Origin of the sequence: Spirillospora sp. NPDC048824 (genome assembly GCF_043198455.1) — a bacterium.
Lineage (GTDB): Bacteria > Actinomycetota > Actinomycetes > Streptosporangiales > Streptosporangiaceae > Spirillospora.
Genome location: NZ_JBICUS010000003.1, coordinates 451,158 through 507,911 on the forward strand (window position 1 = coordinate 451,158; position 56,754 = coordinate 507,911).

At 71.7% G+C, this 56,754-nt stretch carries 52 protein-coding genes and 2 riboswitches (2 of these 54 running past the window's edge); of the genes, 28 read left to right on the forward strand and 24 right to left on the reverse strand.

Features of this window, described 5'->3' with window-relative positions; all coding sequences use genetic code 11:
- The 5 genes from ACGFIS_RS08500 to ACGFIS_RS08520 form a co-directional block, all read left to right on the forward strand.
- Positions 1-37, forward strand: the 3' end of a protein-coding gene (locus ACGFIS_RS08500) for an NYN domain-containing protein (protein WP_392902887.1). 1,265 nt of this gene lie to the left of the window's left edge; 37 of the gene's 1,302 nt are visible here — the last part of the coding sequence; its start codon lies off the left edge, out of view; the stop codon is at positions 35-37.
- Positions 38-228: 191 nt separating this feature from the next.
- Positions 229-1,272 carry an NlpC/P60 family protein gene (locus ACGFIS_RS08505; protein WP_392902544.1) on the forward strand — a complete coding sequence of 348 codons (1,044 nt, stop codon included), beginning with the start codon at positions 229-231 and terminating at the stop codon, positions 1,270-1,272.
- 501 nt (positions 1,273-1,773) lie between these two features.
- Positions 1,774-1,973, forward strand: a riboswitch (cyclic di-AMP (ydaO/yuaA leader).
- A 123-nt stretch (positions 1,974-2,096) separates the two neighbouring features.
- Positions 2,097-2,263: riboswitch (cyclic di-AMP (ydaO/yuaA leader) on the forward strand.
- An 8-nt stretch (positions 2,264-2,271) separates the two neighbouring features.
- On the forward strand, positions 2,272-3,120 hold the full coding sequence (locus ACGFIS_RS08510) for a CHAP domain-containing protein (RefSeq protein WP_392902542.1): 849 nt from the start codon (positions 2,272-2,274) through the stop codon (positions 3,118-3,120).
- A gap of 39 nt (positions 3,121-3,159) precedes the next feature.
- Entirely contained in the window at positions 3,160-4,470 is a 1,311-nt protein-coding gene (locus ACGFIS_RS08515; RefSeq protein WP_392902540.1) for a hypothetical protein, read from the forward strand.
- The gene (locus tag ACGFIS_RS08520) at positions 4,467-5,933 is read left to right on the forward strand and encodes a M48 family metallopeptidase (RefSeq protein WP_392902538.1); all 1,467 of its coding nucleotides are present in this window, start codon (positions 4,467-4,469) and stop codon (positions 5,931-5,933) included. The genes ACGFIS_RS08515 and ACGFIS_RS08520 overlap by 4 nt, the downstream gene beginning before the upstream one ends.
- A gap of 30 nt (positions 5,934-5,963) precedes the next feature.
- On the opposite strand, the gene ACGFIS_RS08525 is transcribed toward ACGFIS_RS08520, so the two are convergent.
- The 4 genes from ACGFIS_RS08525 to coxB form a co-directional block, all read right to left on the reverse strand.
- A complete protein-coding gene (locus ACGFIS_RS08525) occupies positions 5,964-7,244 on the reverse strand; it encodes an Ig-like domain-containing protein (protein ID WP_392970034.1) in 1,281 nt (426 codons plus the stop codon).
- Between the two features lie 139 nt (positions 7,245-7,383).
- Positions 7,384-7,794, reverse strand: a complete 411-nt coding sequence (locus tag ACGFIS_RS08530; protein WP_392902534.1) for a cytochrome c oxidase subunit 4 — start codon at positions 7,792-7,794, stop codon at positions 7,384-7,386.
- Between the two features lie 3 nt (positions 7,795-7,797).
- On the reverse strand, positions 7,798-9,465 hold the full coding sequence (gene ctaD, locus ACGFIS_RS08535) for a cytochrome c oxidase subunit I (RefSeq protein ID WP_392902532.1): 1,668 nt from the start codon (positions 9,463-9,465) through the stop codon (positions 7,798-7,800).
- Positions 9,462-10,235, reverse strand: coding sequence for a cytochrome c oxidase subunit II (coxB, locus tag ACGFIS_RS08540; RefSeq protein WP_392902530.1), 774 nt, complete (start codon positions 10,233-10,235; stop codon positions 9,462-9,464). Before coxB ends, ctaD begins: the two co-directional genes overlap by 4 nt.
- Before the next feature lie 180 nt (positions 10,236-10,415).
- On the opposite strand from coxB, the gene ACGFIS_RS08545 reads away from it, so the two are divergent.
- Both ACGFIS_RS08545 and ACGFIS_RS08550 read left to right on the forward strand, forming a co-directional pair.
- Positions 10,416-11,594 carry a cysteine desulfurase family protein gene (locus tag ACGFIS_RS08545; RefSeq protein WP_392902528.1) on the forward strand — a complete coding sequence of 393 codons (1,179 nt, stop codon included), beginning with the start codon at positions 10,416-10,418 and terminating at the stop codon, positions 11,592-11,594.
- Entirely contained in the window at positions 11,591-11,890 is a 300-nt protein-coding gene (locus ACGFIS_RS08550; protein WP_392902526.1) for a sulfurtransferase TusA family protein, read from the forward strand. The genes ACGFIS_RS08545 and ACGFIS_RS08550 overlap by 4 nt, the downstream gene beginning before the upstream one ends.
- Before the next feature lie 82 nt (positions 11,891-11,972).
- Here the strand turns inward: ACGFIS_RS08550 and ACGFIS_RS08555 are convergent, their stop codons facing one another.
- Positions 11,973-12,959, reverse strand: a complete 987-nt coding sequence (locus tag ACGFIS_RS08555; protein ID WP_392902524.1) for a carbohydrate kinase family protein — start codon at positions 12,957-12,959, stop codon at positions 11,973-11,975.
- 159 nt (positions 12,960-13,118) lie between these two features.
- Positions 13,119-13,481: a HesB/IscA family protein gene (locus ACGFIS_RS08560; RefSeq protein ID WP_392902521.1), complete on the reverse strand. Its 363-nt coding sequence runs from the start codon at positions 13,479-13,481 to the stop codon at positions 13,119-13,121.
- A gap of 238 nt (positions 13,482-13,719) precedes the next feature.
- Here ACGFIS_RS08560 and nadA point away from each other — a divergent pair, with 238 nt between their 5' ends.
- Positions 13,720-14,898 carry a quinolinate synthase NadA gene (nadA, locus tag ACGFIS_RS08565; protein WP_392902518.1) on the forward strand — a complete coding sequence of 393 codons (1,179 nt, stop codon included), beginning with the start codon at positions 13,720-13,722 and terminating at the stop codon, positions 14,896-14,898.
- Positions 14,899-14,916: 18 nt separating this feature from the next.
- Here nadA and ACGFIS_RS08570 read toward each other — a convergent pair whose 3' ends face one another.
- From ACGFIS_RS08570 to ACGFIS_RS08595, 6 genes are all read right to left on the reverse strand, one after another.
- Positions 14,917-15,516: a hypothetical protein gene (locus tag ACGFIS_RS08570; RefSeq protein WP_392902516.1), complete on the reverse strand. Its 600-nt coding sequence runs from the start codon at positions 15,514-15,516 to the stop codon at positions 14,917-14,919.
- 1 nt (position 15,517) lies between these two features.
- Positions 15,518-16,435, reverse strand: coding sequence for a M48 family metalloprotease (locus ACGFIS_RS08575; protein ID WP_392902514.1), 918 nt, complete (start codon positions 16,433-16,435; stop codon positions 15,518-15,520).
- An 85-nt stretch (positions 16,436-16,520) separates the two neighbouring features.
- Entirely contained in the window at positions 16,521-17,090 is a 570-nt protein-coding gene (locus ACGFIS_RS08580) for a hypothetical protein (RefSeq protein ID WP_392902512.1), read from the reverse strand.
- Between the two features lie 3 nt (positions 17,091-17,093).
- A complete protein-coding gene (gene htpX, locus ACGFIS_RS08585) occupies positions 17,094-18,011 on the reverse strand; it encodes a zinc metalloprotease HtpX (RefSeq protein ID WP_392902509.1) in 918 nt (305 codons plus the stop codon).
- A gap of 114 nt (positions 18,012-18,125) precedes the next feature.
- The gene (locus ACGFIS_RS08590) at positions 18,126-18,404 is read right to left on the reverse strand and encodes a hypothetical protein (protein ID WP_392902507.1); all 279 of its coding nucleotides are present in this window, start codon (positions 18,402-18,404) and stop codon (positions 18,126-18,128) included.
- Positions 18,401-19,204: a PspA/IM30 family protein gene (locus tag ACGFIS_RS08595; RefSeq protein ID WP_392902504.1), complete on the reverse strand. Its 804-nt coding sequence runs from the start codon at positions 19,202-19,204 to the stop codon at positions 18,401-18,403. The genes ACGFIS_RS08590 and ACGFIS_RS08595 overlap by 4 nt, the downstream gene beginning before the upstream one ends.
- Positions 19,205-19,336: 132 nt before the next feature.
- Here ACGFIS_RS08595 and ACGFIS_RS08600 point away from each other — a divergent pair, with 132 nt between their 5' ends.
- Together ACGFIS_RS08600 and ACGFIS_RS08605 are read left to right on the forward strand one after the other, a co-directional pair.
- Positions 19,337-19,912 carry a DUF3043 domain-containing protein gene (locus ACGFIS_RS08600; RefSeq protein ID WP_392902502.1) on the forward strand — a complete coding sequence of 192 codons (576 nt, stop codon included), beginning with the start codon at positions 19,337-19,339 and terminating at the stop codon, positions 19,910-19,912.
- Positions 19,913-20,011: 99 nt separating this feature from the next.
- Positions 20,012-21,013 carry an aldo/keto reductase family protein gene (locus ACGFIS_RS08605; protein WP_392902501.1) on the forward strand — a complete coding sequence of 334 codons (1,002 nt, stop codon included), beginning with the start codon at positions 20,012-20,014 and terminating at the stop codon, positions 21,011-21,013.
- 71 nt (positions 21,014-21,084) lie between these two features.
- Here the strand turns inward: ACGFIS_RS08605 and ACGFIS_RS08610 are convergent, their stop codons facing one another.
- Positions 21,085-21,282 (reverse strand): hypothetical protein, encoded by a 198-nt coding sequence (locus ACGFIS_RS08610; RefSeq protein WP_392902500.1) that lies wholly within the window; start codon positions 21,280-21,282, stop codon positions 21,085-21,087.
- Between the two features lie 47 nt (positions 21,283-21,329).
- Positions 21,330-22,205 carry a DsbA family protein gene (locus ACGFIS_RS08615; RefSeq protein ID WP_392902499.1) on the reverse strand — a complete coding sequence of 292 codons (876 nt, stop codon included), beginning with the start codon at positions 22,203-22,205 and terminating at the stop codon, positions 21,330-21,332.
- A 66-nt stretch (positions 22,206-22,271) separates the two neighbouring features.
- Between ACGFIS_RS08615 and ACGFIS_RS08620 the strand changes: the two genes are divergently transcribed.
- The 8 genes from ACGFIS_RS08620 to lipB all read left to right on the forward strand — a co-directional run bounded on the left by ACGFIS_RS08620 (position 22,272) and on the right by lipB (position 31,203).
- A complete protein-coding gene (locus ACGFIS_RS08620) occupies positions 22,272-23,216 on the forward strand; it encodes a bifunctional adenosylcobinamide kinase/adenosylcobinamide-phosphate guanylyltransferase (protein ID WP_392902497.1) in 945 nt (314 codons plus the stop codon).
- Positions 23,213-23,980 (forward strand): adenosylcobinamide-GDP ribazoletransferase, encoded by a 768-nt coding sequence (locus ACGFIS_RS08625; protein ID WP_392902495.1) that lies wholly within the window; start codon positions 23,213-23,215, stop codon positions 23,978-23,980. Before ACGFIS_RS08620 ends, ACGFIS_RS08625 begins: the two co-directional genes overlap by 4 nt.
- Positions 23,981-23,996: 16 nt before the next feature.
- Positions 23,997-25,550, forward strand: coding sequence for a leucyl aminopeptidase (locus ACGFIS_RS08630; protein ID WP_392970038.1), 1,554 nt, complete (start codon positions 23,997-23,999; stop codon positions 25,548-25,550).
- 136 nt (positions 25,551-25,686) lie between these two features.
- Positions 25,687-27,081 carry a dihydrolipoyl dehydrogenase gene (lpdA, locus tag ACGFIS_RS08635; protein ID WP_392970041.1) on the forward strand — a complete coding sequence of 465 codons (1,395 nt, stop codon included), beginning with the start codon at positions 25,687-25,689 and terminating at the stop codon, positions 27,079-27,081.
- A 35-nt stretch (positions 27,082-27,116) separates the two neighbouring features.
- Entirely contained in the window at positions 27,117-28,601 is a 1,485-nt protein-coding gene (gene sucB / locus ACGFIS_RS08640) for a 2-oxoglutarate dehydrogenase, E2 component, dihydrolipoamide succinyltransferase (RefSeq protein ID WP_392902487.1), read from the forward strand.
- Between the two features lie 147 nt (positions 28,602-28,748).
- Complete coding sequence (locus ACGFIS_RS08645; protein WP_392902485.1) at positions 28,749-29,636, forward strand: TIGR01777 family oxidoreductase; 888 nt, start codon at positions 28,749-28,751, stop codon at positions 29,634-29,636.
- Positions 29,637-29,720: 84 nt separating this feature from the next.
- Positions 29,721-30,458 carry a Type 1 glutamine amidotransferase-like domain-containing protein gene (locus ACGFIS_RS08650; RefSeq protein WP_392902483.1) on the forward strand — a complete coding sequence of 246 codons (738 nt, stop codon included), beginning with the start codon at positions 29,721-29,723 and terminating at the stop codon, positions 30,456-30,458.
- A gap of 52 nt (positions 30,459-30,510) precedes the next feature.
- The gene (lipB, locus tag ACGFIS_RS08655; protein ID WP_392970044.1) at positions 30,511-31,203 is read left to right on the forward strand and encodes a lipoyl(octanoyl) transferase LipB; all 693 of its coding nucleotides are present in this window, start codon (positions 30,511-30,513) and stop codon (positions 31,201-31,203) included.
- A gap of 27 nt (positions 31,204-31,230) precedes the next feature.
- Here the strand turns inward: lipB and ACGFIS_RS08660 are convergent, their stop codons facing one another.
- On the reverse strand, positions 31,231-31,740 hold the full coding sequence (locus ACGFIS_RS08660; RefSeq protein ID WP_392902479.1) for a DUF1877 family protein: 510 nt from the start codon (positions 31,738-31,740) through the stop codon (positions 31,231-31,233).
- A gap of 216 nt (positions 31,741-31,956) precedes the next feature.
- Between ACGFIS_RS08660 and lipA the strand changes: the two genes are divergently transcribed.
- Complete coding sequence (gene lipA / locus ACGFIS_RS08665) at positions 31,957-32,886, forward strand: lipoyl synthase (protein ID WP_392902477.1); 930 nt, start codon at positions 31,957-31,959, stop codon at positions 32,884-32,886.
- Between the two features lie 36 nt (positions 32,887-32,922).
- The gene (locus ACGFIS_RS08670) at positions 32,923-33,618 is read left to right on the forward strand and encodes a DUF4191 domain-containing protein (protein WP_392970047.1); all 696 of its coding nucleotides are present in this window, start codon (positions 32,923-32,925) and stop codon (positions 33,616-33,618) included.
- A 38-nt stretch (positions 33,619-33,656) separates the two neighbouring features.
- Here the strand turns inward: ACGFIS_RS08670 and ACGFIS_RS08675 are convergent, their stop codons facing one another.
- Complete coding sequence (locus tag ACGFIS_RS08675) at positions 33,657-34,139, reverse strand: RDD family protein (RefSeq protein ID WP_392902473.1); 483 nt, start codon at positions 34,137-34,139, stop codon at positions 33,657-33,659.
- A 151-nt stretch (positions 34,140-34,290) separates the two neighbouring features.
- Between ACGFIS_RS08675 and glnA the strand changes: the two genes are divergently transcribed.
- Both glnA and ACGFIS_RS08685 read left to right on the forward strand, forming a co-directional pair.
- On the forward strand, positions 34,291-35,715 hold the full coding sequence (glnA, locus tag ACGFIS_RS08680; RefSeq protein WP_392902471.1) for a type I glutamate--ammonia ligase: 1,425 nt from the start codon (positions 34,291-34,293) through the stop codon (positions 35,713-35,715).
- 121 nt (positions 35,716-35,836) lie between these two features.
- Positions 35,837-36,973 carry a Fic family protein gene (locus ACGFIS_RS08685; RefSeq protein WP_392902469.1) on the forward strand — a complete coding sequence of 379 codons (1,137 nt, stop codon included), beginning with the start codon at positions 35,837-35,839 and terminating at the stop codon, positions 36,971-36,973.
- A 55-nt stretch (positions 36,974-37,028) separates the two neighbouring features.
- Here the strand turns inward: ACGFIS_RS08685 and ACGFIS_RS08690 are convergent, their stop codons facing one another.
- Together ACGFIS_RS08690 and ACGFIS_RS08695 are read right to left on the reverse strand one after the other, a co-directional pair.
- Positions 37,029-38,039, reverse strand: coding sequence for a hypothetical protein (locus tag ACGFIS_RS08690; protein ID WP_392902467.1), 1,011 nt, complete (start codon positions 38,037-38,039; stop codon positions 37,029-37,031).
- Positions 38,036-38,620: a PadR family transcriptional regulator gene (locus ACGFIS_RS08695; RefSeq protein ID WP_392902465.1), complete on the reverse strand. Its 585-nt coding sequence runs from the start codon at positions 38,618-38,620 to the stop codon at positions 38,036-38,038. Before ACGFIS_RS08695 ends, ACGFIS_RS08690 begins: the two co-directional genes overlap by 4 nt.
- 100 nt (positions 38,621-38,720) lie before the next feature.
- Between ACGFIS_RS08695 and ACGFIS_RS08700 the strand changes: the two genes are divergently transcribed.
- Entirely contained in the window at positions 38,721-40,859 is a 2,139-nt protein-coding gene (locus ACGFIS_RS08700; RefSeq protein WP_392902463.1) for a DEAD/DEAH box helicase, read from the forward strand.
- 67 nt (positions 40,860-40,926) lie between these two features.
- Entirely contained in the window at positions 40,927-41,343 is a 417-nt protein-coding gene (locus tag ACGFIS_RS08705; RefSeq protein ID WP_392902461.1) for an OsmC family protein, read from the forward strand.
- Here ACGFIS_RS08705 and ACGFIS_RS08710 read toward each other — a convergent pair.
- Complete coding sequence (locus ACGFIS_RS08710; protein ID WP_392902459.1) at positions 41,340-42,911, reverse strand: alpha/beta hydrolase; 1,572 nt, start codon at positions 42,909-42,911, stop codon at positions 41,340-41,342. The two genes, ACGFIS_RS08705 and ACGFIS_RS08710, sit on opposite strands and share 4 nt — an antisense overlap.
- Before the next feature lie 234 nt (positions 42,912-43,145).
- On the opposite strand from ACGFIS_RS08710, the gene ACGFIS_RS08715 reads away from it, so the two are divergent.
- Entirely contained in the window at positions 43,146-44,057 is a 912-nt protein-coding gene (locus tag ACGFIS_RS08715; RefSeq protein WP_392902457.1) for a phosphatase PAP2 family protein, read from the forward strand.
- 34 nt (positions 44,058-44,091) lie between these two features.
- Here the strand turns inward: ACGFIS_RS08715 and ACGFIS_RS08720 are convergent, their stop codons facing one another.
- Both ACGFIS_RS08720 and ACGFIS_RS08725 read right to left on the reverse strand, forming a co-directional pair.
- Positions 44,092-47,163 carry a bifunctional [glutamine synthetase] adenylyltransferase/[glutamine synthetase]-adenylyl-L-tyrosine phosphorylase gene (locus tag ACGFIS_RS08720; RefSeq protein ID WP_392970050.1) on the reverse strand — a complete coding sequence of 1,024 codons (3,072 nt, stop codon included), beginning with the start codon at positions 47,161-47,163 and terminating at the stop codon, positions 44,092-44,094.
- Between the two features lie 76 nt (positions 47,164-47,239).
- On the reverse strand, positions 47,240-48,601 hold the full coding sequence (locus ACGFIS_RS08725; RefSeq protein ID WP_392902453.1) for a glutamine synthetase family protein: 1,362 nt from the start codon (positions 48,599-48,601) through the stop codon (positions 47,240-47,242).
- A 322-nt stretch (positions 48,602-48,923) separates the two neighbouring features.
- Here ACGFIS_RS08725 and ACGFIS_RS08730 point away from each other — a divergent pair, with 322 nt between their 5' ends.
- Positions 48,924-49,937, forward strand: a complete 1,014-nt coding sequence (locus ACGFIS_RS08730) for a terpene synthase family protein (RefSeq protein ID WP_392970053.1) — start codon at positions 48,924-48,926, stop codon at positions 49,935-49,937.
- 79 nt (positions 49,938-50,016) lie between these two features.
- The gene (locus ACGFIS_RS08735) at positions 50,017-51,798 is read left to right on the forward strand and encodes an NAD+ synthase (RefSeq protein WP_392970056.1); all 1,782 of its coding nucleotides are present in this window, start codon (positions 50,017-50,019) and stop codon (positions 51,796-51,798) included.
- 9 nt (positions 51,799-51,807) lie between these two features.
- Here the strand turns inward: ACGFIS_RS08735 and ACGFIS_RS08740 are convergent, their stop codons facing one another.
- The 3 genes from ACGFIS_RS08740 to ACGFIS_RS08750 form a co-directional block, all read right to left on the reverse strand.
- Positions 51,808-53,922, reverse strand: a complete 2,115-nt coding sequence (locus ACGFIS_RS08740) for a SpoIIE family protein phosphatase (protein WP_392902446.1) — start codon at positions 53,920-53,922, stop codon at positions 51,808-51,810.
- 134 nt (positions 53,923-54,056) lie between these two features.
- Positions 54,057-54,653, reverse strand: a complete 597-nt coding sequence (locus ACGFIS_RS08745; protein WP_392902444.1) for a TetR/AcrR family transcriptional regulator — start codon at positions 54,651-54,653, stop codon at positions 54,057-54,059.
- Entirely contained in the window at positions 54,650-56,236 is a 1,587-nt protein-coding gene (locus tag ACGFIS_RS08750) for an MFS transporter (protein WP_392902442.1), read from the reverse strand. The genes ACGFIS_RS08745 and ACGFIS_RS08750 overlap by 4 nt, the downstream gene beginning before the upstream one ends.
- A gap of 164 nt (positions 56,237-56,400) precedes the next feature.
- Here ACGFIS_RS08750 and panB point away from each other — a divergent pair, with 164 nt between their 5' ends.
- Positions 56,401-56,754 carry the beginning of a 3-methyl-2-oxobutanoate hydroxymethyltransferase gene (gene panB, locus ACGFIS_RS08755; RefSeq protein WP_392902440.1) on the forward strand. 498 nt of this gene lie beyond the right edge of the window, so 354 of the gene's 852 nt are visible here — the first part of the coding sequence; its start codon is at positions 56,401-56,403; its stop codon lies beyond the right edge, outside the window.

Here is a 56,754-nt window from a genome sequence, read left to right on the forward strand (position 1 = left end):
GTCCACGCTGCTGCTGCGCCGCCTCGGCCGCTCCTAGCCGGGCGGCGCGCGGCGGCCGCGATCAGGACGCCCGCCATGACGCCTTTATCGCGCTGTGTGATCACGTCGGCACGGATGGCGCTTATTCCGAGTTAAGCCAGCTAAAGAGTGATGAACCGGTTGTGACGGTTGTTGCGTATCGCTAATGTCATCCGCTGACTGTCGTGGACGAGAGGGGCGAAACCGACCGTGGCCAATGATCTCATCGGGCAAGCAGCGCACGAGCGCGACCGGCGAGGGGGCGCGGCGAACAGAGGCGCCTCCCGTCGCCTGGCGGCCGTCGCGTGCCTGACGCTGACGGTCTCCCTCGCGTCTCCCCCGGTCGTGGCGCACGCCGAGCCCGAGCCGACCAGGGCGCAGGTCCAGAAGAAGCTCGACAAGCTGGCCGAGGAGATGGACCAGAAGGTCGAGAAGTTCAACCAGCTCAACGAGAAGCTCAAGATCGCCAAGAAGAAGTACAAGGTCGCGAGCAAGTCGAGCAAGCGGGAGCAGGCCGCCTTCGAGGAGCAGCGCGCCAAGATCGCCCAGATGGCGGCCGCCGCGTACAAGAACGGTGACACGGCCAACGTCACCGGCTTCGTCGGCACCGGCGACCCGCAGGCGATCCTGGACCAGGCGGCCGTCTTCTCGCATCTGTCGCACGAGCGCAGCTCCCAGCTGACCCAGTTCCTCGCGACCGCCCAGCGGCTCCGCCGCGAGGAGGCGCAGGCCAAGGCCTCCTACGACGATGTGAAGGCCAAGAGCACGGAGCTGAAGGAGCAGAAGAAGAAGCTCGACAAGGAGGTCGCCAAGCAGAAGGCCCTGCTGCGGCGGCTCGGCGGCGGGACCTCGTCCGGCGGCTCGGGCAGCGTCGGCGGCACCTACAACGGCCCGGCCAGCGGCTCGGCCCGCGTGGCGCTCAACTTCGCCTACGCCCAGCTCGGCAAGCCGTACTCCTACGGCGCCACCGGCCCGAACTCCTACGACTGCTCCGGCCTGACGATGAAGGCGTGGGCCGCGGCGGGCGTGAACATCACCCGCACCACCAACACCCAGTACGCCGCCACCAAGCGGGTGTCCAAGAGCAACCTGCAGCCCGGCGACCTGGTGTTCTTCAGCGGCCTCGGGCACATGGGCATGTACGTGGGCGGCGGCAAGATGATCCACGCGCCGCGCACCGGCAAGAACGTCGAGGTCGTGAGCATCACCTCGGGCTACTACCTGAGCAACTACTACGGCGCCGGGCGCCCCTGACGCCCCGCACCGGAGCGCCCGCGATGGGCGTGACGGAGCCCTTTGTGACAGCGGACCAGGCTTGACCTGGTCCGTTGTTGATTTTGGGGGGGTTTGCCATCTGTTGGGGCTTTGGTACGTTGTCACCACTCACGGCGCCCTCCAGACGCCGTGGCCCCGAGGCGCCCACCAGGCGCAACGGCCCCCGCGCGGCACATCCAGCTGCCGCGTGACTGCGGCGCGAGCCACGTGCCGCTCCCCCCGGCGGCACGATCCACGCGTCGCCCCCCGGTACCCGACGGGTACCGCAGACGGTCTCCCAGCAGACCCGGCCGGCCCGGCCCACCGTGCGCACGCCCGCAGCGTGCATGGCGCTGAGAGCGCTGCCACGGCGGATCCCGCGGATCAGGCCCAGGACGGTCCCCGCAAACGGGCCGCCGTCCGCACACACAACATCAGGCGCCGCTCTTTCGCACGCGGGAGACAGGTCCCGCGCACGGGCCCCATCACGCCCCCAGGATCGCAGCGGCAGCGCCGAATCCGCCGACGAGCGGAACCGGGGACCCATATCCGCCGGAGTCCAGGGACCGTCCCTGGACGGGCATTCCGGCACCCGGGGTGAATCGGTGCGTCTCTCACCGCCGAACGGTGGGAGCCCGCCGTAGGGCCACTTCCACGCCCGAACCCGTCAGCTAACCCGGTAGGCGTCTGGAAGAAGAAGGAGAGAAACCCGCAGCGTTACCTGGGCGTGGCCGCCCGAGTGCGGCCACGCCCGGCTTTCCCTTCCTTCCGCACGGGCGCCCCCGCCCGGCGGAACCCCCATCCGAACCGGCGTGCCCGCCCCCGGGCCGCCACCGCCGAGTCCGCGGTTCACCGTGCCCAGACGCACGGGAGCGCGGAGCCGGGGACCCACTGTGTCCTTTCGGGGTGAATCGGCCTGCCCAGCGGGCCGTAGGGCGGCTTCCACGCCCGAACCCGTCAGCTAACCCGGTAGGCGGCATGGAAGTCAGGAGATCCCCCATGCCAGGCGCGCATCGCAAGAAGATTCCGGGCAAGCACCGCAAGCCCAGTACCTTGGCCATCACCTGGCGGACGGCCGGCGGCGTGATCGTCGGCGCCGCCGTTCTCGGCACCGCCGCGGCCACCGCGCAGGCGTCGGTCCTGCCGTTCGCCTCCGTTCCCACCCACGCCGCCGCGGCCGGCCCGGCCGCCGGCGGGGACGCGGGCAAGTCCACACCCGGTTCCAAGTCCTCGTCCAAGGACAGGTCCGGCTCCAAGGACGAGAACCGGAGTAAGTCCAAGGACGGTGGCAAGGAGGGCGAGCCCACCGGAAAGGGCCGACCGCAGTCCGGCGCCCCCAAGAAGCCGTCAGAGGATTCGCGGCCCACCGCCGGCGAGGCCATCGAGCTCGCCAGGGCGCAGGTCGGCATCGCGGAGGACGGCAGCGGCAAGACCAAGTTCAACACGTGGTACGTGGAATCCGCCCGCGCCAAGGAGACCGTCGCGCGCGACGGCGGCTCCGTCCAGGCGTACGACGACGCCGCCTGGTGCGACATGTTCGTCTCATGGATCGGCGAGCAGATCGGCCTCAGCGACCAGTTCGGCAGCGACGCCTGGACCATCGCCCACGCCGAGTGGTTCCGGGACCAGGGGCGCTGGGGCACCGAGCCCAAGCCCGGCGCGATCGTCTTCTACGCCTGGAACGGCGGCAAGGACATCGGCGACATCGTCCACGTCGGCATGGTGACCAAGAAGATCGACGACGGCACCATCGAGGCGGTCGAGGGCAACACCGACAACGCCGTCCGGGTCAGGGAACGCTCGACCGGCACCGTCGTCGGCTACGGCTACCCCGAGTACAGGTCCTGACGTCCCCTCCTCCCCCGCCGGCTGCATAGGATCACGCGCATGGAGGACGGTCCCGGGCAGGCCGGAAACGGCGGCCCCGTCACGCGCCGCAGGGCACTCGCCCTGGGCGCCGGCGGGGCCGCCGTGCTGCTGGGCGCCGGCGCGGGGCTCCTCGGCACACGTTCCGGCGACGACGGAGCGCCGGACGCCCAGGCGACGCCGCCCCCCAACGCCGCGCAGGCCGCCGGAGCGTTCAGCCCCGCGGACGCCGCCGCCGTCCTCGCCAACCGCGCGCGGGCGGTGAAGGACGGAAACCCGGCGGCCTTCCTCGCGACGGTGGCCTCCGCCCCCGCCGCGTTCCAGGACGCCCAGTCCCGCTTGTACGCCAACCTCCGCAAGCTCCCCCTGGACGGCTGGGAGGAACGTGCCATCGGCACCCAGTCGATGGACGACGAGCAGGGGGTCGCGGTCGTCCGATTGGAGGTGCGCTCCAGGTTGCGGGGGTTCGACCGGGGCGACGTCGTCCGCACCCGCTACCTGGCGCTCGCCCCCGGCTCCGGCGTCTGGACGATCGTCGGCGACGGGTCGTCCCACGGCTTCGAGGACGACGCCGCCATCTGGGACGGCGGCCCCCTGACGGTGGTCAAGGGCCGCGCGAGCCTCGTCATCGGCGACGCCGCAGCCGCCGGGGCCCCCGGCCTGGAAGAGATCGCGGAACGCCTGGACGCGGCCGTCCCCGTCGTCACCGGCGCCGTCGGCAGGGGATGGGCGCGGCGGGTCGTCGCTCTCGTGCCCGCCGACGCGGGCCTCGCCTCCGCCCTCGCCGGTCCGGACCAGAACCTCGGCGGCATCGCGGCCCTCGCCACCGTCACGCCGTCCGCCGGCGGCGGCCACGGCGAGGACCGCGTCGTCATCTCCCCCGGCACCTTCCGCCGTCTCAACGAACTCGGGCGCGACGTGGTCCTGACCCACGAACTGACCCATGTCGCCACCGGCGGCGCCCGCGACCGCAGAACCCCGCTGTGGCTGATCGAGGGCTTCGCGGACTATGTCGGCTACCTCCGGACTGAGGTCGGCGTCCGGACGGCGGCCGGCGAACTGCACCGCGAGGTCGCCGCGGGACGCGTCCCGTCCGCGCTGCCGGCCGCGGACGCGTTCTCCGGCGGCTCCGCACGCCTCTCCCAGTCCTACCAGGAGGCCTGGCTCGCCTGCCGGATGGTCGCCGACCGGTACGGTGAGGCGACGCTCGTGCGGCTCTACCGCGCCGCCGGGCGCGTCCCGGAGGCCACCGCGCTGAGCGACGTGCTGGGACTCACCCGGGACCGCTTCACCGCCCTGTGGCGCGACTACCTGAAGAGGGAGCTCAGATGAGCGAGGCGGAGGCGGACGCGGACCGGGCCGGGCCCGGCGCCCGCCGGGACGGGGACCCCGGCCCCATGCGGCGGCCCCGGATCGCCGCCGCCGTCGCCGCCGCCGCGCTGTTCGCCGCCCTCGGCACCGTCCTCGCGCTGAGCACACCGTGGAACCCGCTGCCCGATCGGGTTGCGGGCGGGCAGGTGGAGCCCGATCCGGCGCTGGACTTCTCCGCCGCCGAGATCGCCCGATCCCAGGCGTTCGACTCGGCCATCAACCCTCCCGCCTACGCCGGCCTCCTCCTCGGCCTGGCCCTGATCTTCGCGCTGGGTCTCACCCCGCTGGGCGCACGGTTCCTCGGCCGGGTCACCGCGCGCAGCCGGCGGTGGCCCCGCCGGTCGGAGGGGGACGCCCCCCCGCACTCCCCGGAGCGCCTGCGGCACTGGACCCTGAGAGTCGTCCTCGGTGCGGCCGCCCTGACGACGCTGCTGCGCGTCGCCGGGCTCCCGTTCGACGTCTGGAGCGAGTCGGTGCTGCGCCGGTACGGGCTGTCGACGCAGAGCTGGCCCGCGTGGCTCGTGGACCAGCTCAAGTCCCTCGGCGTCACCTGGGTCATCTACACGGTCGCCCTGCTGCTCCTGTACGCGGTCGTGCGCCGCTTCCCGCGCTACTGGTGGACGGGCGCCGCCGCCGGCGGGTTCCTCCTCGTCGTCCTGGTCTCGTTCATCTACCCGATCGCCGTCGAGCCCGTCTTCAACAAGTTCCACTCGCTGGAGCAGGGACGCCTGCGCAGCGACCTGCTGGCGATGGCCGAACGGGACGGCGTGCCCGTCGACGACGTCCTCGTCGCCGACGCCTCCCGCAGGACGACGGCGCTCAACGCCTACGTGTCCGGGTTCGGTTCCACGCGCCGCATCGTCCTGTACGACACGCTGCTGGAGTCGCCGCCCGAGCGGGTCGAGTCGATCGTCGGGCACGAACTCGGCCACGCCAAGCGCAACGACGTCCTGTGGGGCACGCTCGTGGGGGCGCTCGGCGTCGCCGGGTCCATGTGCCTGCTGCACCTCCTGATGACCTCTCCGCGCCTCCTGCGCCGGGCGGGAGTCGATCCCGCGGCGACACCCGAGCACCGCCCCGGAGGCCGCGGCGCCGGGGCCCGCGACCCGCGGTCCCTCGCGCTCGTCCTCGCGCTCGTCACGGCCGGGACGCAGTTCGGCGCCCCCGTCCAGAACCTCGTCAGCCGGCAGATCGAGACGCGGGCGGACGTGCACGCGCTGAACCTCACCCGCGACCCGTCCACGTTCGTGTCGATGCAGCACGAGTTGTCGGTGCGCAACATCTCCGACCTGACCCCGGACGCACTTGAGCGCCTGCTGTGGCTGACCCACCCGCCGGGCCCCGACAGGATCGCCATGGCCCGCGAGTGGGCGCGCGTCAACCACGTTCAAGAGCCGCCGCCGCTGGAGACGCGGCCCGACTGAGGGCGAGGCGGATGGGGCGGCGCGGGGCCGTCAGTCGCCTTCCGCCCGCCGCCCGTCCTGCCCGGTCCCGGCTCGGCCGCCCTGCTCCGCGGACACCGTCGAGGCGTCCTCCTGCGGCGCCGTCGTGACCGGCCGCTTCAGGGCACTGCCCTTCACCCAGTCCTTCCAGCCGAGCTGCCAGTAGCCCCAGCCGTTCCCCGGTTCGAGTTCCCGGTCCGATCCGGTCACCACCACCGGGTCGCCGCGCTGAGTGAAGTCGTAGAACCACTTCGCGTTGGACGGGCTGATGTTGATGCAGCCGTGGCTGACGTTCTCGCTGCCCTGGCTGCCGACCGACCAGGGCGCGCTGTGGACGTACTCGCCGCTGTCGGAGATCCGCACGGACTTGTACACGGTCAGGCTGTAGCCGCCCGGACTTCCGGGGCTGATGCCCATCCACTCGGACGTCATGACGGTGGGGTCCTCCTTCGACATCGTCAGGTGGACGCCGTTGGTGGTGGTGTACTTGCGGACCCCTCCCTTGCCCATGCTGGTCGGGATGGTGCGGACCTTCTTGCCGTTGGCCTTCACGACCATCTTGTGGGTGTCCTCACCCACCGTGGAGACGTGCGAGTCACCGACCTTGAAGCCGAGGCTGTAGTTCTTCCCGCCGTACACGTCGCCGCCGGTGCGCACACCGCTGAGGTGGGCCTTGAACGTCACCTCGGTGTGGGCGGGCCAGTACTCCTTCGTCCGGAACACGACCTCCTGGTCGCCGAACCAGCGCCAGGCGCCCTTGACGGCCTTGTCGGCGCGCACCTCCAGCGCCCGCTCGACCGCCGCCCTGTCCTTCACCGGGCTTTCGAACTGCATGATGATGGGCATCCCGACGCCGACGGTCTCCTCGTCGCGCGGCGCCTCGATCGTCACGTCGTTCGTCTTCTCCACCTCGGCCGTGGTGAAGCGGCTCCTGACGGTCCGGGTCCTGCCGTCGTCGCCGAGCGCCGTCGCGTCGACCGTGTAGGTCGCTCCCGGCGTCAACGTCCAGCGTGAGCGCCACCGGGTCCGTTCGGCGTTCAGGTCTCCCTCGACCTCACTGTCCCCCGTCGACACCGTCACGTTCTCGATGGTGCCGCCGCGCGCCTGGACGGCGATCGGGCTGTCCGGCCCGAGCCCGTTCCCGCCGCCCACGGGCGACACCGTCAGCCGCACGGCTTTCGTGCCGTCCTGATCCTCGCCCCCCGAGCATGCCGCGGCCCCCGCCACCATGCTCGCGCCGACGAGCACGGCGGCCGTGCGCCGTCCCCGGTCTCCCGGTCCTGAGCCACCCACCCGCATGTGGTCCCCCCGGTCGTCCACTGGGCGATCGGTCCGCCTGCCCAGCCCCGTCGCTGGAGCGGCGCCCAGTATGTGAAAGGGCCGGTACCCGCAAAAAAGCGGACACCGGCCCCCGATGGGGTTCTTTTACTGATCAGTGGGCGAAATGACCCCGGTAGTACTCGAAGACGAGACCGATCGTCGACATGATCGCGGCGGCCACCCCGAGGATGACCAGCCACCAGCCGAACACGATGCCGAGCGCCACCGCCGCGGCCGACAGCCCGACGTACAGCGGCCACCAGCTGTGCGGGCTGAAGAAGCCCAGCTCGCCGGCCGCGTCGGCGATGTCGCCCTCCGGGTCGTCCTCGTACAGCGGCCCGGCGTTGGCGCGCTCGAGGCGCCGGACCGTGAAGTGGATGTAGAACCCGATGAGCCCGGCGAGGCCGACGGCCAGTCCCAGCGCCGTCGTGCCCGTCCAGTCACCGGACCAGAGCCAGTACACGACGTCGGTGACGAGGAAGAAGAGCGCCGACCCGTAGAACATGAACGCCTGGACGCGCATCGGCTACTCCCCCTTCGCCCCGGCCAGCTCGCCCTGGGCACCCACGTGCGGGTGGTGCAGGTCGAACGCCGGCCGCTCGGAACGGATCTTCGGAATGGAGTTGAAGTTGTGCCGCGGGGGCGGGCACGACGTCGCCCACTCCAGCGAGGAACCGTAGCCCCAGGGGTCGTCGACCTCGACCCGCTTGCCCCTCTTCCACGTGATGTAGACGTTGTAGAAGAACGGCAGCATGGAAGCGCCGAGCAGGAACGAGAAGATCGTGGAGATCTCGTTCAGCCCCTGGAACTCGGCGGCGTAGTCGGCGTACCGGCGCGGCATGCCCGCGGCACCCAGCCAGTGCTGGATGAGGAACGTGCCGTGGAAGCCGATGAACAGCATCCAGAAGTGGATGTGGCCGAGCCGGTCGTTCAGCATCTTGCCGGTCCACTTCGGCCACCAGAAGTAGAAGCCCGCGAACATCGCGAACACCACGGTTCCGAACACGACGTAATGGAAGTGCGCCACCACGAAGTAGGTGTCCGACAGGTGGAAGTCCATCGGCGGCGACGCCAGGATGACGCCGGTGAGGCCGCCGAACAGGAACGTCACCAGGAAGCCCAGCGACCACAGCATCGGCGACTCGAACGTCAGTTGTCCTCGCCAGATCGTCCCCACCCAGTTGAAGAACTTCACCCCCGTGGGCACGGCGATGAGGAACGACATGAAGGAGAAGAACGGCAGCAGCACCTGGCCGGTCACGAACATGTGGTGCGCCCACACGGTGATGGACAGGCCCGTGATGCTGATGGTCGCGAAGACCAGGCCGATATAGCCGAAGACCGGTTTGCGGCTGAACACCGGGAGGATCTCCGTCACGATGCCGAAGAAGGGCAAGGCGATGATGTAGACCTCCGGATGCCCGAAGAACCAGAACAGGTGTTGCCAGAGCAACGCGCCGCCGTGGGAGGCGTCGAAGATGTGCGCGCCCAGCTTGCGGTCGGCCTCCAGGGCCAGCAGCGCCGCGGCGAGGGGCGGGAACGCGATCAGCACCAGGATGGAGGTCAGCAGGACGTTCCAGGTGAAGATCGGCATCCGGAACATCGTCATGCCCGGCGCGCGCATGCACAGGATCGTGGTGATGAAGTTGACCGCGCCCATGATGGTGCCGAAGCCCGACATCGCCAGGCCCATCACCCACAGGTCGCCGCCGACGCCGGGGGAACGGACCTCGTCCGACAGCGGTGCGTAGGCGAACCAGCCGAAGCTGGCCGCGCCGTTGGGGGTCAGGAAGCCCGACAGGGCGATCAGGCTGCCGAACAGGAACAGCCAGTACGCCAGCATGTTCATCCGCGGGAACGCCACGTCGGGCGCGCCGATCTGCAGCGGCATGATGACGTTCGTGAAGCCGGCGAACAGCGGCGTCGCGAACATCAGCAGCATGATCGTGCCGTGCATCGTGAACATCTGGTTGAACTGCTCGTTGCTGACGACCTGCAGACCGGGCTGGAACAGCTCGGCGCGCATCACCAGGGCGAGCACGCCGCCGAACAGGAACATGAAGAACGACGTGATCAGGTAGAGGTAGCCGATCACCTTGTGGTCGGTGGACGACAGCCAGGAGGCGAGGATGCGCCCCTTGCTCGTCCGCGGCGCGGCGATCGGCGCGCTCGGTGCGTGACTCGTCGTGGTCACTTGGCACCTCCCGCGGCCAGTGCGGCCTTCGAATCGGCGATGAACTTGTCGTACTGCTCGGGCGTCACGACCTTCAGCTGGAACAGCATCCGGCTGTGGTCGACACCGCAGAGCTCGGCGCAGCGGCCCTCGTAGGTACCGAGCTTGGTGGCCGTGAACTCGAACTCGTTGGTGTAGCCCGGCATGACGTCCTTCTTGTAGATCAGCGCCGGGACCCAGAACGAGTGGATGACGTCGTTGGCGTGCAGCCGCACGCGAACCGTCTCGCCCGAGGGAATCGTCATCACCGGCTTGCCGGGGGCGGGACCGTTCGGGTTCACGGGCTGGCCGATGACGGAGGCGACCGTCTTCTCCTTGCCCGTGGCGTCCTTCTCCTTGTAGTCGAACTGCCAGCTCCACTGGAACCCGGTCACGTCGACCACCACCGAGGGATTGTCGGTGGTCTTCTCGACGAAGTTCTCGTCGCGGGCGGTGAAGTAGAACAGGACCGCGATGATGACGAACGGGACCGCCGTGTAGAGGATCTCGATCGGCATGTTGTAGCGGACCTGCGGCGGCAGGTCGTCGGAGCGCTTGCGATGGAACAGCACCGCCCAGATGATCAGGCCCCAGACGAGGCCCCCGACCGCGAACGCCGCGATCCAGGAGCCCTGCCACAGGTGCAGCATGCGTTCGCCCTGAATGCTGATCGGCTCGGGCATGCCCAGGCGGGTGCCGCTGCACGCGGTGGTGGACAGCGCCAGCAGCCCTAGCGCACCGGCGCTTTTCAATGCGCGGCGACTGCGCACAGGCGTACGCCGCTCCCTAGAGCGGGTCGGACTCACGGAATGCCTTCCCCACGGATGAAGCCCGGTCGGCCGGGCGGAGAGAACAGTTGTTACACGTGTGGTGGACACACTAGCGCTAGGGTCGCCCACCCCCCCGATCGGGTGCCCGGTTAGTGTTTGCGCGTGGCCGATCCCAGCGCGCAGGTCGCCTATTTCGACGCCGCGTCCACCGAGCCGCCGCACCCGGCGGCCCGGTCGGCGCTGCTTGAGGCACTGGACTCCGGCTGGGCCGACCCCGCCCGCCTGTACGGGACGGCCCGAGGCACCCGCGTCCTGCTCGACCGGGCCCGCGCGCGTGTCGCCGCGGTCCTGGGCGCCCGGCCCGACGAGGTGTCGTTCACGTCGTCGGGAACCCAGGCGGTGCATCTGGCGGTCCTCGGCGGCCTCCGGGCGCGTCGCCGTGTCGGCCGGCATCTGGTGGTCGGCGCCGTGGAGCACTCCAGCGTGCTGCACGCCGCGGAGGCGCACGAGCGCGACGGCGGCGAGGTGACGACCGTCGGCGCCGGCCGGACGGGCCGCGTCGACCCGGAGGAGTTCGCCGCCGCGCTGCGCCCGGACACCGCGCTCGCGTGCCTGCAGTCGGCCAACCACGAGGTCGGCACCGTCCAGCCCGTCGCCGAGGCCGCCGCGGCGTGCCGCGCGGCCGGGGTGCCGCTGTTCGTCGACGCCGCGCAGTCCCTCGGACGGGACGACGTCCCGGCCGGCTGGTCGTTCCTCGCCGGCAGCGCCCACAAGTGGGGCGGCCCCGCCGGCGTCGGCGTGCTCGCCGTCCGCAAGGGCGTCCGGTGGCGCTCCCCGCTGCCGGACGACGAGCGGGAGCGGCGCCGCGTCCCCGGGTTCGAGAACGTCCCCGGCATCGTGGCGGCGGCCGCGGCGCTGGAGGCGTACCGTGCGGACATGACCGCCGACGCGCCCCGCATCTCCGCGCTCGTGGACCGCATCCGCGCGGAGGTCCCGCGGACGGTGCCCGACGTGGAGGTGGTGGGCGACCCGGTCCGGCGCCTGCCGCACCTGGTGACCTTCTCGTGCCTGTACGTGGAGGGCGAGGCGCTGCTGACCGAACTCGACCGGCTGGGTTTCGCGGTTTCGTCCGGGAGTTCGTGCACGGCGGATACGCTGCGTCCCAGTCACGTGCTGGAGGCGATGGGAGTGATCACCCATGGAAACGTGCGGGTATCGCTGCCCCGCGGCGTCGGCTCCGCGGACGTCGACCGGTTCCTCGCCGAGCTTCCGGGCGCCGTCGCCCGCCTCCGCGGGGCGGCGATGAACACGATCGAGACAGGGAGGCGGTCGCGCCCATGAGGTTCCGAGGCCGCGCCAAAGGCGGGACGCCCCCCGCCGAGTCCTCCGGCGAGCCGGCCGGCCCGCCGCCCGTGCTCGTCATCGACGCGCTGGGCCGCAAATGCCCGATCCCGATCATCATGCTGGCCGAGCGGATCCGGGAGGTCCCGGTCGGGCAGATCGTCGCCGTCCTCGCCGACGACGCCGCCGCCCGCACCGACGTCCCCGCCTGGTGCCGCATGAAGTCCCAGGACTTCGTCTGGGAGGAGACCCTCCAGCAGGGCGGCTGGGGCTTCCACATCCGGCGCACGTACTAGAACGCCGGAACGTCCGGAACGTCAGAACACGCAGGGGGCCGCGCCGGTGGGCGCGGCCCCCTGACGTGCGGCACGTACGTGGCTACGGGTTGGGGCAGCTGATGTGGGGGGCGATGTCGCCGGTGGCGGCGGAGCCGTAGGCGGCGGAGAAGCGGTCGAGGAACGCCTGCCGGGCCAGGGAGTACTCCTGCGGGCCGGCGGCTTCGAGGGCGTGCGCGGCGATCGCGTTGCCGACCTGCGCGGCGCGTTCGAGCGTGACCCCCCAGGCCGTGGCCGTCAGGAAGCCGGCGCGGAAGGCGTCGCCGACACCGGTCGGGTCGACGATGTCGTCGACCTGCAGGCAGGGGACGTGCACGCCCTCCTCGCCCTCGCGGTCGATGACGACGCCCTTGGCGCCGAGCGTGGTGACGCGGACTCCGACGCGGGAGAGGATCTCCTCGCCGCTCCAGCCCGTCTTCTCCTCGGCGAGGGCCCTCTCGTAGTCGTTGCTGAACAGGTAGGCGGCGCCGTCGATGAGGCGGCGGACGTCGGGGCCGTCCATGCGGGCGAGCTGCTGGGACGGGTCGGCGGCGAACGGGATGCCGCGGGTGCGGCACTCGTCGGTGTGCCGGAGCATCGCGTCGGGGTCGTTGGGGCTGACGACGACGAGGTCGAGGCCGCCGACGCGGTCGGCGACCGGCTTGAGCTCGATGGAGCGGGCCTCGCTCATCGCGCCGGCGTAGAACGTGGCGATCTGGTTCTGTTCCTGGTCGGTGGTGCACAGGAACCGGGCGGTGTGGTGGATCTCGGACACGTGCACGGACGCGGTGTCGACCGCGTGCCGTTCGAGCCAGGAGCGGTAGTCGGCGAAGTCGTCGCCGACGGAGCCGACGAGGACCGAGTCCTTGCCGAGGCTGCCCATGCCGAAGCAGATGTTGGCGGCGATCCCGCCGCGGCGTATCTCCAGCTCGTCCACCAGGAACGACAGCGACACCCGGGCGAGCTGGTCGGGCAGGAGCTGGTCGGTGAATCTCCCGGGGAAGGTCATCAGATGGTCGGTCGCAATGGAGCCTGTCACGGCGATGCGCACGAAGCCGCTCTCCTCGTCGTGGTCGTCCGGCTGTTCACCGGCTGTTTCGAACCCGGCAAGAGTACTTCCCCACCGCACGGTAGATCACGACCGGAGGGCGGCGGGCAACCGGAAAGAGGCGGCCGGGCAAGGTGCCGGCCGCCTCTCGCGGACCTTCGCTCAGTTGAAGGAGTCGCCGCAGGCGCAGGAGCCCGACGCGTTCGGGTTGTCGATCGTGAAGCCCTGCTTCTCGATCGAGTCGACGAAGTCGATGACGGCGCCGGTGAGGTAGGGGGCGCTCATCCGGTCGACGCGCACGGACAGGCCGTCGAAGTCCTGGACCTGGTCGCCGTCCTGCTCCCGCTCGTCGAAGAAGAGCTGGTAGATCAGGCCGGAGCAGCCGCCCGGCTGCACGGCGACACGCAGCGCAAGGTCGTCGCGGCCCTCCTGCTCGAGCAGGCCCCTGGCCTTCTCGGCGGCGGCGTCGGTGATGACGACGCCCTGCTGCGTGGTCTCCTGCGTGGTCTCGCCTGAAACCGTCATGTGTGTCAGCTCCCGGTCTCGCTGCGCCGCACGCGGCGGCGGACTGTCGCTTGTCCTCGAGGACGTCGTACGCCTCTTCCCGTAGGACAACGTACCTCGCCACATGGCCATTCCGCGTATCGGCCGTGTTTAACGCCCGCGGACGGTGCGGTCTACGTCACATCACGGCCGGGCCCCGCATGTGCCATCATTAGTCGTCAAAGCGACGATAAGTCCTCCGTCGCGAAGGGAGACCGCCGTGACCACCCCGGTAAAAGACCTGCCGCTGCTGCTGCTCGGCAGTGACGCCGACCCCGCCAGCGAACGCGGCGTGGACTGCCCCGGCGAGCTGCCGCCGGCCTCCGACCCTGCGCTGGTCGAGCGGGCCCGCGCCGCCAAGGCCGCCCTCGGCGAGAAGGTGTTCGTCCTCGGCCACCACTACCAGCGCGACGAGGTGATCCAGTTCGCGGACGTCACCGGCGACTCGTTCAAGCTGGCCCAGCAGGCGGCGGCCCGCCCCGAGGCGCCCTACATCGTGTTCTGCGGCGTCCACTTCATGGCGGAGTCGGCCGACATCCTCACCGCCGGCCACCAGCGGGTCATCCTGCCCGACCTCGGCGCGGGCTGCTCGATGGCCGACATGGCCACCTTCGACCAGGTCGAGGAGTGCTGGGACGTCCTGGAGGACGCCGGTGTCGCCGACGACGTGGTCCCGGTCACGTACATGAACTCCTCGGCGGACATCAAGGCGTTCGTCGGACGGCACGGCGGCGTGGTGTGCACCTCGTCCAACGCCAAGCGCGCCCTGGACTGGGCCTACGGCCAGGGCGAGGCAGGTTCGGGCGATGGAGACAAGAAGGTCCTGTTCCTGCCCGACCAGCACCTCGGCCGCAACACCGCCGTCCTGCAGATGGGCCTCTCGCTGGACGACTGCGTCGTCTACAGCCCGCACCGCCGCGACGGCGGCCTGACCCCGCAGCAGCTCCGCGACGCCAAGATGATCCTCTGGCGCGGCCACTGCTCGGTGCACGGCCGGTTCACCACGGACGCCGTGGACGAGGTCAGGGAGCGCGTCCCCGGCGTGAACGTCCTGGTGCACCCCGAGTGCCGGCACGAGGTCGTCACGGCCGCCGACCAGATCGGCTCGACCGAGTACATCATCAAGACGATCGAGGCGGCCGAGCCCGGCTCGTCCTGGGCCATCGGAACCGAACTGAACCTCGTCCGACGGCTGGCGAACGCCCACCCGGACAAGAACGTCATGTTCCTCGACAAGACCGTCTGCTACTGCTCGACGATGAACCGCATCGACCTGCCGCACCTGGTGATGTCGCTGGAGTCACTGGCGCGCGGCGACGTGGAGAACGTCATCGAGGTGGAAGGGGAGACCGCGCACCACGCCCGCGCGGCCCTCGACCGGATGCTCGCCCTTCCCTGATGAGGACGTGAGGGCCGGTCACAGGCCGGGCGCGTCCCAGACGGGGAACCACCGGCCGGTGTCCGGCTCCATGGCCAGTTCGCCGGCGAGCGCGTCGCGGACGCGCATCTCGACCGTGTTGTTGCGGCGGCGGCGCGCCCCCGGCTCGCCGGGCGGGCCGGGGGCGAACGGGTAGAACGTCCCGCGGCCGGGCGAATGGACCAGCAGCAGCCGCTGCGGCTCGTCTCCCCTGCGGAAGCCGGCGACCGAGCACAGCAGGTAGGGCCCGTACCCGGCGCCGGTCAGCATGGAGCCGACCATGTGCAGGTCGGCGATCAGCCGATCGAACGCGTCCGGCGGGCGGGTGACGTGCGCCCATCCCCAGCCGTGCGGGCCGGCGCTCATGCCCGTCTCGCGGGTCCCGTCGCCGCGCAGCAGCCGGACGACGTCCCGCTGCGCGCCGCCGAACGCACCGAACGGCCCGCCCTCGACGAGGCGGTGGCAGACTGCGCCGGTGCCGTCCGGGGCGAAACCCGTCACGGCCTCCAGCGCCGGCACGGCGGCGGACAGGTCGAACAGCCGGTCCAGGTCGGGCATGCCGGGCGCGGGACGGCCGAGCAGCCCGTCCAGGATCCCCATGTCAGCCGCCGCCCGTGAGCCGCCAGGAGATGGCCGACAACCGTTCCCTGCGCCGCTCCAGAGTCGGATGGCCGGACAGCAGCCCGTCGACGCCGCCGCTCACCCCGACCACGCACAGGGCGCTCACCGGCCGCAGCGCGCGCAGATCGTGCGGGGACGCGTCCCGCAGCCCGTCACTGATCTTGCCGAGCGCGGACGCGAGGTCGGTGGGACGCCCGGTCAGCAGCGCCCCCGTGGAGTCGGCGCACAGTTCCCGGTGCCGCGACAGCGCGAGCCCGACCAGCGTGCCGACGCCGTGCAGGACGGCCGCCGCCGCCCCGAGCGGCAGCAGGACCACCCCGCCGGCCATGGCCGCCGCCACGCGTCCGGCTCCGTACCTGTCCCGGCCGGTGATGAGGCCCGTCCACCAGCCGAGGAACAGGCCGGCGCACAGGCCGGGGAACGCGGCGATCGCCCCGACGAGGACGTCCCGGTTGGCGACGTGCGCGGTCTCGTGGGCGAGGACGGCGGCGAGTTCGGCGGGTTCGAGGCGGGCGCGCAGCCCGTCGGTGACGCACACCACCGCCGAGCCGGGGCCCGACCCGGCGGCGAACGCGTTGGGCATGTCCAGGGCGGAGACCGCGAGGCGCGGCTTGGGGAGGCCGGACGACATGCACAGCCGGTCCAGGACGGCGTGCAGTTCCGGCTCCTCGTCGGAGGCGACCGGGCGGGCGTCCATCGCGTACAGGGCCAGCCGGTCCGCGGCCCGCACCGAGACGACCGCGATGGCCACCGCCACGGCCGCCGCGACCGCGCCCCAGACCGGACCGGCCAGGAATGCGGGCAGCACGGCGGCCGCGTACACGAGCGCGACCAGGACCGCCGTGGCGAGCATCCGCCAGGCCAGCCCCGCGTCGGGTGCGTCACGGAAGGGCTCCATGGCCCGACGCTAGAGCGGCTTCAGGTTACGGTCAGCGTCTTATGCCACAAATCCAGGACACGAGCCGGTGACGACTTGCCGCGGGTCACAGGCCGGGCGCGCCCCAGACGGGGAACCAGCGGCCGAGGTCGTCCTCGAACGGCAGGTCGGCGCCGACCGCGCCGCGCACCTGAAGCTCCAGCGCGTTGTCGCGCTTGTCTCCCGGCAGGGGTGCGAACGGGTAGAACGTTCCGCGCTTGTAGAGGTAGACGAGCGCGAGGCGCCGCCCGTCGGGGCCGCGGAATCCGGCCAGGGAGCACAGCAGATGCGGGCCGAACCCGCCGGACTCCAGCGTCGCGTTCACCGCGTGCAGATCGGTGACGAGGTCGGGCAGTTCGTCCGGCCGGTGCGTGGCGAGCAGCCAGGTGTAGCCGTAGGTGTCGGTGCTGACCTCGACCTTGGGGCCCTCGTCGGCGTCCAGCAGTTCCCGGACGTCGCTCTGCAGCCGCGCGAACGCGCCGCCCTCCGCGGCGCGGAAGCACACCGAGCCGAGCCCCGTCGGGGTGAAACCCGTCGCCGCCTCCAGCGTGACGGCGGCCGTCGACAGCCCGAACAGCCGGTCGAGGTCGGGTTTGACCGGCTTGGATCGGCCGAGCAGCGTGTCCAGGAAACCCACGGATCAGACTCCCCTGCTGAGCTGGTCGGAGATCTTCGAGAGCTGGGCGAGCCGCTTGTCCAGCGGCGGGTGCGTGGAGAAGAGCGAGGAGACGCTGAAGCCCTTGCCGAACGCCGGGGTGAAGAAGAACGCGTTGAACGCCTGCGCCGACCGCAGATCCTTCGTCGGAATCCGCGCGATCTCCCCGTTGACCTTGGTCAGCGCGCTGGCCAGCGCCGAGGGGCGGCCGGTCAGCAGCGCGGCGGCCCGGTCGGCCGACAGTTCGCGGTAGCGCGACAGCGCCCGGGTGAGCATGAAGCTGATCGCATAGGCCAGGGCGCTGGCCCCGACCACGGCCAGCAGGATCAGCCCGGTGTTCTGGTCGTTGCTGCGGCGTCCGAAGCCGCCCCACAGGCCGAAGTGCAGGCCGAACCGGGTGATCAGGCCCGCGCAGATGCCGAGGAACGAGGCGATCGTCATGACCGCGACGTCCTTGTGGGCGACGTGCGCCATCTCGTGCGCGAGCACGCCTTCCAGTTCCACGGGGTCGAGCCGGCGCAGCAGCCCCGTGGTGACGCAGACGACGGCCTTCTTCTGGTTGCGGCCGGTGGCGAACGCGTTCGGCACGTCGGTGTCGGCGATCGCGACCCTCGGCTTGGGGGCGTCCGACATCGCGCAGATCCGGTCGACGACGCCGTGCAGTTCGGGCGCCTCCTCGGGGGAGACGACCCGGCCGTGCATGGCGAACAGCGTCATCTTGTCGGAGAAGAAGTACTGGGCAAGCAGGAACAGGCCCGCCACGGCCAGCGCGACAAAGGCCCATTCGGGCACGAAGACGAAGAAAGCCCCCACAAAGACGACGTAGACCAGCCCCAGCAGGAACATCGTCACGAGCATGCGCGACGTCAGCCCCCGGTCGGAGGCATAACGCGTACTGGCCATGCGGCCACCCCCTGCGGTTCCCCGATTTCGTTATTCACTTGTCATAACGCGTGAAAGCACGGTTTTGTGCCCGACTGTCCAATTCGAACGGGCCCGCCCCCAGTCCTTACGCGCTCAGTCGGGAATCAATCCCTCGTCCCCGAGCATCGAACGCACCTCGTCGATGTGCGCGTCCGCCGGGGGGAGGATCAGCTCGGACGGGGCCAGGCTGTCGGGCGGCAGCGGCTTGCCCACCTTGCGGACGTTCTCCAGCAGCGCGTGCAGCGCGGAGCGGAAGCCCGTCTCGTCGCCCGACTCGATCGCCGACTCGAGCTCGGCGTCGAGCGTGTTCAGGGCGGACAGCTCCTCGTCCGCCACATCGAGCTGGCCCTCCCCCATCAGGCGGACGATCACTGGGCACCCCCGGGATTCTGCGGCCACTGGGCCTGCTGGGGGGTGTCCTGCTGCTGCGGCTGCGCGGTCGGCGTGCCCTGGTTCAGCTCCTTGGGCGCGGGACCCTGGCCGAGTTCGGCCTTGAGCCGCTCCAGCTCCATGTCGACGCCGGGACCGGAGCCCATCCGGTCGAGCTCGGCCTGGATGTCGTCCTTCGGGCCGGAGAAGTCCTCCAGGGCGCCGGAGGCCAGCAGCTCGTCGATCGCGCCGGCACGCGCCTTCATCGTGTCGGTCTTCTCCTCGGCGCGCTGGATCGCCAGCCCCACGTCGCCCATCTCCTCGGAGATGCCGGAGAACGCCTCGTTGATCTTCGTCTGCGCCTCGGCGGCGGTGTAGGTCGCCTTGATCGTCTCCTTGCGGGTGCGGAAGGAGTCGACCTTGGCCTGCAGCCGCTGGGAGGCGAGCGTGAGCTTCTCCTCCTCGCCCTGCAGCTGCTGGTACTGAACGCGCAGGTCGTTCAGCTGGCCCTCCAGCCCGGACCTGCGGGTCAGCGCCTCGCGGGCGAGGTCCTCGCGGCCCACCTGCAGCGCCTTCTTGCCCTGGTCGGTCAGCTTGCCCTGCTGCTGTTCCAGCTGGTTGATCTGCAGCTCGAGACGCTTGCGCGAGGTGGCGACGTCGGCGACCCCGCGACGGACCTTCTGCAGCATCTCCAGCTGGCGCTGGTAGGAGTAATCGAGGGTCTCGCGAGGATCCTCGGCCCGGTCAAGCGCCTTGTTGGCCTTGGCCTTGAAGATCATCGACATTCGTTTCATCACGCTCATCGCGCGGCGCCGGTCCCTTCGTGCTGTCGCCTCAGTCGCAAACTGGGCTCAATGACCACTGCTGGGGTTCTTATCACCCTACGCGTTAACGCGCGAGGCAGCCACGATGTTCGCAGCCGGTAGGCTGATCCCGTGTTCAAGCGTCGTACCCCGGAGGCCCCGGCGAATCCTCCTCAGGTAGTAAAGCCGGGAGGCAAGGGCCGCCCCACGCCCAAGCGCAGCGAGGCCGAGAAGCGGCGCCGGCAGCCGATCACCGCACCGGCCACCCGCAAGGAGGCCTACAAGAAGCTGCGGGAGAAGCAGGCCGCCGACCGCGCCAAGGTCCGCGCGGGCATGGCCAAGGGCAGCGAGGAGCACCTGCTCAAGCGGGACAAGGGCCCCGTGCGCAGGCTCGCCCGCAACTATGTGGACTCGCGCCGCACGGTCGGCTCCTACCTGATGTACGGCATGTTCGCGATCGTGCTGCTGAGCATGCTCCCGATCCCCATCGCACGCCTGCTGGTGCTGTTCGCGCCACCGGTGCTGCTCTTCGTGGTGTTCGCCGAGGGCATCCTGCTGAGCCGCGGCATCAAGAAGCTGGCCGCCGAGCGCTACCCCGAAGAGGACGCCAAGGGCGTCGGCATGTACGCGGCGATGCGGGCCATGCAGATCCGCCGGCTGCGCATCCCGAACCCGCAACTCAAGGTCGGCGAGAAGGAGAAGGTCTGACCGGACGGCCCGTCCCCGTCCGGAACCGCCCCCCGGGTCTGTCACGTGTGCGGTTTCCGTCATGGGATTCCCGGTCAACGGCGGGCTAGGGTCTGGGTCATGGAGTTCCGAAACCTGGGCCGGAGCGGTCTGAAGATCAGCGAGATCGCGTACGGCAACTGGCTCACCCACGGCTCCCAGGTCGAGGAGGACGCGGCGCGCGCGTGCGTGCGTGCGGCCCTCGACGAGGGGATCACCACCTTCGACACCGCGGACGTCTACGCCGGCACGCGCGCCGAGGAGGTCCTCGGGCGCGCGCTCAAGGGGCAGCGCCGCGAGGGGCTGGAGATCTTCACCAAGGTCTACTGGCCCACCGGCCCCGGCATGAACGACCGGGGCCTGTCCCGCAAGCACATCATGGAGTCGATCAACGGTTCCCTGCGCCGTCTCGGGACCGACTACGTGGACCTCTACCAGGCCCACCGCTTCGACTACGAGTCGCCGCTGGAGGAGACGCTGCGGGCGTTCGACGACCTCGTCCGCCAGGGCAAGGTCCTCTACGTCGGGGTGTCGGAGTGGCGCGCCGACCAGATCGAGAGCGCCCTCAAGATCGCCGACGAGATGGGCTTCGACCGGATCGTCTCCAGCCAGCCGCAGTACTCGATGCTGTGGCGGGTCATCGAGGAGGAGATCGTTCCGCTGTGCGAGCGGGAGGGCATCGGCCAGATCGTCTGGTCGCCGATCGCCCAGGGCGTCCTCACCGGCAAGTACAAGCCGGGCGGGCCGCTGCCCGAGGGGTCGCGCGCCACCGACGACAAGGGCGGCGCCGACATGATCAGGCGCTACCTGAACGACGACCTGCTGACCCGCGTCCAGGACCTGGAGCCGATCGCGGCCGATCTCGGGCTGTCGATGGCGCAGCTCGCCATCGCCTGGACGCTGCAGAACGCGAACGTGGCGGCGGCGATCGTGGGCGCGAGCCGCCCGGAACAGGTCGCCGACAACGTGAAGGCCGCCGGGGTGCAGCTGGACGACGAGGTGATGAAGCGGATCGACGACATCATCGACCCGGTCGTCATCCGCGACCCGGGCAAGACCGCCAGCCCCAGCCGGCGCCCCTGACCGGCCCGCCCGGACACCAGCGCGAAGGGCCGCGGAGCCTCAGCCCCGCGGCCCGTCCGCGTGTCCCCGTCTCACTCCGGTTCGTGCAGGCTCATCTCGTAGACCAGAGACTCGCCGTCCAGCAACGCCACCTTGTCGACCTCGCCGGAGCGCAGCCCCCGCCAGTTCTCCCCCAGCCAGCTCTCCGCGTCCGCCTGGGTGGAGAAGGTCTCTTCCGACATGCCGACCGTGTGCCCGTCGGCCTTCTCCAAACGCCAGCTCCACGCCATCGCGTTCGACCTCCCTCGTCGCGCTGAGACTAGCCGCGTCGCGCCCCTCAGGATGCGGCCTCGATGGCGCGGCGCATCGCTTCCGGGCTCTCGATGTCGGACGAGCCGAGCGTGCGGCCGTTCACCTGCACACTGGGCGTGCCCCGGACGCCGCCCGATATGTAGCCCTGGCTGACCGTCTTCACGCTCTCGGCGTAGCGCTGCTCCTTGACGCACGACGCGAAGCCGTCGTCGGCGGCCACGAGGTCCCCGGCCCAGACGAGCAGGTCCTCCGTGGAGTACCCCGGGGAGTTGAGGGTCGCCGGCTGGTGGGCGTACAGGGCGTCCTGGTAGGAGAGCCAGCGTGCTCCGTCGCCGACACAACGCAGCGCGGACGCCGCCCGGAGGGAGTTGCCGTACGCCGGCTGGTTGCCCTCGCTGAAGACGACCATCGGGCGGAACACGACCTTGGCCTGCCCGGAGACCGCCAGTTCCTTGAGCATGGGGTCGTTCTTGCGGTCGAAATCGCCGCAGTGCGGGCAGGCGAAGTCCTCGTAGACCTCGACGACGGGCGATTCGACGCCCGGCCGCGCCATGGCCAGGCCGCCGTCGGGGAGGGGCGTGGCCTCCGCACCACCGGCGATCTTCCCGACCGTCAGTTCGACGTCGCCGCCGCCACCGCCGCCACCGCCGTCGTCGCCCCGGACGACCACGAAGAAGACCACCGCCGCGGCCAGCAACAGGACCAGGCCGCCCGCGGTCAGCGCGATCACCAGACCGGCGGCACCGCCCTTGCCCCGGTGAGGCGGCGGCGGCCCGAACGGGCCGGGCGGGCCGGGCTGCCAGCCGGAGCCGCCCGGCGGCGGGCCGGGGGGCGGGCCGTAGGGCGGTTGGGCACCGGGGCCCGGCGAACCCGGCCATGGTGCGTTCGGGGGGTTGCCCACGGGGCCTCCTGACGGGGGGACGGCGTAATCCTTCCAGGCGAGCGTAATCGTAGAGTTCCGGGCAAGATGAACATCGAGCTTCGCGGCATCGCCGCCCCGGAGGGCTGGCCCGCGCAGGGGTGCCGCTGCGCGTCCTGCAGCCGGCTCCGCGCCGCAGGTGTCCGGCACGAGCCGGCCGATGTCGTCATCGACGGCGTCCCGCTGCAGTCCTGGCCCCGGACGGACGTGCCCGGCGGCTACGAGGTGCGCGCCCCGCACGGGCATCGGGTGCTGGTGGCGGCCGGCCCCGGGGCAAAGCCGGAGCCCGCCGCCGGCGCGGAGTACGACGCCGTCCTGCTGGACCTGGCCGGTTCCCCGGAACACCTCGGCCGCCTTCGCCGCACGGGGGCGGTGACGCCCATGACGGAGGTGGTGGCGATGCACGTGGACCACCGCATCTCGTCGCCCGCCGAACTGGAACGCCGCATGGACTTCTGGAGCCGTCCCCGGCACGGCCCGCATCGGACCCTTCTTCTCGGCGGGGCACGGTCGGGCAAGTCCGCCGAGGCGGAACTGCGTCTGGCCGCCTGCCCGGACGTCCTCTACGCCGCGACCGGGCCGGCCGGCGACGGCGACCCGGAATGGAGGGAGCGCGTCGCCGCCCACCGGCTTCGCCGCCCGGCATGGTGGCGCACGGCCGAAACGACGGACCTGGTGGACGTCCTGGAATCCGAAACGGGCGCGGTACTGGTGGACGGCATCGGCACCTGGCTCGCCGCCGCCATGGACGAGGCCGCCGCATGGGACGACCCGGCCCTGGCACAGCCGTCTCTGGACGATCTGGTCACGGCGTGGCGCGGCACACGGGCGCGCGTGGTCGCCGTGAGCGACGAGGTCGGCCTGTCGCTGGTGCCGGCGACGCCGTCCGGGCGGGCGTTCCGCGACGTGCTCGGCCGGCTCAACCAGCGGCTGGCGGCCGAGTCCGAGGAGACGGCGCTGGTCGTGGCGGGCCGCGTCACGGAGCTCGGATGATCGCCGGTCTGCGGCTGGCCGTCACGCTGCTCACGGTCGTCCCGCTCGGGACGGACCGGGTCGACCGGGGCGCCGCCCGGACGGCCATGCTGCTCGCCCCGGCGGCCGGCCTGATCACCGGCGGCGCCGCCGCGCTGGTCCTGCTGGCGGGCGGCCTGCTCGGTCTGCCCGGTCTCCTGGCGGCGGCCCTCGCGGTGGCCGCCACGGCGGCGGTCACCCGGGCCCTGCACCTGGACGGCCTGGCCGACCTCGCGGACGGTCTTGGCAGCGGGCGTCCAGCCGCCGGCGCCTTGGCGGTCATGAAGCGGTCCGACATCGGCCCGTTCGGCGTCGTCACCCTCCTGCTGACCCTGCTGATCCAGGTCACCGCCCTGGCCGCGGCCCCGCATCCCGCCGTCGCGGCGCTGGTCGCGGCGGCCGCCGGCCGGCTGGCGCTCCCCTGGGCCTGCCGCGCCGGTGTCCCCGCCGCCCGCCCCGGCGGCCTCGGCGCACTGGTCGCGGGCACGGTCCCCGTCCGCGCCGCGTCGGCCGCCACGGCCGCCGTCCTGGCCGCCGCCGCGGCCGCCGGGACGGCCGCCGGGGGCCTCGGCGGCGCGCTCCACGCCGTCGCGGCGGTGGCCGCCGCGCTGGCCGCCGCCCTGCTCGTGCTCCGCCACGCCGTGCGCCGTCTGGGCGGTGTGACCGGCGACGTCCTGGGCGCCCTGGTCGAGATCGCCGGCACCGCCGCCTTGATCGTTCTCGCTGCCGTGCCGCCGGGCGGATGACTCGCCGGGACGGGCAATGCTTGATCCAAAAGGACGAAACCGGTCACCGGGACGACTAACATCGTGCTACGTGACGAGCATCAGCCTTGACAGCGCAGCCCTGGCCAGCATCGACGTCGACGCGATCGTGGTCGGCGTCGCACCAGCCGAGGCGGGCCCGGTGCCGGCCGCCGGCGCCGAGGACCTCGACCGCGCGCTGGACGGGCGGCTCACGGAGGCGCTGGGCGCGCTGGGCGCCACCGGCAAGGCCGGCGAGATCACCAAGCTGCCCGCGCTAGGCGCCGTCACCGCCAAGGTCATCGTCGCCGCCGGGCTGGGCGAGACGCCGTCCGCCGAGAACGTGCGCCGCGCCGCCGGCGCCGCCGTCCGCTCCCTCGCCGGCACCGCCAGGGTCGCCGTCGCGCTGCCCGGCCTGTCCGCCGGGGGATCCGCCGAGGACGTCGAGGCCGTCGCGCTGGGCGCGCTGCTCGGCGCCTACTCCTTCGACTCCTACCGCACCGGTGACCAGCACAAGAGCCCGGTCGAGGAGATCCTGCTGGTCTCCTCCGCGGCACCCGGCGGCGCCGAGGCGGCCGTGGAACGCGCGCGGACCCTCGCCGCCTCGGTCACGCTGGTCCGCGACCTGGTCAACACCCCGCCGTCCCACCTGTCCCCCGAGGACCTCGCCGGCGAGGCCGAGCGGGTCGCCGGCGAGACCGGGCTCTCCATCGAGGTGCTGGACGAGAAGGGCCTCGTCGAAGGCGGCTACGGCGGCATCGCGGGCGTCGGGCAGGGCTCGGTCAACCCGCCGCGGCTCGTCCGCCTCTCCTACACGCACCCTGAGGCGTCCAAGACCCTCGCCCTGGTCGGCAAGGGCATCACGTTCGACTCCGGCGGCCTGTCCCTCAAGCCCGCCGAGGCCATGGACTGGATGAAGTCCGACATGGGCGGCGCGGCAGCGGTGCTCGGCGCGCTGTCCGCCATCGCCGCGCTCGGCCCCCGGGTCAACGTGGTCGGCTACCTGGCCATCGCGGAGAACATGCCGAGCGGCACCGCCCAGCGCCCGTCCGACGTGCTGCGCATCTACGGCGGCAAGACCGTCGAGGTCCTCAACACCGACGCCGAGGGCCGCCTCGTCCTCGCCGACGCCCTCGTCCGCGCGGGCGAGGACTCCCCCGACCTGATCGTGGACGTGGCCACGCTGACCGGCGCGCAGCTCGTCGCGCTCGGCACCCGGACCACCGGGGTCATGGCCAACGACGACGACGTCCGTGAGAAGGTGGTCGCGGCGGCCGAGCGCGCCGGGGAACCGTCCTGGGGCATGCCCCTTCCGGCGGAGCTGCGCAAGGGCCTCGACTCGGCCGTCGCCGACATCGCCAACATCAGCGGAGAGCGGTGGGGCGGCATGCTCGTCGCCGGGATTTTCCTCAAGGAGTTCGTCCCGGACGGCGTCAAGTGGGCCCACCTCGACATCGCCGGACCGTCGTTCAACAAGGGCGAGCCCTACGGCTACACCCCGAAGGGCGGCACGGGCGCCGCGGCCCGGACGCTCGTCCAGATCGCCGAGGACGTCGCCGCGGGAATTCTGTAGGGGGTCCGCCCGCTTTCCGGGTGGAGAACAGAATAGATTTTCTCGTGGCGGTGGGGGCCCGGAACCCGGTGCGCCCCGCCCCGCCCAGGGCGCCCCGGACCACGCGGGCGCCACAACCGGGGAAAGGGAGCGACCAGTGGCCAACAGCGGCCCCTTCGACATCGTCGTCCTAGGTGCCGGCAGCGGCGGTTACGCGTGTGCGTTGCGCGCCGCCGAGCTCGGCAAGTCCGTCGCGCTCATCGAGCGGGACGAGTCCCTCGGCGGGACGTGCCTCAACCGCGGCTGCATCCCCACCAAGGCGCTGCTGCACGCGGCGGAGGTGGCGGACCAGTCCCGCGAAGCGTCGTCGATCGGCGTGAGGACCACGTTCGAGGGCATCGACGTCGCCGGTGTGAACGCCTACAAGGACAAGGTCGTCACGACGACCGTGAAGGGCCTCACCGGGCTGATCAAGTCCCGGGGCATCGAGGTCGTGCACGGTGCCGGGCGGCTCACCGGCCCGACCACGGTCGAGGTCACCACCGCCGGCGGGCAGGTCCGGATGATCGAGGGACGGCACCTCGTGCTCGGCACCGGATCGGATCCGAAGACGCTACCCGGCCTGGAGTTCGACGGCGAGCGGATCATCTCCAGCGACCACGCGCTGCGGCTCGACCGCGTCCCGGGCTCGGTCGTCATCCTCGGCGGCGGCGTGATCGGCGTCGAGTTCGCCAGCGTCTGGCGCTCGTTCGGCGCAGAGGTCACCATCGTGGAGGCCCTCCCGCACCTGCTGCCGCTGGAGGAGGAGTCCAGCTCCAAGCGGCTGGAGCGCGCGTTCCGCAAGCGCGGCATCAAGTTCGAGGTCGGCACCCGCTTCGAGAGCGCCAAGACGACGCAGGGCGGAATCGCCGTCACCCTCGAAGGCGGCAAGACGGTCGACGCCGAACTGCTGCTGGTCGCGGTGGGACGCGCCCCGGTCTCCGAAGGGATCGGCCTGGCCGAGGCCGGCGTCGAGACCGAGCGCGGGTTCGTCAAGGTCGACGAGTACTGCCGGACGAACGTCCCCACGATCTCGGCGGTCGGGGACCTGATCCCGACGCCGCAGCTCGCCCATGTCGGCTTCGCCGAGGGAATCCTCGTCGCCGAGCGGCTCTCGGGCCTCACCCCGCCGCCGATCGACTACGACGGCGTCCCCCGCATCACCTACTCCGCCCCCGAGGTGGCCTCGGTCGGCATCACCACCGCCGTGGCCAGGGAGCGCGGGTACGAGATCAAGGAGGTCACCTACGACCTCGCGGGCAACCCCAAGAGCAAGATCCTGGGGACGCAGGGCGAGGTGAAGGTGATCGCGGCCGTGGACGGTCCCGTCCTCGGTCTCCACATGGTCGGCGCCCGCGTCGGCGAGCTCATCGCGGAGGGCCAGCTCATCTACAACTGGGAGGCCCTGCCGGGCGAGGTCGCCCAGCTGATCCATCCCCACCCGACCCAGTCCGAGGCGGTCGGCGAGGCTCATCTCGCCCTCGCCGGCAAACCACTGCACGTGCACGGCTGAACGCCGCACAAGTATTCCGAAGGAGTCGCTGAGACATGCCGGTCTCCGTCACCATGCCCCAGCTCGGCGAGAGCGTCACCGAGGGCACCGTCACCCGCTGGCTCAAGAAGGAGGGCGAGCGCGTCGAGACCGACGAGCCGCTTCTGGAAGTGTCGACCGACAAGGTCGACACCGAGATCCCGTCGCCCGCCTCGGGCGTCCTGACCAGCATCACCGTCGCCGAGGACGAGACCGTCGAGGTCGGCGCCGAACTGGCCGTCATCGGGGACGAGGGCGAGGCGCCGTCCGGCGGCGGCGCCCCCGCCGCCGGGGAGCAGGAGGCCCCGGCCGCCCAGGCCCCGGCAGCCCAGCCCCCGGCGCCGGCCCCGGAACCGGAGCCGCAGCAGGCCCCGCCGCCCGCCGCCTGGCCGCCGCCCGCGCAGGAGCAGCCGCCCGCACCGCCGACCCCGGCGCCCGCCCCGGCCCAGCAGGCCCCCCCGCCGGCCGCGCCGCAGCAGGCCCAGGCGCAGCAGCCGTCCGCACCCGCTCCGGCCGAGGCGCCGGCCGGTGAGGGCCCGTACGTCACACCGCTGGTGCGCAAGCTCGCCGCCGAGCACGGCGTGGACCTGTCCACGGTCAAGGGCACCGGCGTCGGCGGGCGCATCCGCAAGCAGGACGTCCTGGAGGCGGCCCGCGCCGCCCAGGAGGCGGCCCGGGAGGCGCCCCCGGCCCCGGCCCCGGCCCCGGCTCCGCAGGCCCCCGCCGGCCGGCACGCCGCACCGGCACCCGCCGGCGCCCCCGCCGAGCAGCTCGCGCTGCGCGGACGCACCGAAAAAATGTCGCGCATGCGCCAGACGATCGCGCGCCGCATGGTGGAGTCGCTGCAGGTCTCCGCGCAGCTCACCACCGTCGTCGAGGTGGACATCACCAAGATCGCGCGGCTGCGGGAGCAGGCGAAGGCCGACTTCCAGGCCCGCGAGGGCGTCAAGCTGTCGTTCCTGCCGTTCTTCGCGATGGCGACGGTCGAGGCGCTCAAGGCGCACCCGAAGATGAACGCGCTCATCAACGGTGAGACCAACGAGGTCACCTACCACGACGTGGAGAACCTCAGCATCGCCGTGGACGTGCCGGAGCGCGGCCTGATGGTCCCGGTCGTGCACAACGCGGGCCAGCTCAACCTGGGCGGTCTCGCGCAGCGGATCGCCGACCTCGCCGAGCGCACCCGCGCCGGCAAGGTGAGCCCGGACGAGCTGGCCGGCGGCACGTTCACGCTGACCAACACCGGCAGCCGTGGCGCGCTGTTCGACACCCCGATCCTCAACCAGCCGCAGGTCGGCATGCTCGGCACCGGCGCCGTCGTCAAGCGTCCCGCCGTCATCGACGACCCGGACCTGGGCGAGGTCATCGCGGTGCGCTCGATGGTCTACCTGGCGCTGACCTACGACCACCGGCTGATCGACGGCGCGGACGCCGCCCGCTTCCTCGCCACGATCAAGCACCGCCTGGAGGAGGGCAACTTCGAGGCCGACCTCGGCCTCTGACCGTTTCCCGCGGACCTCGGTCCGCCCGACGATCCGGGACCCCGCCGCGCCACCGGCCGGCGGGGTCCCGCGCATGTGATCCGTGGAAACCCGGGACCGGTTGGGAGTCTCAGCCTTCGGTGGCGCCGTCCGCTTAGGGTGGAGGGCATGAGGGTCACCGTCACGGGCTCGTCGGGCCTCATCGGCTCGGCACTGGTGCAGTCGCTGCGGGAGGACGGCCACGACGTCGTCCGGCTGATCCGGCGAGAACCGTCCAGATCCGACGAGGCGCGCTGGTCCCCCGCCGACGGGTGCGTCGAGGCGGCCGCGCTGGACGGCACGGACGCCGTGGTGCACCTCGCGGGCGCCGGGATCGGCGACCGGCCGTGGACGAAGGCGTACAAGCGCAAGATCAGAGACAGCCGCGTGGTCGGCACCCGGACGATCGCGGAGGCGATCGCGGCGGCCGGCCCGCGGCCGCCGGTGCTGGTCTGCGGGTCCGCGATCGGGTTCTACGGCGACACCGGCGGGCGGGAGGTCGACGAGAAGGACCCCGCGGGGCGCGGCTTCCTGGCCGGCCTCGTCCGCGACTGGGAGGCCGCCGCCACGCCCGCGAAGGAGGCCGGCGTCCGGGTCGTCCACCCGCGCACGGGCGTGCTCCTCACCCGCGAGGGCGGGATGCTGGGCCGCACGCTGCCGCTGTTCCGGTTCGGGCTGGGCGGCAGGCTCGGCGGCGGCGGGCAGTGGATGAGCTGGATCTCCATGGCCGACCAGATCGCGGCACTGCGGTTCCTCATCGACCATGAGATCGCCGGGCCGGTCAACCTGACCGCGCCGACCCCGGTGACCAACGAGACCTACACGAGGACGCTCGGCCGTCTCCTGCACCGGCCGGCGCGGCTGGCCGTCCCGGCGTTCGCGCTGCGGGCGGCGCTGCGCGAGTTCGCCGACGAAGGGCCGCTGGTCAGCCAGCGGGTCCTGCCGCGGCGGCTGGAGGAGGCGGGGTTCCGGTTCGCGCACCAGGACCTCGACTCCGCTCTGCGCGCCGTCCTGTGAGTCCCAAGAATCGTCAAAGTCCCGGCCGATCCCGTTCGGTAGCCATACGGTGACATTGAGACAGCTTGGCCCAGAGGAGGGTGAATGAGCACCGACGGACAGCCGCACATCCTCGCGATCGGCGGGGGCACGTTCGTGCCGGACGGCCGGGAGGGGCTCGAACCGAGCCCGCTGCTGCGCTACGCGTTCGACCTGACCGGGCAGGACCGGCCGAGGGTCTGCGTCATCACGACGGCCGTCGGTGACGGCGCCGAGTACATCGCGCGCTTCTACACGGCGTTCTCGTCGATGGACGCGGAGGTCAGCCATCTGGCGCTGTTCCCGATGCCGAACGTCGCCGACGTCCGGGCGCACCTGCTCACCCAGGACCTCGTCTACGTGAGCGGCGGCAGCGTCGCGAACCTGCTGGCCCTGTGGCGCCTGCACGGCCTGGACGAGATCCTGCGGGAGGCGTGGCAGGAGGGCGTGGTCCTGTCCGGGCAGAGCGCGGGCGCGCTGTGCTGGCACGTCGGCGGCAACACCGACTCGTTCGGGCCGCAGCTCCGCCCGCTCACCGACGGCCTGGGCTTCCTGCCGTTCTCGTGCGGCGTGCACTACGACAGCGACCCGCAGCGGCGTCCGCTGCTGCAGCAGCTCGTCGGCGAGGGGACCGTGCCCGGCGGCTACGCGGCCGACGAGTCGGTGGGCCTGCACTACGTGGGCACCGAGTTCGTCCAGGCCGTGTCGTACCGGCGTGAGGCCGGCGCCTACCGCGTCGAGCCCGACGGGCCGGGGACGGCGAAGGAGTCCCGGCTGGAGCCCCGCCTGCTCGCCGCCCTCTGAAGACGCGCCGCCGTCCGAGGACCGCGCGCCGCGAAGGCTTAAGCTTGCTCGTGTGAGCGATGTGGACGTACGCGAGCTGGTGGTGGTGCACGCGGGGTTCGGCACGGCGGCCGTCCCCTATCCGGACGGATGGGAGTTGCAGAAGCGCACCCACGCGCTGCGGGTGGACGACGCGATCCCCGACACCGTCCTGCTGCTGGAGCATCAACCGGTCTACACGGCGGGCAAGCGCACCGAGCCGCTCGACCGCCCCTTCGGCGACCCGGGCGCCCCGGTCATCGACGTCGACCGCGGCGGCAAGATCACGTGGCATGGGCCGGGGCAGCTCACCGGCTACCCGATCGTCCGGCTGCCCGATCCGAAGGACGTCGTCGGGTACGTGCGGCTGCTGGAGCGGATGATGATGGACGTCTGCGCCGAACTCGGCCTGGAGACCGCCACCGTCGAGGGGGCCAGCGGCCTTTGGGTGCCCGGTGCCCCGAACCGCAAGATCGGCTCCATCGGGATCCGGGTGGCGCGTGGCGTGACGATGCACGGGTTCATGCTCAACTGCGACAACGACATGGGCTGGTTCGACAAGATCGTCCCCTGCGGGATCCGGGACGTGGGGTCGACCAGCCTCAGCCGCGAGCTCGGCCGGGACGTCCCGGTCGCCGAGGTCGTCCCGATGGTCGAGCGGTGCCTGTCCGCGGCGCTCGGCGCGGCGGAAACGCTCCACCGCACCACGGCACAACTGGGAGCCTGAAGGGCCGCAGGGGGCCGGCCCTCGGGGTCAGCCCTCGGGGGTCATCACCTTGTAGACGGCCTGCCCTTCTGCGGCGGCGGCCGTGAAGAACTCCCCCAGCCCCTTGTAGGCGGGCTTGAAGAGCTTGTCGCGGGCGGCGGCGTCGAGCCTGCCGGCGTCCTGGACCCCGGCCTTGCCCATCGCCGCCGGGTCGTACCGTCCGGCGACCTTCGCGAACGGCGTCGCGGACAGGTGGTCGGCGGCCGGCTTGACCCGTTCGGGGGCGAGGTAGATCACGTCCATGCCCAGTTCGTCGGCTCCGTCCTCGGTGAGCAGCCGCCCGCCGCACACGAGGTCGGCCTCGGGCTGCCGCCCGTCCCACGGGTCGCCGGTGACGAGGTAGTGCATCGCCTGCCACGCCCAGCCGAGATCGAACAGTTCCGCCGCGCCGCGCCGGCGCCAGTCGGCGGCACCGAAGATGTGGCGGGCGGTCCGGCCGGGATCCGGCTCCCCCTCCAGCACCGGCGGCACCCTGAGGTACGACATTGCCAGACCCACTGCGGCCCTCCTGCTAACGCTGTTGCGTGACGACAGGGAGTCACCCTAGAGAGATCCACTGTTGGACATGGGGGAAACACGCGAATCCGCGAGGTGAACGGGGTACTGTCATACGTTCGAGATCGCTCCGATACGCCTTTGAGCCCCGCCCCGCCGACCCGGCCCCGGCGGCGGCCGGTGTGCCGCCACCGTAGATCGCGACGTACGCTGGGTCCCGTGACGACGGTGACACCTGACGGACGCAAACTCCTGCGCATCGAGGCACGCAACAGCGAGACCCCGATCGAGCGCAAGCCCGAATGGATCAAGACCCGGCTGAAGATGGGCCCGCAGTACCGCGAGCTCAGCGGCCTGGTGAAGTCCGAGGGCCTGCACACCGTGTGCCAGGAGGCAGGCTGCCCCAACATCTACGAATGCTGGGAGGACCGGGAGGCCACGTTCCTGATCGGCGGCGACCAGTGCACCCGGCGCTGCGACTTCTGCCAGATCGACACCGGGAAGCCCTCCGCGCTCGACCGGGACGAGCCGCGCCGCGTCGCCGAGTCCGTGGCCACGATGGGCCTGAAGTACGCCACCGTCACCGGCGTCGCCCGCGACGACCTCGAGGACGGCGGCGCCTGGCTGTACGCCGAGACCGTCCGGCAGATCCACGCGGCGATCCCCGGCTGCGGCGTCGAACTGCTGATCCCCGACTTCAACGCCGTCCCCGAGCAGCTCGCCGAGGTCTTCTCGTCCCGCCCGGAGGTCCTGGCGCACAACGTGGAGACCGTCCCGCGGATCTTCAAGCGGATCCGGCCCGGGTTCCGCTACGACCGTTCCCTCGACGTCCTCTCGATGGCGCGGGAGGACGGCCTGGTCACCAAGTCCAACCTGATCCTCGGCATGGGCGAGACCCGCGAGGAGGTCTCGCAGGCCCTGCGCGACCTGCACGCCGCCGGCTGCGAACTGATCACGATCACCCAGTATCTGCGGCCGAGCGCCCGCCACCACCCGGTGGAGCGGTGGGTGAAGCCGGAGGAGTTCGTCGAGCTGTCGGCCGAGGCCGAGGAGATCGGCTTCGCGGGCGTCATGTCGGGGCCGCTGGTCCGTTCCAGCTACCGCGCCGGCCGTCTGTACAAGCAGGCGATCGAGGCGCGGGAGGGCTGAACGCGCGAACGTCGCGACACGACTATCCTTGGGCACATGTCGAAGAAGCCCACGGACGGGGCGCAGGAGCGTCCGGGCCGCCTCAAGCAGATCCGCATGGTCGCCCAGGTGCTCCGCCAGGCCGACCCGAAGGCCCTGCCGATCGTGTTCGCCTCGGTGATCGGCGCGCTGGTCGTCGTCATCCTCATCGGGTGGATCGTCGGCCAGCTGTGGTTCTTCATCCCGATGGGCGTCATGGCCGCCCTGGCCGTCGGCATGATCGTGTTCGGTCAGCTCGCGCAGCGCGCCCAGTACAAGGTGATCGCCGGGCAGCCGGGCGCCGCCGCCGCGATCCTGAAGAACATGCGCGGCAACTGGACGGTCACCGAGGCGGTCGCCGGCAACCGCAACCTCGACATGGTGCACCGCGCGGTCGGCCGTCCCGGGGTGGTGCTGGTGTCGGAGGGGGCCCGCAACCGCGTCGGGCCGCTGCTCGGCGCAGAGAAGAGGCGCCTGTCCCGCGCCGCCCAGCAGGTGCCGATCTACGACGTGCAGGTCGGGGACGACGAGGGCCAGATCCCGGTGGACAAGCTGCAGCGCCATCTGATGAAGCTGCCCCGCAACCTGAACAAGGGGCAGGTGAGCGAGCTGAACGACCGGCTCCAGGCACTCCCCCGGTCGATGCAGATGCCGAAGGGCCCGATTCCCAAGGGCGCGAAGATGCCCAAGGGCCCCAAGCCCAAGATGCGATGAGAAAGCGCCCCGGCCGGGGCGCTTTCCTCGTTCACGGCTCAGATGTTGACGACGACCGTGTTGCTCGCTCGGTCGTGCAGGCCCCGGTAGTCCCGGTCCCAGATCAGCGCGGGAACGACCAGCACCAGTAGCAGCGTCCTGGCCAGTGCCCAGCCGAGCCCGACGGGTCGTCCGTCCAGGCGGGCGACGTGGATGCCGCACAGCCGCTTGCCGATCGTCGTGCCGAGCAGCGCCGTCAGCAGCCACACCTGGATCCCGAAGATGACCAGAGTCCACATGCTGCGCTGCGACGGGTCCCACCCGAACGAACGCGCCAGCAGGCTCGCCACCAGCATCGACAGCCCCCAGTCGACGAACAGCGCGACGAGCCTCCGGCCGTAGGACGCGACGGCGCCGCTGCCCTTCTCCGGAAGGCCGAGCCTCGCACCGGGCTCACCGAGATCGGCGCCGGCCGAACGCGCCCCGCTCAGCCACGTCTGCGTCCACCGCGGCCCGCCGGCCTTCGCCTTGCCACTGCTCATGCCCTCTAAGCTATCCCGTCCCCTCGCGGGTCCGGACCCGGCTCCCGGAGCCACGGCGTGACGCGTAACACAGCGGAAACATATGAGACACGGCCGGGAAACGGCGCCGCCGTAGCCTGCCGGAAGCCAAGTAGCGCCCCAAGGAGGCTGGATGTTCAGCAGCGCCGAAGAGGTCCTGAGCTACATCAGGAACGAAGGTGTGCGATTCGTCGACTGCCGGTTCGTGGACCTGCCGGGCAAGATGCAGCACTTCACGTTCCCCGTCGAGAGCTTCGGCGAGAGCGTCTTCACCGAGGGGCTGATGTTCGACGGCTCGTCGGTCCGCGGTTTCCAGGAGATCCACGAGTCGGACATGCTCCTGCTCCCGGACCCGTCCACCGCCGTCGTCGACCCGTTCCGCCGGCACAAGACCCTGAACCTGAACTTCTTCGTCCACGACCCGCTGACCGGCGAGCCCTACAGCCGCGACCCGCGCAACGTGGCCAAGAAGGCGCAGGACTACCTGCGCGGCACCGGCATCGCCGACACGTGCTACTTCGGCCCCGAGGCCGAGTTCTACATCTTCGACGACGTCCGGTTCGAGACGAAGCAGAACGCCGGCTACTACTACCTCGACTCGGTCGAGGGCGCCTGGAACACCGGCCGCGAGGAGCCCGGCGGCAACCTCGGCGCCAAGCCCCCCTACAAGGGCGGCTACTTCCCCGTCCCGCCGATGGACCACTACACCGACCTGCGCTCGGAGATGGTCGCGCAGCTCCTCGACGTCGGCATCCATGTCGAGATGCAGCACCACGAGGTCGGCACCGCCGGCCAGGCCGAGATCGACTTCCGCTTCGACACCCTGCTGAAGACGGCCGACCAGCTGCTCCTCTACAAGTACATCGTCAAGAACGTCGCGCGCGACGCCGGCAAGACCGTCACCTTCATGCCGAAGCCGATCTTCGGCGACAACGGCTCGGGCATGCACTGCCACCAGTCCCTCTGGAAGGACGGCTCACCGCTGTTCTACGACGAGGTCGGCTACGCGGGCCTGTCCGACAACGCCCGCTACTACATCGGCGGCCTGCTCAAGCACGCCCCGTCCCTGCTGGCGTTCACGAACCCGACGGTCAACAGCTACCACCGCCTCGTCCCCGGCTATGAGGCCCCGGTCAACCTGGTCTACTCCCAGCGCAACCGCTCCGCCTGCATCCGCATCCCGATCACCGGCTCGAACCCGAAGGCCAAGCGCGTCGAGTTCCGCGTCCCGGACCCGTCCTGCAACCCCTATCTGGCCTTTTCCGCGATGCTGATGGCCGGCCTGGACGGCATCAAGAACAAGATCGAGCCCCCGGAGCCGGTCGACAAGGACCTCTACGAACTCCCGCCCGAGGAGGCCCGCGCCATCCCGCAGGTCCCCGGCTCGCTGCCGGAGGTCCTCGCGGCCCTGGAGGCCGACCACGACTACCTCCTCGAAGGCGGCGTCTTCACCCCGGACCTCATCGAGACCTGGATCACGATGAAGAACGAGTTCGAGATCGACCCCATCCGCCTCCGCCCCCACCCCCACGAATTCGAGCTCTACTACGACATTTAGGACCGGCGGGCGCGTTGACCCGGCACATCGTCAACGCGCCCACGCCTGGTTCGAGCTTTGTTCCGCGCGAGGCCGCGGTTCCGGGTAGACGCAATGATTAGGTCATACTATCATCGCTGCCATGCTCTTCCCTACCCCGGCGCTCACTCCCGAGGACACGCGGGTACTCGGCGAAGTCGAGCAGATGCGTGAAGCCTTGCGGAACCAGGTGCGCAACGCACCGTTGAAGTGGACGCAGGGATTGCGGAAGTTCCTCACCGCCGACGCCGTCGCGGCCTCCAACTCCATCGAGGGCTTCAAGGTCGCCACGGTCGACGTCGAAGACCTGATGGACGGCGAACGCGATGTCGAGGTCTCCGAGGAGGACCGCGAGGAAACCCTCGCCTACCAGCGGATGATGACCTACATCCAGACCCTCCATGACGTCGAGGACTTTTCTTACGGCAAGAGCTTCCTCAACGCCCTGCACTGGATGCTCCAGGGACACCGGCATACCTCGCGCAAGCCCGCCGGCCAGTGGCGCCGCGGCCCCATCCACGTCACCGACCCCCGAGACGCGAGCATCGCCGCATACACAGGGCCGGACGCGGACCAGGTCCCGGCCCTCATCGAAGAACTGATCGACTGGCTCAACTCCGACAACGGCACCCACCCCCTGATCCGCGCGGCGATGGCCCACCTTCACCTCGTGTCCATCCACCCCTGGGCCGACGGCAACGGCCGGATGTCCCGCTCCCTGCAGACGCTGTTGATCGCCCGGGAAGGCGTCCTCGCCCCGGAGTTCTCCTCCATCGAGGCGTGGCTGGGCCGACCGGGAAACACCTGGGAGTACTACCGGGAACTCGCCGGCCGCGGCGCGCGGTACCTCCCGGACCAGGACGTCTCCAGCTGGATCCGCTTCAACCTCACCGCGTACCACCAGCAGGCCCAGACGGTACGAGGCCGCCTCGACCGAGCCGCCGGGGTCTGGAGAGCACTGGCCGAGTTCGCGGAGGAGACCGGCCGAGATGAACGCACCGTCACGGCCCTGCATGACGTCGCCATGACGGGACGCGTCCGCCGACTCCGCTACGAGCGCGCAGAAGGTCTCAGCCTCCAGCAAGCCCAGCGCGACCTCCGCGACCTCGTCACCGCCGAGATCCTGACCCCCGTCGGCCGCACCCGGGCCCGCTACTACACCGCAGGCCCCCGTTTCCCGGAAGAAGCACTGGACGTGGCGAACACGCCCATGACCCTCACCGCGCCCTACGCGGCCTGACGGCCGGCAGGCGCATGAGCGACGTGGCCGCGCCGGTGCACTTGGCTCGGTGCGGTCAGTGGCTTCCGGTGGTGTGCGGCCGGACACCGCTGCGGACGAGATCGCGGTAGAGGGTGTAGGCGGGCTTGGGGCGGTAGGTGTCGGTGACGACCCCCAGTGTTCCGGTGGGCTGGGTCGAGCCGCTGTCGGCGTCCCGGAGGCTGAACAATTCGTACTGGGTGATGTTCAGGGGTTCGCGGAGGGCGAGGATCGTATTGATCATGCTGGACAGGGAGTCGCACTGCGCCTGCTCGGTGCGCGGCTCCCCGCTCGGGGTGCCGTTCTCCGCGATGTGGATCGGGGTGCCGGCCGGGATGCGGGCACGGGGTAGCGAGTGCTCTCGCAGGTGGTGCAGGGCGTGGACGGTGAGGGACGCGGCATCTCCCGGTGTACCGCGCGGGGCGGCGGGTGAGAAGGCGTCCGGGTACAGGCCCAGGCCGACGTAGTCGACGTGGTCGGCGAAATCCTGCTGCGGCACGGCGGACAGGTACCGCCAGAACTCGTCGTCGCCGCCCAGCCATTCCGGTGGTTCGGCGACGGAGAAACCGACCCGCACGTCGCTGAGGCCGCGTCGGTCCAGCGCGGCGCGTGCGTGCGGGATGCCGAGGGTCAGGGCTTCGAGGACTCCCGGGGCGCTTCCGTCGATGAGCGGGATGGGGAAGTTGGGTTCGAGCGTCACCTGCAGGTACCGCGCCAGGTGGCCGTAGCGGCCGATGACGGTGTCGAGGAAGGCCAGCCATCCGGGAAGGTCGGCGACCTGGGGGATGTAGCTCACCACGAGGTCCAGTTCACGGCCCGCCTGGACGTACCACTCGTCGGGCATCGTGAGGCGGGCGAGTTCGTCGTCCGCTCCGAGTGAGGTGACGACGTCCGGTGGTGTCGCGTCGCCGAAGAAGTGCACGTACTCGCGGACGACGAAGGCGTTGCCGCCGGCGAGGTCGTCCACGAGGTCACCGATCGCGGCGGGGTCGGGCGGGTGCGAGCAGACGGTGGCCGCCCGGCCGCCCGGGTAGATGCCGAACTTCACGGTCCGGCCCTCCTTTCGTCGGGCCGGACGTCCGGCCAGTCGATGTCGTGTGAGCGGATCCGCGACGCCAGACTCCTGATCCAGGTGGTCTCGGCGGTCACGATGGTGCGCCAGTAGGCGGCTTCGAGCATGTGCGCTTCGGCCACGCCGTCGGGGCGCTCCGTTCGCCGCAGGGTGGCCAGTTCCTCGTCGAGGCGGTCGGCGCGGGCGTCCAGGATGGACGCCGCATGATCGGCCGGGAGGGCACCGGCGTAGGCGACGGCCATGACGAAGTCCACGGAGGCGACCTGGCCCTCGCGCAGGCCCGCCTCGACCTTCCGCCGGAAATCGGCCATGCCCGCTTCGGTCGGCTCATACGCCGTGCGCGGCGGGCGGTTGCCGACCCGTTCGGGCCGGCGGGAGGCGACCAGGCCCGACGTCTCCATCGCCTTCAGCAGCGAGGTGACCGTGCTGCGTGTGACCGGCAGATGGCCGTATCGCTCGCGCAGGCGCGAGGTGAGTTCGTAGGCATGCGACGGCTGCTCGACCAGAAGCCCGAGCAGCGGCAGCACCAGGCTGTTCCGTGACGCGTCCAAGGGCACCCATGGATGATATAGACGTATACGTCTAATGACAAATCCGGAAGCGGCCCTGTATCGGGGTCCTGGCATGATGTGCGGGGCGATGTGGCTGAGGAGCGGGATGGCGTACGACCCGAAGGACGTCCTGCGGGATGGCAACTCCCTGCTGGGCGCCGCGCGTGTTCTGCTGGCCGATCATGACCAGGCTCTCGGAGAGGTGCAGCGGGCGCTGGCGCCGTTGCGGGCGGAGGCGGCGCGGGAGAAGCTCGCGTCGATCCCGGTGGAGCGGCTGAAGGACGTCACCGGCGGGCGGCTGCGTGTCGGCGCGCTGGAGAAGGCGGGGTTCACCACCGTCGCGGACGTCCTGGAGACGACCCGGTACCGGCTGCAGCTCGTGCCGGGAATCGGGCCGCAGACGGCGGCGCAGGTGCATGCGGCGGCGGGCAGCCTGGCGGAGGCGGCGGAACGGTCGGCCGGGATACGGGTCGACCTGGAGCGGCGGGACGGCGTGACGACGCCGCTTGTCATCGCACTGCACCGGCTGGTGAACGCCGGGCCGGACATTCCGCGCGCCCGCGCCGCGGCGGAGCGGCTGGCGGAGCGGCTCGGCCCCCTGGCACACGATGCGAGGCCGGCGGGGTCGTGGTGGCGGAGGCTGTTCGCCCGGCCGGCCAAGCGGGAGCGTGCGGAGAATGCGCTGAGCGAGCTGGCCCAGGCCGTGGAGGCGGAGGGCTCGCGGGACACCGGCCTGCTGATGTCGCAGGCGTCGGTCGATCTGCTGCGGCCGGCCGTCTCGGCGGACGAGGCGTGGATCGACTTCGAGCTGCGCGCGTCCGACTACCAGACCCTCCTGGCGGAGCTGGCCTCCGTGGAGCCCGGGCGGGAGGCCGCCGAAGGGTTCGTTCCGAGTGATCTGGCCGCCCGGGTCAAAGCGCAGCCGCTCGACGACGCCTGCCGGCGGGTCTCGCTGCGCGGCTACCAGTCGTTCGGGGCGCGGTTCGCGCTCGTCCAGGAACGGGTGATCATCGGCGACGAGATGGGGCTCGGGAAGACGATCCAGGCGATCGCGGCGATCGCCCATCTGCGGGCAGAGGGCGGGACGCACTTCGTGGTGGCGTGCCCGGCGAGCGTCCTGATCAACTGGGTGCGCGAGATCGAGGCGCGCAGCACGATCCCCGCGCATCCGCTGCACGGCCCCGGCCGGGACGAGGCGCTGGCCAAGTTCGTCGCCGACGGCGGCATCGGGGTCACGACCTTCGCCACACTGCCCATGCTGGACGTTCCCCTCGACGTCGACGTGGCGATGTTCGTGGTGGACGAGGCCCACTACGCCAAGAACCACGAGACGCGCCGCGCCAAGACCGTCGCGTCGTGGTGCCGGCGGGTGAACCGGGTGCTGTTCCTCACCGGCACGCCGATGGAGAACCGCGTCGAGGAGTTCCGCAGTCTGGTCGCGCATCTGCGGCCGGAGCTGGCGAAGCAGGTCAGCCCGGGAGAGGCGGTGCTCGGTCCGCAGGCGTTCCGGTCGGCGGTCGCCCCCGTCTACCTGCGCCGCAACCAGGAGGACGTCCTCGTGGAGTTGCCCGAGGTCGTGCACGTGGACGAGCTGGAGGAGTTCAGCGCGGCGGACCAGGCGGCCTACCGGCGGGCGGTGGCGGCCGGCAATTTCATGGCGATGCGCCGCGCCGCGTACGCCGTCCCGAAGAGGTCCGCCAAGCTCGACCGGCTGCTGGAACTGGTCGCGGAGGCCGAGGCGAACGAGCTGAAGGTCGTGGTGTTCTCCTACTTCCGGGACGTGCTGGCCGCCGTCGACGACGCACTCGGCCCGGAGGTGCACGGCCCGATCTCGGGCGACGTGGCACCGGTGAGACGCCAGGAGGTGGTGGACGAGTTCACCGCCGCACCCGGGCACGCCGTCCTGCTGGCCCAGATCCAGGCGGGCGGGGTCGGGCTCAACCTTCAGGCGGCGTCGGTCGTCATCCTGTGCGAGCCGCAGGTGAAGCCGACGATGGAGACCCAGGCGATCGCCCGCGCCCACCGGATGGGCCAGGTGCGCACCGTCCAGGTGCACCGCCTGCTGACGCCCGACAGCGTGGACGAGCGGATGCTGAAGATCCTGTACACCAAGACCAGGCTGTTCGACCAGTACGCGCGGCGCAGCGACCTGGCGGAGCAGACGCCCGACGCGACCGACATCTCCGAGCAGACCCTCGCCCGCCAGATCGTCGCGGAGGAACAAGAGCGCCTGGGCACGTCCTGAGGGCCGGGAAGAGCGCGCCCGGTCGCGCTGTTCACGTGGGCGAGACCGAACGATCAAAGGGGATGCCATGGCCGAGGTCAGGGTGGAGCGCACCGGGGACGGTTTCCAGGCCGTCAACGACCGCGGCGCGAAGGTCGCCATCGGGGATCACGACACCGAGGGGGTCTTCACGCCGGTGGAACTGCTGCTGGCGGCGCTCGGCGGCTGCGAGCTGGTCACCGTGGAGCCGCTGACGGCCAAGCGCGGGCACCGGATGGCGCGGCTCGCCGCGACCGTCCAGGCCGACAAGGTCGCGACGAGCACGCTGGGCACGATCACGGTCACCTACGACGTCGAACTGCCCGAGGGCGACGACAAGGCCGAGGACGTGCTGAAGTCCGTGGCCGCGCGGGTGCACGAGAGGTACTGCACGGTCGGCGCCGCCCTCCGGGAGCCGATGAAGGTGGAGCAGGTCGTGGACGCCGGACCGGGCGGCGACGCCTAGCCGCAGGTCGTGCCCGCGGCCGGCACCTTCCCGAGCAGAAGGTAGGCGTTCACGGTCCTGCGGACACACGGGTCGCCGGTGTCGTAGGCGCCGTGGCCCTCCCCGTCGAGGGTGAGGAGCGTCGCCCGGCCGCCCAGTTCCCTGGTCAGGGCGGGCGCCCACGCGTAGGGGGTGGCCGGGTCGCCGGTGTTGCCGACGACGAGGATGGGCGCGGCGGACGGGGCGGACACCTCGCGTGCCGCGTCGTCGCCCGGCACCGGCCAGCCGGTGCATTGCAGCAGGCCCCACGCCATGGACGTCCCGAAGACCGGTGAGGCGTTGCGGAACGCCGGCAGGAGCCGCCGGACGTCGGACGGGGTGTGCCGGCCGGTGCCGTCCGCGCAGGTGATCGCGGTGTTGGCGGCGGTCAGGTTGGTGTAGGTCCCGTCCTCGTCGCGGCCGTTCTGGACGTCGGCGAGCATGAGCAGCAGCGAGCCGTCGCGGCGCTTGACCGCGTCGACGAGGCCCTGCGCGAGGTACGGCCAGGCGTCGCGGGAGTAGAGCGCCGCGGCCACGCCGGAGGTGCCGAGGCTCTGTGTGAGCCTGCGGCCGCCGGACGTGGGCAGGGGTTTCCGGTCGAGGCCGTCCAGGATGCGCCCGATGGATTTCACGACGGACGGGCCGTCGGCGCCCAGCGGGCAGTGCTTCCTGCCGAGGCGTGCGCAGGCGTCGCCGAAGTCGCGGAGGGCGCGCTGGAACGCGGCGGCCTGCTGGAGGGCGAGGTCCACGCCGCTGATGCGGGTGTCGACGGCGGCGTCGAGGACGGCTCGTCCGACCTTGTCGGGGAACCGGTGCGCGTAGGCGCCGCCAAGCCAGGTGCCGTAGGAGATCCCGAAGTAGTGGAGTCTCCTGTCGCCGAGGGCGACGCGGATCAGTTCCATGTCGCGGGCCGCGTTGAGGGTGCCGACATGGGGCAGGAGTCCGCCGGAGCGGGTCGCGCACCCTTTCACGTAGGCGGCGCGTCCGTCGGCGTACGCCTTCTCCTCGGCGGCCGTGTCGGGGCTGTCGTCCCGGGCGACGATCTCGTCCATGCGCCGGTCGCCGACGCAGGTGACGGGGGTGCTGCGTCCGACTCCGCGGGGGTCGAACGCGACGAGGTCGTAGCGGGTGCCGAGTTCGGCGTACTGGCCCGCGACCTGGGCGAGCGTCTCGACGCCGTCGCCGCCGGGGCCGCCGAAGTTGAACAGCAGCGAGCCGACGCGGTGACCCCGGTCGGTGGCCGGCACCTTGATCAGCGCGATGTCGATCTTCTTGCCGGCGGGGCGGGCGTGGTCGAGGGGCACCTTCAGGGTCGCGCAGCGGAGCCCGGACGGTGGCGTCTCGGCGCCCGGCGGCGGTTCCGGGAGGCCGGTGCAGGGCTTCCAGTCCGGTGGACGGGCGGTCGCGCGCGGCAGGCTCACCGCCGCGGCGGCCGTCGTCGCCTCCGGGCGCCGCACGGACGTTCCGCCGAGGCAGGAGATCAGTCCGGAAACGGCCAGCGCACAGGCGCCGACCAGCACGATGCCAGGTATCGCCCACTGGCGGGTCATTCGTCCCCCGTTCGTTTCGCGGGGGGGCGGTCCGAACCTACCCAGGGCCTCCTATGCTGACTCCTGATCAACTTCAGTGGCTCCACGCGGGGGAGGAGCGGAGGGGGATGCGACCCCGACATCTCTCCCCCGAAAGTCCGGATACCGCATCAGGGTCGTACTACTCAAGTCTGAGATGAAGACCATTCGCCGCGGTGATCACAGTCAGGGGGCCGTGCGGCAAAGATAGGTACCATGGCTCAACCCGCCCCCCCAGCAGCCCGCCGAGGCCAGGCCGCCGAGGCCCGGCAGGGCGAGCAGCGAAAGCCTGCCGCGACGGTGCGGCGCCGGGTGCTCAGAGCACCTCCGGTGTGGCGTGAGCTTCTGCTGGTCGTGCTCTTTTACACCGGGTATACGCTCACGCGCATCGTCCTGGTTCAAGACGGCACGGGGCCGGCGTTCGCGCACGCCGACCAGATCCTGAGCGTAGAGCGCGCCCTCGGGCTGGACATCGAGCTTTACCTCAACGAGACGCTGCTGGCGGTCCCCTGGCTGGCGCGCACCGCCAACGTCTTCTACGCCACGGCCCACTTCATCGTGACTCTCGCCGTGGTCATCTGGCTGTACCGCTACCGGCCGCAGCACTACCGGTGGCTCCGCACGTCGATCATGGTGGCCACCGGGGTCGCGCTGATCGGATTCTGGCTGTACCCGCTGGCGCCGCCGAGGTTCCTGCACAGCGAGGGCTTCGTCGACCCGGTGACGGCGCTGCACTCACTCGGCCTGTACGCCAGTGACGCCTCGGGAAGCCTCACCAACCAGTACGCGGCGATGCCGTCGATGCACGCCGGATGGTCGCTCTGGTGCGGGGCCATCCTGGTCAAGCTGGCGACGCAGACGTGGGCCAAGGCGCTCGGAGCCCTTTATCCCGCGACGACCGTCGTGGTGATCCTGTCCACCGCCAACCACTACGTCCTGGACGCCGTGGCCGGGATCGCGCTGGTCAGCGGCGCACTGTGGGTGTCGTGGATGCTCTACACGCGGTGCCCCCAACCGCTCCTCATCGCGCGGGCCCGCGCGTCCCACAGCCTCGCCCAGCGCACCCGCCGCGGCCCGAGCGGGTCGGCGGCCGGCTCCGCCGCCACCCGGTGCGCCGGACGCACCTGACCCCCGCGTACTCCCCCGGGAGTACGGCGGCCGGTCACTCCGCGCCGTAGAACACACGGTCGACGACCGCGCGGGCGCGGCGGGTGTGGCGGCGGTGATCCTCCAGGAGGTCCCCCGTCCCCGGGTAGCCGAGGACGCGGGTCACGGCGCTGCGCTCCCGGTGGTGGTCGGTGGGCAGCAGGTCGGACGCACGGCCCCGCACCAGCATGATCGAGCCGCGGATGCGGGTCGCCAGGCACCACGCGTCTTCGAGGACGGCGGCGTCCTCGGCGTCCAGGAGGCGGGCCTCGACCGCCGCGTCCAGCGCGTCCAGGGTGCGGGTGGTGCGCAGGCCGGGGATCTCGTGCGCGTGCCGGAGCTGGAGGAGCTGAGCGACCCACTCGACGTCGGCGAGGCCGCCGGGGCCGAGTTTGGTGTGCAGCCGCCGCTCGACGCCGCGCGGGAGCCGCTCGGACTCCATCCGGGCCTTCAGCCGCCGGATCTGCCGGACGGCGGCGTCGTCGATGCCGTCCTCCGGCCAGCGGACCGGGTCGATCAGGGCGCGGAACCGGTCGCGCAGCCCCGCGTCGCCGATCAGCGGGTCGGCGCGCAGCAGCGCCTGCGCCTCCCAGGGCTCCGACCAGCGCGCATAGTAGGCGGCATAGGACGCCAGCGTGCGGACCAGCGGGCCCTGCCGGCCCTCCGGCCGCAGGTTCGGGTCGATCTCCAGCGGCGGGTCGGGGGCGGGCAGCGCGAGGAGGCGGCGCAGTTCCTCGGCGACGGCGTGGGCGGCGCGCCCCGCGGCCCGCTCGTCCGCGCCGGGCAGCGGGTCGTGGACGAACATCACGTCGGCGTCGCTGCCGTAGCCGAGTTCGTGGCCGCCGAACCGGCCCATCGCGACGACGGCCATCCGGGTCGGCAGCGGCTCACCCGCCGCCGTCTCGATCTTGTTGACGGCGGCGCTGAGCGCGGCCTCGACGGTGACGGTGGCGATGCCGGTGAGGGCCTCCCCGACCGTCCGGACGTCCGCCATCCCCAGCAGGTCGGCGACCGCGACGCGGAACAGTTCCCGGCGGCGCAGCGCCCGCACGATCCCGACCGCGTCCTCCGCCGATGCCGTGGCGAGCGCTCCGTCCTGGGAGGACGCGTCGCCGGGCCCCCCGGAAACGCCCCAGTGCCGGCGGACGGCGGCCAGCGCCTCCGAGCGGAGGGCTTCGAAGGGACGCGGCGCCAGGTCGGCGTCGCTGCCGAGGATCGCGACCGCCTCGGGGGCGCGCAGCAGCAGGTCGGTGGCGTAGCGGCTGGACCCGAGCACCCAGGCCATCCGCTCGGCGACGGTCACCTCGTCGCGCAGCAGCCGCAGATACCAGGGGGTGGTACCGAGCGCGTCGCTGACCTGCCGGAAGCCGAGCAGGCCCGCGTCCGGGTCGGGCGCGTCGGCGAACCAGCCGAGCATGACCGGCAGCAGCGTCCGCTGGATCGCGGCGCGCCGCGACACCCCGGAGGTCAGCGCCTCGATGTGCCGGAGCGCGCCCGCCGGGTCGGCGTAGCCGAGGGCCTCCAGCCGGGTGCGGGCCGCCTCCGGGGTGAGCCGGGACTCCTCCCCCGGCAGCCGCGCCACGGCCCGCAGCAGCGGCCGGTAGAACAGCTTCTCGTGGATGCGGCGGACCTCGCGGGCGTGCCGCCGCCACAGCGCGGTGAACTCCCCGACCGGGTCGGTGCGCAGGCCGAGGGCCCGGCCGAGGCGGCGCAGGCCGTCCTCGTCGCCGGGGACGAGGTGGGTGCGGCGCAGCCGGTGCAGCTGGACGAGGTGTTCCACGCGCCGTAGGAACCGGTACGCGGAGGCCAGCGCCGCCGCGTCGTCGCGTCCGACGTACCCGCCCTGCGACAGGTCGGCGAGGGCGTCCAGCGTGGTCGGGCTCCGCAGCGTCTCGTCGGCGCGGCCGTGGACGAGCTGGAGCAGCTGCACCGGGAACTCGACGTCCCGCAGGCCGCCGGGGCCGAGCTTGAGCTGGCGTTCGGAGTCGGCGGTGCGCTGGTTCAGGTCGGCCTCGACGCGGCGCCGCATGGCCTGGACGTCCTCGACGAAGCTCTCCCCTTCGGCGGCCTTCCACACGATCGGGGTGACGGTGTCCAGGTAGCGGGCGCCGAGGCCCGCGTCACCGGCGACGGGACGGGCCTTCAGCAGGGCCTGGAACTCCCACGTCTTGGCCCAGCGCTCGTAGTAGGCGCGGTGGCTGGCGAGGGTCCGCACGAGCGGCCCGGCCCTGCCCTCGGGACGCAGCGCCGCGTCCACCTCCCACAGCGAGCCCTCCTCGGTGCTGGCCGAGCACGCCCGCATCATCGCCGACGCCAGCCGCGTCGCGGTGCGCAGCGCGGCGTCCTCGGGCTCGCCCTCGCGCGCTTCGGCCACGAAGATCACGTCGACGTCGCTGACGTAGTTCAGCTCGCGTCCCCCGCACTTGCCCATCCCGATGACGGCGAGCCGGCACGTCCCGTGCCCGGGGACCTCGGCGCGGCCGACCGCGAGGCCCGCCTCCAGCGCCGCGGCGGCGAGGTCGGCCAGCTCGGCGGCGACGTCGGCGACGTCGGCGACGCCGATCAGGTCGCGTCCCGCCAGGGCGAGGAGCCGCCTGCGGTACGCGACCCGCAGCGCGACGAGGGCTTCGGGGCCGGATCCGGACGCGACGGGCTCGTCGGCGGCCGGGTCCGCGCCGACGGCGGCCAGCAGATCGTCGCGGGGACTCCCGGCGGGTCTCCCCTGGCCGTCGCGCAGCATCACCCAGTGGTCCGGGTGCCGGGCCAGGTGATCGCCGAGCGCGGCGCTCACCCCGAGGACGGTGGTGAGCCGCTCCCGCGTGCCGGGCTCCGCGGCGAGGGCGTTCCGCAACTCGCCGCCGGCACCGTGCTCGGACGCGGCGGCGAGGATGCGGAGCAGCCCGTCCAGGGCCAGGTCGGGGTCGGCGGTGCCGCCGAGGGCGTCGAGCAGGTCGTCGCCGGGGCCGGCGACGGTGTCCCGCCCGGCCTCCAGGAGGAGGCGTTCGGCGCGGGCGGCGTCGGTGAAGCCGAGCCTCGCCAGGCGGCCGGCTAAGGAGGGACGGCGGTCGGGAGTCCAGGACTCGGTCACAGGGTCCACCGTATTCCCGCAGGGCATGGAACGGAGCCCGTCCGTTGAATGGCGGCGGGTGGGGGCTGGAGGACGGTCAGAGGACCGCCAGCAGCCGCTTGCGCTCGAACTCGGTCACCTGGCGCCGGTAGTCCTCCCATTCCTGACGCTTGTTGCGCAGGAAGAAGTCGAACACGTGCTCGCCGAGCACGTCGGCCATCAGCTCGCTGCGCTCCATCGCGTGGATGGCGTCGTCCAGGTCCTGCGGGAGCGGCTCGATGCCGAGGGCGCGCCGCTCGGCCACGGTGAGCGCCCACACGTCGTCCTCCGCGCCCTGCGGCAGCTCGTAGCCCTCCTCGATGCCCTTCAGCCCGGCGCCGAGGATCGCCGCGAACGCCAGGTACGGGTTCGCGGCCGTGTCCAGCGACCGGAACTCGATGCGGGTCGAGTGGCCCTTGTGCGGCTTGTACATCGGGACGCGGACGAGCGCGGACCGGTTGTTGTGGCCCCAGCAGATGTAGGACGGGGCCTCTCCCCCCGCGCCGGCGGCGGAGCCGACGTTGCCCCACAGCCGCTTGTAGGAGTTGACCCACTGGTTGCACACCGCGGTGATCTCCGCGGAGTGGCGCAGCAGCCCGGCGATGAACGCCCGCCCGACCTTGGACAGCTTGAACTCCGCGCCCGGCTCGTAGAAGGCGTTGCGGTCGCCTTCGAACAGCGACATGTGCGTGTGCATGCCCGAGCCGGGATGCTCGGTGAACGGCTTCGGCATGAAGGACGCGTTGACGCCCTGCTCCAGGGCGACCTCCTTCATCACCAGCCGGAACGTCATGATGTTGTCGGCGGTGGTGAGCGCGTCGGCGTACCGGAGGTCGATCTCCTGCTGGCCTGGGGCGCCCTCGTGGTGGCTGTACTCCACCGAGATGCCCATCGCCTCCAGCATCATGATCGCGTTGCGGCGGAAGTCGTGCGCGGCGCTGTGCGGGGTGTGGTCGAAGTAGCCGCCGGAGTCGGCGGGCTCGGGCTCGCGGCCGTCCTCCGGCTTGTCGTTGAGGAGGAAGAACTCGATCTCGGGGTGGGTGTAGAAGGTGAACCCGAGGTCGGCGGCCCGCGACAGCGCCCGCTTGAGGACGTAGCGGGGGTCGGCGAAGCTCGGCGTCCCGTCCGGCATGAGGATGTCGCAGAACATCCGGCCCACGCCGGGCGACTCCGACCGCCACGGCAGTACCTGGAACGTGGACGGGTCCGGCTTGGCGATCATGTCGGCCTCGTAGACCCGCGCGAAGCCCTCGATCGCCGACCCGTCGAACCCGATGCCCTCGCCGAATGCGCCCTCGAGTTCGGCCGGGGCGACGGCCACGGACTTCAGGAACCCGAGCACGTCGGTGAACCACAGCCGGATGAAGCGGATGTCGCGCTCCTCCAGCGTGCGGAGCACGAACTCCTGCTGACGGTCCAAAGCCTTCTCCCTCGGTACTGCCCTGCCGATGACCTTGCCGTTGACCTTGCCATTGACGGGGCCGGGCGACGCACGCCGGCCGCGATCGCCGGTCCGGCCACGTTGCAGTATGCCCGGCCGCTGTTACCGCGACGTTACGCGTCGGGCACCGCTGAACGGAACATATCCGACTCCCCGGTCTTCTCGGTCCCGGAGGGCGGGCGCGGCACGCCCATGACGGTCCCGCTTACCGGTTTCCCGAAAATTGACGTGGCGATCATGCTCGCCGTACGCAGTGATCATTAGCGTGGACGGGGTCGTGGACATCTCTCTTCTTCTCTCGATGACCGACCGGGTGCCCGCGCTGGCCGCCCCGTCGGCCATGCATCCGGAGTCGTGGCAGCTGTGCGCGCAGGTGGAGACCTGGGCACGCGGCCGGGGCCTGGTGCTCGGAGATCCGGACACCTCGCCGCTCGGCCGCGCCCGCTGCGAGCGCCTCGCGGCGCGGGTCTTCCCCGCCGCCGACCTGGCCGCCGTGGACCTGTTCGCCCGCTGGCTGACATGGTCTCTCGCCCTGGACGACGCGATGGACCATCCGCCGCTCGCCGACAGCGGCAGCGCCGTCCACGGGCTGTACGACGACCTGCTGCGCGCGATGCGGCGCGGGCACGCCCGGCCGGGGGCGCGGCCGCTGGAGTCGGCGCTGGTGGAGTTGTGGCACGCCACGTCCACGGGCATGAGCCGCGACTGGCGCCGCCGGTTCATGCTGCAGCTGGAGGCGCACCGGGACGGCTGCGCCGAGGAGTCGGTCAACCGCCGCATCCGGCACGTCCCGACGGAGGCGGAGTTCGCGCCGCTGCGCCGCCGGGCGTGCGGGCCGTTCCTGTACGACCTGATCGAGCCCGTCCTCGGCATCGAGCTGCCCGCCCGGCTGCTGCGCACGCCGCGGTGGAAGACGCTCGCCCACAGCGTCGCCGACGTGGTGGCCTGGTCCAACGACCTCGCCTCCCACGATCTGGAGTCGGCCCGCGGCGACGTCCACGACCTGCCCGCCGTCCTCACCAGGGCGCACGGGCTGGACCCGGCGCAGGCCGCGGCGGCGGTCGCCGACCGGATCGCGGACCGGATCGAGGACGCCTGGACGGCGGCGCGCCGGCTCCCGGAGATGCTCGACCGGCTGGAGCTCACCGTCGCCCAGCGCTCCGCCGCCGCCCAGGTCGTCAAGGTGCTGCTGGACACGCCGCGCGCCCATGTGGACTGGCTGGCCGAGTCGGGCCGCTATGAGGCCGCCACGGGCGGCACGGGCGGCACGGGCGGCTCGCCGCTGCGCCTGGACGCCCTCGCCTCACTCCGGTGATCATCAACCGTCGGAACACGCCCCGTGCGTACTTTTCGTCATAGTGACGAAACTGGGGCCGGACACCTATCCTTGGACCGTGGCACAGCTCAGGATCGCACTCGCACAGGTGAACTCGACCGTCGGCGACCTCGACGGCAACGCCGACAAGATCGTCGACTGGGTCCGGCGCGCCGCCGGCGCGAACGCGCACCTGGTCGCCTTCCCCGAGATGATGCTGACCGGCTACCCGGTGGAGGACCTCGCGCTGCGCGCGTCCTTCGTCGAGGCGTCCCAGCGGGCCCTCGACCGCCTCGCCCGCAGGCTCGCCGACGAGGGTCTCGGCGACGTGGCCGTCGTCACCGGCTACCTCGACCGCCGTCCGGTCGGGCTCGTCCGGTCCGGGCAGCCCGCCGGGGCGCCGCAGAACGCCGCCGCGTGGCTGCACGGCGGGAAGGTCGTGGTGCGCTCGGCCAAGCACCACCTGCCCAACTACGGCGTGTTCGACGAGTACCGGATCTTCGTGCGCGGCGACCGGCTGCCCGTCGTCCGCGTCCACGGCGTCGACGTCGCCACCGCCGTCTGCGAGGACCTCTGGCAGGACGGCGGCCCCGTCAGCGTCACCACCGCCTCGGGCGCCGGGCTGCTGCTCGCGATCAACGCCTCGCCGTACGAGCGCGACAAGGACGACGTCCGCCTCGACCTGTGCGCCCGGCGCGCCCGCGAGGCCGGCTGCGCCCTCGCCTACGTCAACATGGTCGGCGGCCAGGACGAGCTGGTCTTCGACGGCGACTCCGTCATCGTCGGCGCCGGCGGGTCGCTCCTCGCCCGCGCCCCCCGCTTCGTCGAGCACCTCCTCATCGCCGACCTCGCGCTCCCCGCCGCCACCTCCGCGGGCCCGGACCGCACCCCGGTGGACGCCCTGGACGGCACCACGATCACCATCGACCGGCACGTCCTGTCCAGCGCTCCCCTGCCGGCCTATCCGGTCGAGCCGCAGACCATCGCCGAGCCGCTGGACGACCTCGCCGAGGTGTACGCGGCGCTCGTCCTCGGCACCCGCGACTACGTCCGCAAGAACGGGTTCCGCTCCGTCGTCCTCGGCCTGTCCGGCGGCATCGACTCCGCCCTCGTCGCCACCATCGCCGCCGACGCCATCGGCCCGGAGAACGTCCACGCCATCCTGCTGCCGAGCCGCCACTCCTCCGAGGGCTCGGTCGTCGACGCCGAGGACCTCGTCAAACGGCAGGGCGTCAACTCCCGCATCGTCCCCATCGCCGGAATGGTCGAGGCGTTCGAGGAGCAGCTCGATCTGCACGGCCTCGCCGCCGAGAACCTCCAGGCCCGCATCCGCGCGAACGTCTGGATGGGCCTGTCGAACGAGCACGGCCACCTCGTCCTCACCGGCGGCAACAAGAGCGAGCTCGCCACCGGCTACTCCACCCTCTACGGCGACTCCGCGGGCGGCTTCGCCCCCATCAAGGACGTCTTCAAACTCACCGTGTGGGACCTCGCCCGCTGGCGCAACGCGCAGGCCGGCGTCGACCTGCCGTTCCTGCATCCCTTCGCCGACGAGCCCATCCCCGAGGCGATCATCGAGAAGGAACCGTCCGCCGAGCTGCGCCCCGGCCAGCGCGACGTCGACAGCCTGCCGCCGTACACCGACCTCGACCCGGTGCTGACCGACTACGTCGAACGCGACATGGGCCGCGACGCCCTGGTCTCCGCAGGCCACGACCCCGCCCTCGTCGACCGCGTCATCCGCATGGTCGACATCGCGGAGTACAAGCGCCGCCAGTACCCGCCCGGCCCCAAGATCACCCCGAAGAACTTCGGCCGGGACCGCCGCCTCCCCATCACCAGCCGCTGGCGGGAGAGGTAGCCGCCCGGCCTATTCGCGGTGGTGGTTCTCGCCGGGCCAGGATTCGCCGGGCCAGCCGGAGACCTGCTCGGAGGCGTCGGGGTCGACGCCGGGGACGATCTGCTCGCACCAGACGACCTTGCCCGCCGCGGTCCGGCGGGTGCCCCAGCGGTGCGCGAGCTGGCTGACGACGAGGAGGCCGCGGCCGTTCTCGTCGTCGTCCTCGGCGCGGCGCAGGCGCGGCAGGGCGGCGGACCGGTCCAGCACCTCGCAGACGAGGGTGCGTTCCAGCAGGAGGCGCAACTCGATCGGGCCGGGCGCGTACCGCAGCGCGTTGGTGATCAGCTCGGACGTCAGCAGCTCGGTGGTGTACTCCAGCTCCTCCAGGCCCCACTCCCCCAGGCGGGTGCGGACGAGGCCGCGTGCGCGGCGGACGGCCGCCGGGTCGGCGGGCAGGGTCCAGGAGGCGTAGCGGTCCTCGGGGAGGCGGCGCAGGCGGGCGATGAGGACGGCGATGTCGTCGCGGTGCTGGTCGGCGTAGACACCGGCGAGGGTGGCCTTGGCGAGGTCCTCCATCGGGCGGTCGACGGATTCCGGCCCGAAGATCTTCTGGAGGCGGGCGAGGCCGTCGTCGATGTCGCGGCCGCGGTTCTCGACGAGGCCGTCGGTGTAGATGACGAAGAGGCTGCCGTCCTCGACGGTGAACTCGCGGCTCTCGATGGCGGCGCCGCCGGCGACGCCGAGCGGCGGGGCGGGCGGGACCTGCAGGTACTCGTTGTCGCCGGCGGGACCGGCCAGCAGCGGCGGCAGGTGGCCGGCGGAGGCGATCTCGATGGTGCCGGTCGTCGCGTCGTACACCGCGTACACGCAGGTGGCGAAGTGCGGTTCCTGCTCGCCCAGCTCGATCATCAGCTCGTGCATGACGTGCAGCGCGTCGGCGGGCGGCAGTTCCAGGTTGGCGAGGGTGTGCAGCGCGGTGCGCAGCCGTCCCATGGTGACGGCGGCGCGGACGCCGTGCCCGGCGACGTCGCCGACGATGAGGGCGACGCGGGCGCCGGGCAGCGCGATCGACTCGTACCAGTCACCGCCGACCTCGACGAGCTTGCTGCCGGGCAGGTAGCGGTGCCTGACCTCGACCGACGACGGCGCCGACAGCCGGTTCGGGAGCAGGCTGCGCTGCAGGGCGAGCGCGGTGGCCCGTTCGCGGCTGAACAGCCGGGCGTTGTCGATGACGATCGCGGCGCGGGCGGCGAATTCCATGCCGATCTCGACGTCGTAGGCGTCGAACTTGCGGAACCCGGGCACGCGGGTGCAGGCGATGAAGCCGAGCAGGGTGTCGCGGGCGATCATCGGGAGCAGCACCATCGACACGTCCGACAGCAGGTCGCCCACCGGGCCGCGCCGCCACAGCCGGGCGATCTCGGACGCGGCGCCCATGTCGACGTTCGGCAGGTGGACGGGCCGGGCGGTCTCCATGACCTCGCGGTACGGGGTGCCCTCGGGGAAGACGAGCACCTCGCCGACGGGGAACGTGGACGTCCACCCCGCGTTGCCGTCGTCGGAGGTGACGGCGATGCGGCGCAGCACCGCCGAGCCGGACTCGCTGTGCACCTCGTCGGCGGCGACCAGGCTCTCCAGCACCAGCACCGAGGCGACGTTGCAGTAGTGCGGGACGACGACGTCGACGAGGCCGCGGGCGGACTGGTCGAGGTCGAGGGACGCACCGAACCGGGTGACCTGGTCGTCCATCAGCGCGCGGCGCATGAGGGCCGGGTCCTGGTAGCGCTCGCTCGGCGGCAGCGCGACCCGGACGTACAGCAGGGCGGAGGGCGCCGAGCCCGCGTCGCCGACCATCGGCTGCGCGGTCACCACGGCGTCGGCGGACGTGCCGTCGCCGCGCAGCACGGTCATCACGCCGTTGCGCTCCTGGCCGACGTCGTTCGCTTCGAGGAGGGCCTCCAGCTCGGCTTTCGCCTCGTCCCCCACCAGGTCCGTCGCGGGACGGCCGATGAGGTCCTGGGGGGCGCGGCCGAGGACGGCCCGGGCGTTCGGTCCGCACTGCACGATCCGCCGGGAACCGTCGATGCCCAGGACAAGGGTCCGGGACGCGGAATCGGTGGCGGGCGCATCGCCACGCGGCGCCATCACTGATCTCACCTGACGCGCTCCAGACAGCCGGTCGTCTTAGCACTACCCAGCGACAGTATGGGGCATGACACCGTTTCCATGGGAGAAGATCACGCTTACCACGCCGAAAACCATTCGGCATTTGCCGCATATCAGTCCCGGACGGCTCCGATCCCCTTCAGGAGGGTGTCGACGACGGCGTCGGCGTACCCCTCCGGGACCGGCTCCCGGACCCTCCTCGGCGTCAGGGAGCCGACGAGCATCGACATCGCGACCTCCACGTCGAGGTCGGCGCGCAGTTCCCCTCCGGCGACCCCGCGGCGCAGCACGTCGCGGACGATCGCGCGGCGCGGCTCGATGATGTTCTCCTTGTAGCGGGCGTACAGTTCGGGGTGTTTCTCCGCGCTGCCGACGACGTTCCAGAAGCATCGGGAGTGCCGGCGTCCCCGCTCGGCGGCGAGCGCGCGGGCGATCTCGGTGAGGTCCTCCCGGACGGACGCGCCGGACGGCTCGGGCAGCGGGGCCTTCGCCGAGCCCAGCGCCTCCACGATCAGCGCCTCCTTGCTGGGCCAGCGCCGGTAGATGGTGGTCTTGCCGACGCCGGCGCGGGCGGCGACCGCCTCGATGGACACGCCCGCCACGCCCGACTCCCTGGCAAGCAGGTCGAGGGTCGCCTCGATGATGGCCTTCTCGGCCCGTTCGCTGCGGGGCCGTCCCGGCGCCCGGGTGCTCTTGGTCACGGCTCTCACACGCCGGCCTTCTCCTGCCGCCGCGGCGCGTCCGGCTCCGCGGCGGGCGCGGCGGGCGCGGGCGCGGGGCCGGTCGCGGCACGTCCCGGCATCCACCTGAAGACGACGACGGCGCCGACGAAGGCGACGACGGCTGCGGCCGCCGACGCGGTGTGCATGGCGTGCACGAACGCGGCGTTGGCGGGTTCGATGAGGCCCTGCCCGGAGGCGCCCATCTGGGCGGCGACGCCGTGCGCGCCCTCGATGGACTCACCGGCGGCCTCCCGCACGCCCTCGGGCAGCGCGGCGAGGTCGCCGTGCAGGTCGCGGCGGTAGACGGACGCGACGACGGAGCCGAGCACGGCGACGCCCATCGCGACCGCGACCTGCCGGGCGACGTTGTTGATGGCCGACCCGGCGCCCGCCTTCTCGCGGGGCAGCGCGGACATGACCGACTCGGTCGCGGGCGGCATCACGTTGGCCATCCCGGCGCCCTGCACGAAGAAGATCACGCCGAGGATCCACATCGGGGTGTCGGTGCCGATGAAGTGGTAGCTCGCCAGCGCGGCGGCGACCAGCACCATCCCGGTCGTGCAGACGGCCTTGGCGCCGAAGCGGCGGACCATGACGGCGCTGCGCGCGGAGAAGATGAGCTGGGCCGCGGCGAACGGCAGCAGCATCGCGCCCGCCGCCAGCGGGACCATGCCGCGCACCGACTGCATGTAGAAGTTGGCGAAGAAGAACACGCCGGACGCCGCGAAGAAGCACAGCGCGATGGACGCGACGGCGGCCGACAGCCGCGGGTCCCTGAACAGCCGGACGTCGAAGGCCGGGGAGTCGCTGCGGGCCTCGTGCAGGACGAACAGCGCGAGGACGGCGAAGCCCGCGAGGATCGGGCCGACCACGGGCGGCTCCAGCCAGTTCCCCGTTTCGCCGCCGCGGATGATGCCGTACGACAGGACGACCAGGCCGACGACCGACAGCAGCACGCCGAGCGGGTCGAGCCGTCCGGGCTTCGGGTTGCGCGAGTCGGGCACCAGGAACACCATCAGCGCGATGCCCACCGCGATGACCGGCACGTTGACCAGGAAGACCGAGCCCCACCAGAAGTGGGCGAGCAGCAGGCCGCCGGTGAGCGGGCCGATGGCGATGGCGAGGCCGACCGCGCCGGCCCAGATGCCGATGGCGCGGGCGCGCTCGTGCGGTTCGAAGACGTTGGTGATGATCGACAGCGTCTGCGGCATGATCGCGGCCCCGCCGAGGCCCATCAGCGCGCGGGCATAGATGAGCTGGTCCGGGGTCTGCGCGTACGCCGACACCAGCGAGGCGAGCGCGAACACCGCCATCCCGCCGATCAGGACCCGCTTGCGCCCGAGCCGGTCGCCGATCACGCCGAAGGTGAACAGGAGGCCCGCGAAGACCAGCGTGTAGGAGTTGATGGACCACTCGAGCTCGCTCTGCGTCGCGCCGAGGCCCTTGACCGGGTCGGCGATGGTCTTCAGCGCGACGTTGAGGATGGTGTTGTCGAGCACCACCACCAGCAGGCTCATGGTCAGCACGCCGAGGATGTACCAGCGGCGCCGCTGGATCGCGGGGGAGTCCATATGGATACGCAACGGTACCGTTTCGGATTCCATTCCCGGCCGGGTGGTGTGTGGCGGACGTCACGATCCGGGAATGGCGGGGGCTACCAGAATCGTTCTCGAAGTGGCACGATCGGTTCCGTCTGGGTACGCCACCGTGGCGCCTCAAGACCGGAGGTTCTCGCATGTCTTCTTCTGTCGCACCCCCAGCGCAGCCGACCGCACTGTACGGCGGTACGAGCGGGCGGAGGGTCACCGTACGCGACATCGCGGCCGCCAAGGAGCGGCACGAGAAGTGGCCGATGCTCACCGCCTACGACGCGCTCACCGCGCGGATCTTCGACGAGGCCGGCATCCCCGTGCTGCTCGTCGGCGACTCCGCCGCGATGGTCGTGTACGGCTACGACTCGACCATCCCCGTCACCGTGGACGACCTGATCCCGCTCACCGCGGCCGTCGTCCGCGGCTCCAAGCGCGCCATGGTCGTCGCCGACCTGCCGTTCGGCTCGTACCAGACGGGCGTCCCCGAGGCGCTGTCG

Coding starts and splice junctions, on each gene's coding strand:
- ACGFIS_RS08670 (WP_392970047.1), top strand. CDS start 32,923: ATGTCGAAGAAGCCCACGGACGGGGCGCAGGAGCGTCCGGGCCGCCTC.
- ACGFIS_RS08705 (WP_392902461.1), top strand. CDS start 40,927: ATGGCCGAGGTCAGGGTGGAGCGCACCGGGGACGGTTTCCAGGCCGTC.
- ACGFIS_RS08550 (WP_392902526.1), top strand. CDS start 11,591: ATGAGGTTCCGAGGCCGCGCCAAAGGCGGGACGCCCCCCGCCGAGTCC.
- ACGFIS_RS08575 (WP_392902514.1), bottom strand. CDS start 16,435: ATGGAGCCCTTCCGTGACGCACCCGACGCGGGGCTGGCCTGGCGGATG.
- sucB (WP_392902487.1), top strand. CDS start 27,117: ATGCCGGTCTCCGTCACCATGCCCCAGCTCGGCGAGAGCGTCACCGAG.
- ACGFIS_RS08685 (WP_392902469.1), top strand. CDS start 35,837: ATGCTCTTCCCTACCCCGGCGCTCACTCCCGAGGACACGCGGGTACTC.
- ACGFIS_RS08570 (WP_392902516.1), bottom strand. CDS start 15,516: ATGGGGATCCTGGACGGGCTGCTCGGCCGTCCCGCGCCCGGCATGCCC.
- ACGFIS_RS08515 (WP_392902540.1), top strand. CDS start 3,160: ATGGAGGACGGTCCCGGGCAGGCCGGAAACGGCGGCCCCGTCACGCGC.
- ACGFIS_RS08715 (WP_392902457.1), top strand. CDS start 43,146: ATGGCTCAACCCGCCCCCCCAGCAGCCCGCCGAGGCCAGGCCGCCGAG.
- ACGFIS_RS08650 (WP_392902483.1), top strand. CDS start 29,721: ATGAGCACCGACGGACAGCCGCACATCCTCGCGATCGGCGGGGGCACG.
- ACGFIS_RS08560 (WP_392902521.1), bottom strand. CDS start 13,481: ATGACGGTTTCAGGCGAGACCACGCAGGAGACCACGCAGCAGGGCGTC.
- ACGFIS_RS08730 (WP_392970053.1), top strand. CDS start 48,924: ATGACCGACCGGGTGCCCGCGCTGGCCGCCCCGTCGGCCATGCATCCG.
- ACGFIS_RS08700 (WP_392902463.1), top strand. CDS start 38,721: ATGGCGTACGACCCGAAGGACGTCCTGCGGGATGGCAACTCCCTGCTG.
- ACGFIS_RS08645 (WP_392902485.1), top strand. CDS start 28,749: ATGAGGGTCACCGTCACGGGCTCGTCGGGCCTCATCGGCTCGGCACTG.
- ACGFIS_RS08620 (WP_392902497.1), top strand. CDS start 22,272: ATGAACATCGAGCTTCGCGGCATCGCCGCCCCGGAGGGCTGGCCCGCG.
- ACGFIS_RS08710 (WP_392902459.1), bottom strand. CDS start 42,911: ATGACCCGCCAGTGGGCGATACCTGGCATCGTGCTGGTCGGCGCCTGT.
- ACGFIS_RS08610 (WP_392902500.1), bottom strand. CDS start 21,282: ATGGCGTGGAGCTGGCGTTTGGAGAAGGCCGACGGGCACACGGTCGGC.
- ACGFIS_RS08530 (WP_392902534.1), bottom strand. CDS start 7,794: ATGCGCGTCCAGGCGTTCATGTTCTACGGGTCGGCGCTCTTCTTCCTC.
- ACGFIS_RS08630 (WP_392970038.1), top strand. CDS start 23,997: ATGCTTGATCCAAAAGGACGAAACCGGTCACCGGGACGACTAACATCG.
- glnA (WP_392902471.1), top strand. CDS start 34,291: ATGTTCAGCAGCGCCGAAGAGGTCCTGAGCTACATCAGGAACGAAGGT.
- ACGFIS_RS08675 (WP_392902473.1), bottom strand. CDS start 34,139: ATGAGCAGTGGCAAGGCGAAGGCCGGCGGGCCGCGGTGGACGCAGACG.
- ACGFIS_RS08750 (WP_392902442.1), bottom strand. CDS start 56,236: ATGGACTCCCCCGCGATCCAGCGGCGCCGCTGGTACATCCTCGGCGTG.
- ACGFIS_RS08605 (WP_392902501.1), top strand. CDS start 20,012: ATGGAGTTCCGAAACCTGGGCCGGAGCGGTCTGAAGATCAGCGAGATC.
- ACGFIS_RS08595 (WP_392902504.1), bottom strand. CDS start 19,204: ATGAGCGTGATGAAACGAATGTCGATGATCTTCAAGGCCAAGGCCAAC.
- htpX (WP_392902509.1), bottom strand. CDS start 18,011: ATGGCCAGTACGCGTTATGCCTCCGACCGGGGGCTGACGTCGCGCATG.
- ACGFIS_RS08520 (WP_392902538.1), top strand. CDS start 4,467: ATGAGCGAGGCGGAGGCGGACGCGGACCGGGCCGGGCCCGGCGCCCGC.
- ACGFIS_RS08740 (WP_392902446.1), bottom strand. CDS start 53,922: ATGGCGCCGCGTGGCGATGCGCCCGCCACCGATTCCGCGTCCCGGACC.
- ACGFIS_RS08510 (WP_392902542.1), top strand. CDS start 2,272: ATGCCAGGCGCGCATCGCAAGAAGATTCCGGGCAAGCACCGCAAGCCC.
- ACGFIS_RS08625 (WP_392902495.1), top strand. CDS start 23,213: ATGATCGCCGGTCTGCGGCTGGCCGTCACGCTGCTCACGGTCGTCCCG.